The organism is Salinivibrio siamensis (assembly GCF_001996005.1).
GTDB classification, from domain to species: domain Bacteria; phylum Pseudomonadota; class Gammaproteobacteria; order Enterobacterales; family Vibrionaceae; genus Salinivibrio; species Salinivibrio siamensis.
The window spans coordinates 57,672-115,342 of sequence record NZ_MUFB01000012.1 but is presented as its reverse complement, the minus strand read 5'-3'; the positions used below and the strand labels follow the sequence as shown (position 1 = coordinate 115,342).

Below are 57,671 nucleotides of genomic sequence, written 5' to 3'. Positions count from 1 at the left end.
TTGCTCAATGGCTGCGGTGAGATAGCCGGCGCCTCGATAAAAAAGATGCGGCCGCTGTCCTGCTTTAATAAGAAATAAAGGATAGAGTTCACCCGCCAGTTGGCAAAAAGCACTGGTTAATGGGTCTGAACTGTTAATTCGCGTCGCCAGCTCACCGCCCTGCTGTGCACGCCAAACATTAAAGACGTGGCGGCCGTTTTGCATCACGTGCGGTAAACGATAAAAGAAGGATTGTTCACTTTCCCCTTGCTCAACCGCAGACACACGTAGCTGGCGACACAGCTCAATATATTGATTAAGTGTGTCGCGCTGAATCCGGCTCAAGCCGAGTTTTTGCATCAAAATTAAACGGCCTTCCGCTTCTGTGACATTCAGGATGTAACTCACCACACGGTGGCCCATCGCTTTCACAAAATGCGGAATGGCCGGATAGGACATCATCGTTTCCTAACCTTGTGTTAATCGTTCACGGATATCAATGCGTGCTCCGGCACCTATGAAGGGTATCGGCCTCCGTGCGGAAAACTGTACCGAGCGGACAATAATGCGTTAAAAGCCGTCGTACCTGTGGCTGATTTGTCGTACCTGTAGCTAATTTAAAAAAGTATAGTGCTTCCATTAACTTGGCAAGTCACGACAAACCCTGAAACATTTTTGCGCGCAAAGGCGATAGTGAGGACTTGACCAAGCGGTAACACGCACCTATTCTAGCGTACAAGTGTACGCTAGAATAAAGATAACGAGTTATGGATACCAAGGCTTCAACCTCTCCCCCTCAGAAACCACGCTTAATCTGGTTAAACATTAGCGTGTTTACCCTCACTTTTTTGATTGCGGTGATAGGAACGCCACTATGGGCATGGCACCATGGTTTTGATTGGATGCAGATCACTGCGCTGATCGTCACATTCAGCTTTTGTGGCCTGTCGATCACCGCCGGCTATCACCGGTTGTGGGCCCACAAAACCTATCAGGCCCATCCGGCTCTGCGCTTTATCTTCGCCATTGGTGGGGCATTTGCGCTGCAAAACAGTGCACTTCATYGGTCGTCAGATCACCGCATTCACCACCGCCATGTCGATGACAACGATGTTGACCCTTATTCGGCCAAGCGCGGCTTTTGGTTCTCACACCTTGGCTGGATGCTGCGCGAATACCATCCCAACCGCTATGGCGATTACAGCAACTGTCGCGATCTGCAAAAAGATAAGATCGTGATGTGGCAACACAAGCACTACCTTGCGCTGACACTGGCCACCAACTTTGGCTTCCCTATCGCGTTTGGTTTGCTCCATGGCGATCTTTGGGGCGCTGTCTTACTGGTCGGCTTTACTCGATTAGTGCTAAGCCACCACACCACCTTTTTCATTAACTCGTTGGCGCATGTGTGGGGCAGCCAGCCTTATACCGATAAAAACACCGCGCGGGATAATGGCGTGCTAGCCTTGATGACCTTTGGCGAGGGCTACCATAACTTTCACCATATCTTTGAGAACGACTACCGCAATGGCATTCGCTGGTGGCAATTTGATCCGACTAAATGGCTGATCAAAACCGCATCTTGGTTGGGCCTGGCCGAAAAACTGCGCGTAACCCCCGAAGAGAAGATTGAAAAGGCGCGTGCGACCATGCAATTGCAGCGCGTTACACAACAGCTTAGTGACAAGCCACACGCATCGCATCGTCTGCAAATCCTGCAACAAGAGTATGATGCCTTGGTGACTAAAATGGCGGACTACTACACGCTGAAAAAACAGCTGTTAGCGCTCGAGCGTGACAAGCTGCGCGAAAAAGTCGAAAACGCCGAGCTCGCGCAACAGTACAAAGATCTGAAAGTGCGTTTTCAGCAACAAAAACGTAGCTGGCAGGTGCTCACCGCTAAATATGCCAGCTAAACGCGACCCGTTTCAGCAAACAACAAACCGGCCACTTGGGCCGGTTTTTTATCTGGCAAGGACGCGCCGCTGGCAAGGGTCTGTTGATGCCAGTTAGTGGGAAGGAGTAACAAAAGAAAGCAGGATCGACTCCAGCTCATCCCAAGGTAAGGCGTCGGTATCGATCACTTCGATGCGCGACTCGGCCTGTTCAATCGACATAGGCGTTACGGTAACCACCTGATTAGCGACGTTAAACGCGTAAAAACCCTCGTCGGTATTGACCACCGCTTTAATCCGTTGAGCATTGATGTTACTCAATAGCCCGTACAAGGCATCAAACGGAAAACAACAGTGCGCGGCAAACAACCAACCGCAGCTGACATAGCCCTGCCCTTGGTTTTCTTTGCGGGTATAGGTATCGTCCGGACCCAGAGCTAATGTAGTCATGGGCTCGGCATCGTTGTGATGGTGATGATAGTGCGCTTGACGAGCGTGACGCGGTAACGCAAGCCACGCGGTCTCGAGCGCCCCTTGTTCAACGCCGGTTACCAAGCTTTTCTCGCCATCAAACGCGGCGACATAATCATAAAAGGTGGCGATTTGCGCCTCGCTACACTGGTCAAGCTTGTTTGCCACCACCACATCTGCGAGCGCGATTTGATCATGAAAGTTTTGATTTTCACGATAGCGCACATCATCAATACAACGCGGATCCACCAAAGTAATGGTCGCGCCCAGCGACAAAGAAGTATCGAAAGGCGGTTGAGTCAGCTTACCGATAATGTCTTTGGGATGACCGAGTCCCGTCGGTTCAATCAAAATCCGATCCGGCTTCTCAGCAAGCAAGGTATTTAGCCCCACCGTCATGGGTAGGCCGGCCACACAACACATGCATCCTCCCGGCACTTCCTTTACCAGCGCACCTTGTTCAGAGAGGATCGCGCCATCGACACCTACCTCGCCAAACTCGTTCACCAAGATAGCCCAACGCTCATGCTCGGGTTTATTCGCGAGTAAATGACGAATCGCCGTGGTTTTCCCCACGCCAAGAAACCCAGTGATAATATTGGCTGCGATCTGACTCATGATTCTATCCGTTCGTTACTTGTATCGGCGTAGTGTAACGGATTGCGCCACACTCGTCGCCTTTTGGTAAAGCACATTGAACCAGCCATATGCAGCTCAGTGAGTAGCACAAAAAATGATGAAATATCATGCACTCACTGCAAGTGGTGATCATTACCAATAAAAGCTTGGTAGAATGAAGAGTTCGCTAACACACTTCTTAGGAGGAAGTATGCTGAATCCATCAACGGCAAAGTCGGTGATTGACCATGCCCTGTTTTTAGGCGCGGATTTCGCCGAACTCTTTGTCGAACGCCATCACTCAGGCAACGTAGAGCTGTTGTCTGGTGAGGTGGATAAAGTGAGCTCAGGGATTGATTTTGGTATTGGTATCCGGTTGTTTTTCGGCCACAAAGTGCTTTATGGCTATACCAACAGCCGCGATGAAGAACAATTGAAAAAAGTCACCAGCTTGCTGTGTGCGCGTGATAAGCGCGATCAAATCGCCACCGCTGGGCCGCTCAATTTGTCCCATTTAAATGACAAACATCCGGTGTCTGAGCCGTTATCGGCAGATCAACATGTGGCCGATAAGGTGGCGTTCTTACGCCAAGTGGATGCGCGCATTCGTGCCGAGAGCGATAAAATCGCGCAAATTATTGGCCGAGTCGGCCAACGTGAGCAACAGGTCGAGATTTTTAACTCTCATGGCCTGCATGTCACAGATACCCGCCACTACACGCGTATTGCCGCTACAGCGGTCGCAACTAACGGTGAGGAACAGTCAACGGGCTTTGATGCTCCCGGTGCACTCACAGGCTGGGAATTCCATCAGGATATCGATCCGGTTGAGCTTGGCGAGCGTGTCGCACGACAAGCGCTGGTTAAACTCGGTGCCCAAGCCTGCCCATCGGGCGAAATGCCGGTGGTGATTGGCAACGGCTTTGGTGGGGTGATTTTCCACGAAGCCTGTGGCCACTTGTTAGAAACCACCTCGGTTGCTAAGCAAGCTTCCGTCTTCCATGACCAAATGGGCGAAATGATTGCAAGCCCTGTGGTGAGCGCGGTGGACGATGGCACCTTGGCGAATGCATGGGGCTCAATCAATATCGATGATGAAGGCATGGAAACCCAGCATACCCAGTTGATCAAAGACGGTAAGCTCACCTCCTTTATGGTCGATCACATGGGCAGCCTGAAAACCGGTTATGCGCGCACCGGCTCTGGCCGACGTGAGTCTTATAAATTCGCACCGACCTCGCGGATGCGAAACACCTTTATTGAGCCCGGCAACGACAGCTTAGACGCCATGATTGGCTCCATGGAGCGTGGCATCTACGCCAAGAAGATGGGGGGCGGCTCAGTACAACCCGGCACCGGCGAGTTTAACTTTGCGGTCCAAGAAGCTTACTTGGTCGAAGACGGTAAGATCACTGTGCCACTCAAGTCTGCCACCTTAATCAGTACGGGGCCTAAGGTGCTTAAAGAAATCAGCATGGTCGGCAAAGATCTTGCCCTTGCCGCCGGTATGTGTGGTTCGGTAAGCGGCTCAGTCCCCACCACCGTGGGCCAACCTGCATTGAAAGTCGATAATATCCTAGTAGGAGGCGGTAACGCATGAGTGAGCAAATCATTAAAGCAACCCTAAGCGATGCCGTCGATCAGGTCCTCAGCTTGGTGAAACAGCAAGGTGCGCAAGCAGACGTGATTGCCAACGCCAGCGAAAGCTTGTCACTCAAAGCCGACCAAGGCGATCTCTCCGAGCACAAAGTCACCGCCGGTCAAGTGATCGGCGTGCGGGTGATCAAAGGGGATCAAGTCGCCACCAGCTATTCAGAATCGCTAGATAGCGATAGTCTTGCCAGCATGGTGAACGCCGCACTCACCAACGCAAGCTTTACCAAAGCCGACCCGGATCAGCAAATTCGCGCTGAAGGGCAGCAAATTGATCAGCAAGATCCCAGCTTGCTGCAAGCAGATAACACCCCGATTGAAGACAAGATCGCGTTGGCGCTCGCCCTTGAGCAAGATGTGGTCAGCCAACCCCGCGCAACGGGGGCGCCCTACAATGGGTACAGTGAGCAAACCCAATATCAGTTGCTTGCTAATACTCTAGGCACACGCTGCTATCACAGTGAGCGTAGCTTTAGTTGCTACACCGCAGCACTGCTCAATCACGACGGTAAGCAAGCGATGCATCTCGGCGCCTCAGTGTCACGCCGCTTTGCTGATCTTGATCGCGCCCATGCAACTCAACTGGCCTACCAAACCGCTGACGCCTTGCTCGAGGGTGGCCCAGTGAAAACCGGTTCGTATCCGGTGATTTTTGAGCATGATTGTCTCAGCGAATTGCTGGGCGCCTTTGGCAGCTGCTTCTCCGGCGATGCGGCCAAGCGCGGGACTAATCCGTGGCATGAAAAAGTCGGCAAGCCCGTTGCAGATACGGCGCTCACCATCACCGATGTGGCAAGACTTGATGGCGGGATGCGTATTAAAGCCTTTGATAGCGAAGGCTTTGCCACCGCCGACACGCCTTTGATTGAAAACGGCGTCTTAGTCGGCTTTTTACACAACAGCGCCACGGCGCAGCATTTTGGTGTTCCCCATACGGCTAACGCGGGCCGCAGCCCCAAAGGCGGTTTGGATGTCACTTCTCGTCATGATGTGATTGCCGCAGGTAAACACAGTGATGCAGACGTGCATGCCGGTGAATATCTTGAGTTAGCGTCACTGCAAGGTGTGCATTCAGGCGCTAATGCCATCAGTGGCGACTTCTCTTTCGGTGCAAGTGGGTTTGTCTGCCGAAATGGGAAACGGGTTCGTCCGGTTCGCGGGATCACAGTCGCCGGCAATTTCTATACCATGCTCAATGAGATAGATGCCATCGGCAATACCGTGTTACCCAACTATGATGGCGCCTTCTTTGCGCCACGCATCCGCTTCGCCCGCTTATCCATCGCGGGTGAATAACGGCGCATCTTCTAAAGGCATCGGTTTAGGCTGATGCCTTTTTATTCTCGGTTTGTGCTTCCACACTGTGTACCGCAGGATTCATCTTTGCCGCCAAATCGGTGAATGCCTGCATGGCGACGTCACTGGTCAGAATACGCCCATGCCCTAACCCTTCGGTAGCTAGCACAGTCACATGCGGGTAGCTAGTTGCTCGCTCAGTGACGGCGAAGGAGGCAAACCGGTCGTTTTTGTCGTGAGCAATCACCACCGGATGACGGCGACGCGACAATTTTTCGAGCGGCTCAATGGTCTCGATCGGATACCCGTGCTGATCGCCTACTTCTTGGACAATTTCATCAAATAACTTCAGTGAATACCCCGATTTACGGACCGTGGCGTATAAATTCTCGCGATAATTCAACACGGGGGCGACCAAAAAGAGCGGTAAATCATCCACCTGGGGGTGTTCGCTTTCCAACACCGCGGCAGCGCCCATACTGTGCGCAATCACCCCAGAGACATTATCGACTTGATCTAATACATCATTGATCGCCTGCACAAAGCCGGGAATATGGCTCTCATTTCCCTCACTCTGTCCATGTGCGGGATGATCGAATGCCACCGCACGAAAGCCCAATGAGGCAATGTGCGCCATCAGAGGGAAAAACTGGCTAGCGGATCCAGACCAGCCATGCGTCAGCAGCCAAGTTGGCCCCGCACCCAAACTATACATTTGCAAGAGCCCTGCTTGGCTTTGCACTTGAGAGTGCACCAAACCCTCTGGCTCTGGGTTCACCATTGGGCTACGAGTGGGAGTGAGGAAGAGCTTACGCGCCACTTTCTTGGCATGACGAGGTGCCAAACGATGATGACAACGGCTTACCGCTCCTACCAGAGAGCGTTTAACGCTAAACCGGCCTGGCGTTGAAAAATACACTTTTTTACTCATAGTCATTGGATCCTTAAATCGAACGAGTGTTCGTTTTTACGCTAAAAAACAACCTCGTTGTTTTCGCTACCCTCTTCATCTTATTGGGTAATTAGCGGCGGCTTTGCGCGAGCAATTGCTCCACACCATGCCAAAAACGTGTCCCTTCCGGCGATTCGAGTGACAAGCGCAGAAATAACTGGCTGCTTAAATAGTGCCCATACAACTGATACACAGCCTGCCAGGTATCAAGGTCGGCGCGAAATTCGCCGACATGTTTGCCCTTTTCAAATTGTGCGGCCAGGTAGTCGAGCCACTGACGGGTAACGTGCTGCAACGCTTGGTGGATGGGATCATTGCTCGCGCGCTGCTCATGCCACGCATCTAAGAACAAGCACTGACCCTGAAAGTGCTGATGCCAACCCATCCAATTACGCAGTAAGTGTTGTAATTTGGCTTCAATACTCACGTGGTCCGCTTCACGGCTCGGGGTGATCACCCGCTCGACAAAGCAATCGCCCGCAAAATGGACCACGGCGATCTGCAAGTTTTCTCGCGAATTAAAATGCGCAAAGAGACCACTTTTTGACATTTGCACGTCGCGCGCCAAACTACCTATCGTTAAGCTCTCCAACCCATATACACTGGCAGCTTCAAACGCGGCTTCGAGAATACGCAATCTCGTTTGCTCGCGCTTAGACAGCGAGTATGTTGAGTCTGCGGAAACGGCCATGACACTCTCCCTCAAAGCAGCCGAGTTGATACGCCACTATCTATTGATAACAGTGGCGCAGTCGGTTCACCTTACCCCAACGATGCCTTCATTTATAGTACGAACGTTCGTTTTTATCCAATTGAGATTCGCTCCAACCGTGTCATCGTCTCCAACATTGGTAGACCTTTCATGCTATTGCACACTGACTCAGCAAATATTGATGAAATTTTGCGCCATATTCTTTTTGGTTTTAATAAGTGCTTTTTTTATCTAGCAAGAATGTGACATAGGTCTTCATTGCATGCACCTTCCGGCATATGATGCCAAGCAATCGCTAATCCTTGAATACATTTAACGGGGTTAGAGCTTCACGTCATTATAATTCTCTAGATTGGAACGCCGACTATGACAGTTATCCTTTTAAATCTGATCGCTTTTGCGCTGTTGCTGGCGGTGCTTGTCAAATTGCACAAGCAACAAAAATCCTTATCCACACGTGTGTTTACAGGCCTCGGCTTGGGGGTTGCCTTCGGTGCGGCGCTGCAAGCGTTATACGGTGCTGACGGCGCGATCACGCGCGAAACCATCAACTATATCAATATCGTCGGCTCAGGCTACGTCAGCCTACTCAAGATGATCATCATGCCGTTAATTACGGTGTCGATTATTGGCGCGATTTTGAAAGTGAAAGACTCAGGCTCACTGGGTAAAATTTCCAGCTTGAATATCGGTATTTTGCTGGCCACCACCGCCGCGTCTGCGCTCATTGGTGTACTCGTCAGCAACCTATTTGGGTTGTCTGCGCAAGATATCGTACAAGGTGCGCGAGAGATGGCGCGTGGTGCCGCCTTGGAGCAGCGCTTGGGCTCGGTCGAAGACTTATCACTAGCTGATATGATTATCTCTTTCTTCCCACAAAACCCATTTGCAGATTTAGCCGGTAGCCGTCCAACCTCGACTATCGCTGTGGTGATTTTCTCTGCGCTCGTGGGTATCGCTGGTGTCACATTGTCGCGCACTCAACCTGAGCTTGGCGAGCGTTTTGAGCGCTTTATGGATGTGGCTCAAGAATTAGTGCGTACGTTGGTTCGAATGATCATCGGCCTCACTCCCTACGGTATTTTAGCTTTGATGAGCAAAGTGGTAGCTGGCTCAAACGTAAGTGAAATTCTTGAACTTGCCAACTTTGTTGCCGCCTCTTATGTAGGCTTAGGTGCCATCCTAGTCATGCACTTGGTATTGATTGGCCTTGTCGGTATGAGCCCAATTCAATATCTCAAAAAAGTGCTCCCTGTGCTGACGTTTGCCTTTACGTCTCGCTCAAGCGCGGCCACGATTCCGCTCAATATCGATTCGCAAATGAAGAACTTGGGTAACGATCCGGCCAGCGCCAATTTCTCAGCGTCATTCGGTGCCACCATGGGTCAAAATGGCTGTGCCGGCYTGTATCCAGCTATGCTGGCGGTCATGATTGCACCTACCATTGGCATTAATCCACTCGATCCGGGCTTTATCGCCACCTTGGTTGCGATTGTCACTGTCAGTTCATTCGGTATTGCCGGTGTGGGCGGCGGCGCGACCTTTGCGGCACTGATTGTACTCTCGGCACTGGATATGCCAGTCGCGCTTGCAGGCCTGCTCATTTCTATCGAACCTTTGATTGATATGGGCCGTACTGCTGTGAATGTGAGCGGCTCTATGACGGCCGGCACCCTCACCTCGCGTTTAACCGGTGGCCAAGATAAATCCATCTTCGATCACCATGAGGTGGTGAAACAAGAAACGGCAAAAGCCTAACTACTGAAAACAATAAACATGACTGATGCCACGCCCACGCGTGGCATTTTTGTGTTCGTACTGAGCCTACATAAAGCAACGTCATGCGATGACCTAATCCCTTACAACTTGTAAGAAATTATTTCAGCGATTACACTCTGCGGCACTGTAACTGCAGGGATCCCCTGCCAACCGTGAGATAATCAATGAGTATTGAACAAACGCTTCAGGCGCGCAGTGGCGGCCAATGTGAACTCTGCACCAGCCAAGACAACTTATCTGTGTATGAAGTCCCGTACTCGCCCGACACCACAGCGAACAGTTGCGTATTGGTTTGCAGCACGTGTCACGACCAACTTCAACACCCAGACAATATGGATGTGAACCACTGGCGCTGCCTGAACGATACTATGTGGAGCCAAGAGCCTGCGGTACAGGTAGTTGCCTATCGCCAGCTCTCTCGCCTTTCTAGCGAAAGTTGGGCGCAAGATAATCTTGATATGATATATATGGAAGACGATGTCCGTAAGTGGGCAGAAACCGGTCAAGATATCGAAGAAGTCAAAGTATTGGACGCTAACGGCGTGACACTGCAAAAAGGCGACGACGTGACCGTGATTAAAGATTTGCCCGTTAAAGGCTCAAGCCAAGTGATCAAACAAGGCACGGTGATACGCGGCATTAACTTGACCGATGATCCTACTCATGTGCAAGGAAAAGTAAACGGCCAAACCCTGTTTGTGATTGCAGAATTCTGCCGCCGTAAATGAGCCTCAAAGCAATTGATGGGTCATCTTAGCCCACAAGCGGCGTCCTGGCGGCGCCGCGTTAATCACGCTTCCGCACAGTTTACACTGTAAAACGTTACGCCTTCCTCACCATCAAACCCAATAGATTGAACATTGGCAGCCCTTCGCCTATTTTCAAACCATGGCATTCGCCACCTTCCTCTTTKGACTGACAGCCGCAGCAGTAGGCGTAGAAACCGCCTCTCAATTACGCAAATGACGCATGTTGCCCATGTGACATGTCGATGAAATTCAAGGTTTCTATTTCTTCAAACCCATGAGTGCGGAGAAAGCGTTGGATAGGTTCGTGGGAAAGGAGTAATAACCCGCTGGCTGAAATTCATTATATCAGTGCCAACTCTTTACGAACTGAAGCGAGTTATTGAATCATCTTAATCATCCGCAAAGATGTTGATCTTTGGACCGGTGGCGGGCGATGTTTTTTGTTTTTCGGCTATTTTCGCTAGCGTCTTCTTGTAGGTGTCATCGCTCATATCTCGCCAGTAACGCGGATCGCGGCCAGTCTGTTGATCATGGGCGGCAGTTACAGGGTCTTTGGCTCGGGCTTCTTCTAACACCAACAGATCTGGCATCGGTTGACTCACATCCATGTAACGCTGGATCATATTCCACAGGCGCTGGTACTCCACCACTCGCTCGTTGGTGCCAATTAAGTTACTAATAGGTACACCCACAGAGTAAGGCTGATAGCGATGAACTAACATCAAATTGTAGTTCAGGTGGCCTTGCGGACTCGGTGCTGACATCAACACACAATCAAATTCAATAAAAGGATGCGTAAAGCGTACTTTATTGCCACGCTTATACAAGGTCACCATCCCTGTTTGACGGTTTAAGCTATAAACAGGTTTTCTTTTTAAAAAAGGCGCTAGGAAATAATAGCCTTTACATACCAATTTATAATGGGCCCATATAAGCAAGCAAGGAAGCGTGAAGTAGAGGGTTAAACCGTAGGAAACCATTAACCAATCATCCAATCTTTTATCCCAGCTTGCGTAACCAAATAATAATGGATAGAGAAACACTGAGTAAGCCAAAGGCAGAAGTAAAACTAGTAATATTTTTGCCAATCCTACCATAAAAAAATATAGTTGAGACCAGCCTGATAACGACTCACTGTCTAGACTTTCTTCAGTCCAGAATGATGGCTTTCCATTCCCTTTTGTCTCTTTTGCTTGCGTTGGCATCGTTTCTCGAGCAAGTGATAAAGCAATGGTGTCATTTGCCTTGGTAAAGGGGAAGACTTTCCCCTTGGTGAGTAGCTGCTGCAAAAAACCGTGCGGTGGTTTTGAGGGTTGTAGCGACAGTTGCTCAGTGTTGTAGACCATGTCAGCTATCCACAAAGATATTGATCTTTGGGCCGGTGGCGGGCGATGTTTTTTGTTCTTCTGCTATTTCCGCTAGCGTCTTCTTGTAGGTTTCATCGCTCATACTTCGCCAGTAACGCGGGTCGCGGCCAGTCTGTTGATCATGGGCAGCAGTTACAGGGTCTTTGGCTCGAGCTTCTTCTAATACCAACAGATCTGGCATCGGTTGACTCACATCCATGTAACGCTGGATCATATTCCACAAGCGCTGGTACTCCACCACACGCTCGTTGGTGCCAATTAAGTTACTAATAGGTACGCCCACAGAGTAAGGCTGATAGCGATGAACTAGCATTAAGTTATAGTTCAGATGGCCTTGCGGACTCGGTGCTGACATCAACACACAGTCAAATTCAATAAAAGGATGCGTAAAACGAACCTTATTTCCGCGCTTATACAAGGTCACCATCCCGGTCTGACGGTTTAAGCTGTAAACACGTTTGCTTTTTAAGAAAGGGGCTAGGAAATAATAGCCTTTACATACCAACTTATAGTGACCCCATATAAGCAAGCAAGGAAGCGTAAAATAAAGGGTTAGGCCATAGGTTCCTGTTGACCAAGTCTCCCACCTAGCATCCCAACTTGCATAACCAAATAATAGTGGATAAAGCAATATTAAATAAGCCAAAGGCAAAAATAGAATTAATAGTATTTTTGCCAGTCCCACCATTAAAAAGTAAAGTTGAGACCAGCCTGATAAAGATTCACTATCTAGGCTTTCTTCGGTCCAGAATGAAGGCTTTTCACTTCCTTCTGTCTCTTTTATTTTAGATGGTAATGTTTCTCGAGCAAGTGATAAAGTAATGGTGTCATTTGCCTTGGTAAAGGGGAAGACTTTCCCCTTAGTGAGTAGCTGCTGCAAAAAACCGTGCGGTGGTTTTGTGGGTTGTAGCGATAGTTGCTCGGTGTTGTAGGTCATACTATTCGGCCGTTTTCTCTTCTTCTTGCTGATAAACAGGGTGTTTATACTGCTCTTTCAACCTTTTTATCTTAACGAACTCGATACTTGGAAAAAGTGAGTGTAATTTAGAGAGTAACTCTTGCTTTTGGTCGACTGTCATGGTGTATATATCACCACCGTATGCATGCGCACCTTTCTCGGGAACAGCGAACGATAAGACACCATCATTCTCTAAGTCAAACACAACCGTGCGCTCAGAAATCAATATGCAATACTTATCAATCTTAGGGCTAAAATTCGTCATCCCAAATGACATCAGCGCAAACCCACCAGCCCCAACAAACGCAAGAGGACCTAGCATAAACCCTGCAATAATACAGACTGCGATACCCACCCAAGAAATGCCGCGAACGACTTTGTAAGCAGCCTCTGGGATCACATCTTTCTCTGTGTAATGAATTCCCAATGAGGTCAAGTGATAACAGCGATGTTTGTCAGGAAAAAAGAGATATCTCGTCATTAAAAAACCCATGGTTGCTAATGTAAAACAAAACAAAGAACCAGAGCTCCATATCGGAGTGTCCTCAACGACCATCAAGAATACAGGTAGAAAGAAGCCAATAAAGAGAGCAACAACCAATCTAATGAGGCTAGAATGTTTTCCAGCAATACCAGAAAACTCCCAATAATATTCAACTTTACTCTTATACAATTGCTCTTTTAGTACTTCGGTTTCTGTATTAGAAGCCATTTAATTAATCCTCACTTTAATGGTGAATATAATTAGCTCTCTCCGAATTCAAGTGGGTTATTCGGCTGCTTTCTCTTCTTCCTGCTGATAGATAGGGTGTTTATATTGATCATTAGCCCTATTGATTTTGATAACTTCTAGATTAGGGAAAAGAGTATATAGGTGGTTTACAACGGTGAGCTTTTCCTCATACGTTTGAGTATATACACGACGTTTATATTCCAGATTATCTTTCTCTGGAATGGTGAAAGAGAGCACATTATCGTTAATCAGGTCAAACAAAATAGTTCGTTCGTCCATCAATATGTAAGAGTGGTTTACATTAGGGCGAAAGTTTGTCATCCCAAACGACATCAGTGCAAAACCACCTGCCCCAACAAACGCAAGAGGACCTAGTGTAAACACGGCAATAATACAGACCACAACACCAACCCATGCAAACCCACGCACCACTTGATAGACAACATCGGGGATCATGTCTTTTTCTGTGTAATGAACGCCCTGCGAGGTCAAATGATAACAATAGTGTTTATCAAGTGAGAGAAGGTACCTTGACACCAACACCATCATTGCCATGAAAAAAAACAACACCCAAAACTCAGGCGTATCAACAGTCAGCTCATCAATGACAGACCAAAGAAAAAGTAGAAATAGCACTGCGAATGAAATAGACCAAATCCAATCTAACAAATTATTATATTTGAAACCGGCTCCTTTATATTCCCAAGAATGCACTGTTTTTTCATTATAAATCTTTTGTTTTAGAGGCTCTATATGTTTTTTATAGCTCATTCACCTGCTCTAATTTCAATGGTGCGTATCATTATTTTCTCCAATGGAGGTGAATTATTAAAAACAGTCCTATTCGGCAGCGCTCTCTTCTTCCTGCTGATAGATAGAATGTTTATATTGATCATTTACTCTATTGATTTTGATAACTTCTAAATTAGGGAAAAGAGTATATAAGTGATTTATAACGGTGAGTTTTTCTTCATACGTTTGAGTATATACACGACGTTTATATTCTAGATTTTCTTTCTCTGGAATGGTGAAAGAGAGCACATTATCGTTAATCAGGTCAAACAAAATAGTTCGTTCGTCCATCAATATGTAAGAGTGGCTTACATTAGGACGAAAATTCGTCATGCCAAACGACATCAACGCAAAACCACCGGCCCCAACAAACGCAAAAGGACCGAGCACAAACACGGTAATAACACAGACGACGATTCCCACCCACGCCAAACCACGTACCACCTGATACGCAACATCGGGGATCATGTCTTTTTCTGTGTAATGAATACCCAGAGGCGTTAAGTGGTAACAGCGATGCTTGTCGGGGAAAAAAAGGTACCTTGAGACTAATACCATCATCGTCATGAAAGAAAATAATCCCCAAAACGCAATGGAGTCTATGGTGAGCTCGTCGATTACAAACCATAGAAAGCAAAAAGGGGTTAGCCCTGCAAAAATTGATAGTCTCCAAATTCCAAGATGGTCAAATTTTCCGCCCCATCCTTTGTGTTCCCAATAGTGGCGGACTTCTACCTCATAGAGCCTCTTTTCAATGGGATCTATAATTTCGCTATTACTCAATGCTCACTCCAATGGTGCGTATTATTCCCTATCCCGAATTGAAGTGAGTCATTCGGTCGCTTTCTCTTCCTCCTGATGATAAACAGGGTGTTTATACTGATCCTTCAACCTTTTTATCTTAACGAACTCGATACGTGGAAAAAGTGAACGCAATGTGGAGAGTAACTCTTGCTTCTGGTCGAGTGTTGTGGTGAATACATTACCACCATAAGCATGCACATCCTGCTCTAGAGCTTCGAATGACAGTACCCCATCGTTCTCTAAATCAAACACAACCGTACGCTCAGAAATCAATATATAGTGGTTATCAATAGAAGGACGAAAATTTGTCATCCCAAACGACATCAGCGCAAAACCACCTGCGCCAACAAACGCGAGAGGACCGAGCACAAACACGGCAATAATACAAACCACGATACCCACCCACGCAAAACCACGCACCACCTGATAGGCAACATCGGGGATCATGTCTTTCTCTGTGTAATGAATACCGAGACTGGTTAATTGATAACAACGATGTTTATCGGGTAGAAACAAATATCTTGATGCAAAAATCATCAGTGTCAAAAAACCACTTAATACCCAAAAAGCAAATGAGTCGACAGTCAACTTCTCGAGCACTGACCAAAGAAACAAAAGAAATGATGTTCCAGCAAATATCGACAGTCCCCATTTAACCATATTTTCATGTTTCAGACCCGCCCCCATAGATTCCCAAGAATAAATAACCTGAGCTGCGTAAAGCTGCTCCTCGAGGAGCTCTGTGTTATCTCCATTACTCATCATTCAATGCTCACTCCAATGGTGCGTATCATTAGCTTTCTTCGAATTGAAGTGAGTTATTCGGTCGCGCTCTCTTCCTCCTGATGATAGAAAGGATGTTTATACTTATCTTTAAACCTTTGTATCTTGACTAACTCTACACTTGGGTACAGTGAGCGTAATATTGAGAGTAACTCTTGCTTCTGGTCGAGTGTTGTGGTGAATACATTCCCACCATAAGCATGCACATCCTGCTCTAGAGCTTCGAATGACAGTACTCCATCGCTCTCTAAGTCAAACACAACCGAACGCTCAGAAATCAATATGTAAGAATGGTTTACATTAGGGCGAAAGTTCGTCATCCCAAACGACATCAGGGCAAAACCACCTGCCCCAACAAAGGCAAGAGGACCTAGCATAAACCCAGCAATAATACAGACTGCGATACCCACCCAAGAAATGCCACGAACGACTTTGTAAGCGGCCTCTGGGATCACATCTTTCTCTGTGTAATGAATTCCCAATGAGGTCAAATGATAACAGCGATGTTTGTCAGGAAAAAAGAGATATCTCGTCATTAAAAAACCCATGGTTGCTAATGTAAAACAAAACAAAGAACCAGAGCTCCATATCGGAGTGTCCTCAACTACCATCAAGAATACAGGCAGAAATAAGCCAATAAAGAGAGCAATAAACAATCTAATAAGACTAGAATGTTTCCCAGCAATACCAGAAAAACCCCAATAATATTCAACTTTACTCTTATACAATTGCTCTTTAAGTACTTCGATTTTTTTATTAGAGACCATTTAATTAACTCTCACTCCAATGGTGCGTGTCATATGCTTTCTTAGAATTGAAGTGAGTTATTCGGTCGCTTTCTCTTCCTCCTGATGATAAACAGGGTGTTTATACTTATCTTTAAACCTTTGTATCTTGACTAATTCTACACTTGGGAACAGTGAGCGTAATATGGAGAGTAACTCTTTCTTCTGGTCGAGTGTTGTGGTGAATACATTCCCACCATAAGCATGTACATCCTGCTCTAGAGCTTCGAATGACAATACGCAATCATTCTCTAAGTCAAACACAACCGTGCGCTCAGAAATCAATATGTAAGAGCGGTTTATACTAGGACGAAAATTCGTCATCCCAAACGACATCAGCGCAAAACCACCTGCCCCAACAAAGGCAAGAGGACCAAGTATAAACGCAGCAATAATACAGACCACAATACCCACCCATGCCAAACCACGCACTACTTGATACGCAACATCTGGGATCATGTCTTTTTCTGTGTAATGAATACCCAGAGGCGTTAAGTGGTAACAGCGATGCTTGTCGGGAAAAAAAAGATACCTTGAGACTAATACCATCATCGTCATGAAAGAAAATAATCCCCAAAACGCAATGGAGTCTATCGTGAGCTCGTCGATTACAAACCATAGAAAGCAAAAAGGGGTTAACCCTGCAAAAATTGATAGTCCCCAAATTCCAAGGTGGTCAAATTTTCCGCCCCACCCTTTGTGTTCCCAATAGTGGCGGACTTCTACCTCGTAGAGCCTCTTTTCAATGGGATCTATAGTTTCGCTATTACTCATCATTCAATTCTCACATCAATGGTACGCTTGGCAAGTTCTTTGTCTTTCGGTGCTGGGTTTACGGTTAGGTTACCTTGGTAGTTGCCGATAGCCACATAGCCCAGCGTCTCATTCTCTGATGCTTGCCAAGCAAACGGCATACTGATGAGTACCGCCACGGTATCGTCAGTGGTACCGCCCATATTTAGCCGGTAGATAGGGCTTCCTGATGCTTCATCTGTGCTCCATATACCACCTTGCTCATTGACGACCACTGCAGATTTGGGCTCAGCGACACGATAGTGATAGCTTTTGTCTTTAGGTTTACGGGTGATTTGTAAACCAATTTTTGTATCCCGAGTAAACGCAGGCAGGGTTAATTCTAATTGCCACTGTTCTGTGCCAGCGTCTATAAGTTGTCGATTAGGGATAACATTCAGTCGAATTTGAGGCTTATGAATAATTTGATCCAAACGCTTTAGCTCTTCAAGGTACGCCCACTGACTCGGTTTTCTCCCCCAGGTAGAGTGAAGCAACCATTTTTCGAGCTCTGAGCGTTTAAAAATATTAATGACCACAACTGCTATCAGATATACGAAACCTGCCACCATCAGTGTGGTCAACATCCAACGAGTAATGATCGCACCTATACTAATATTGAATATGCCAAGTCGGCTTAATGTATTGGCCCCTAACTGTGCAGAAAAAACTATAACTTGAGCGAAAGTTGATAAACCTTTTAAACCATAACCAAACCTTTCCATTGGGGCATGGTCTGAATCCCAGGCTTTTTCACCACTTTCCCACGTTTCTAGCCCCGTTGCCAATAAGCCAAATAATGAAACCATCGCTGTGGTTTTAGCAAAGGTTTTCAACGTGGCTGCCTTTGAGACACTGGGAGTCCTCTCCAAGGCTTCACTCAAGCTTCTTTCTAACAGCTTTTTATCCCCGACCATTTTTTCCCATGACGCATCTCGCCAAACCGCCGAGATCGCGGACACCGCATAAGCGGTCGAGTAGGTGGCCTCTCTTAGTGCTGGGTTTGCCCATAAGCTAGTCTCTGGGTGCTGCTCGGCTTTATAGCGAATATTATGCAAGACTGATGCGCTATTCCAAATATTGAGGATCGCAACAATGCCCCCCATTTTACCGAGCTTGTTCCACGATGTTTGAGCAACTTGTGCGCCTTTTTGCCAAATGCGCTCAATGGCTTGATTGAGCATTTTTTTCGCTGCATCATTCGCCGCTTGATACTTCAGCGTTACCATTTGAGGTAACTCACTACTCAACAGCTTCTGCAGCCTCTGCTGAGCTGCATGCATGGACTTAATCTGGTGATTTTTTGGGGTCGGTTGCCCTACCGGAGGTTGGCTGATACGTGTAATCATCGCGACTTCAGCATCCACCTTTCGCTGCCACGCCGAAACTTGCGCCGGATAGTCTGGGTTGTGTGCAACAATCGCTTCTGGATTAACGATTGCCTCCAATATCACTAACCGTAAATTACTGATCATGCCTAAAGGGCTATGCGTGGTATTCATTTGGCTAGGAAACAACAGGTTGGTTATCGCTCGCCACGTCTGTTCCGCCGCCCCTGATACCGCATGCTGCAGCGCAGCAAAGCTTTTTTTCACAGGCTCGGCGAAGGATTGAAACCACTCCTTCTCTTGGATACGAACATCGCCCGTGAATCCGTTCCAGCTCTCAATCGCGCCAAGCAGTGCCGACATGTCTGCCGAGCTATCTAAGGCGAGAAAGTGATGATCAATCTTCTGCACTTCATCATTGAGTGCTTGCCAATTGTCTTTGGAGAAACCTACTGACGCCAGCGCCAAGAGATTAGCAGGCTGATCAAAGTCCAGAACTTTATTCAGTTCAGCGTGTGCTTCCTCATTGTTTATCGCATGTTTAACGCCGACCAAGTATTGACTTATTAAGCTCAGCAGATACACCAAATGATCCGTGTCTTGATTGTCTACACCCACAATGGCTGGATCGGTGCTTAATTGTTCGATGCCATGCATAAAGTCTTTGTAGCGAGTGGCAATACGCTCATCAAGACCTTGTAACTGGCTATAGTGGTCAGAAAGAAACTGATCTAGCGCTTCCCAATCCACTTCATCGGTAAAAATTGACTGCCTGCTCGCCTCTTCTACCAAGCTTTCATCAACCTGAGTGTCATATTTATCCTCAAGTTGCAATTTGGCGTTCTTTGCTGATTCGCTCAAAAAATCTAAGGTTTCTTTGGCGAGTTTATCTTCGGCGGTAATGGGGTCATCTGTATTATAGTAAACACTGTTGCTGGTCGTGCCTTCCACCTGATTTGAACGCTGTTGCAGCGCCACATACTCGCTGAGATCTCGCTCAAATTCTAACACCTGGATGGGGTTGTTTCGGATATGTGAAGGCAGTTTCTCTTCAGGTAGCTTCACTCGGCCAAGCGCGCGAGTGATCTCTGCCATTTGCAGTTTGTGTGTAGTGTCTTCATCCCCTTGCAACCCTACAAGTTGTTGAACATCAGTAGACAGTGGGAAGAAAAGATCGGTCACATCAGCCAACCTATCATCCAGCGCCACAAAAAAGCCTTCATTGGGTTTCTCCAAATCCACCTTGTAGTCAGTGACTGTGCTACCTGGTTTGTGTGCAACGTGCTGGTGTTGTTGATCGTCTTGTTCATCGGTTTCTAGATCATCGATTTCATCAAGCGGTGTACACGTACTTGTGAATAGCCCAGCCGGCGCGGACTCCTCGCCAATATCAATCACACTTTGCCCGAGTTGCTTTAAACTCCCGGTGTGTGGATGCGCCATGTTCTCGCGATAATAATCAAGATCGAGCTCTCGCATCCACGCACTACGCAGCTGACCCTTTTCTTGCATCAGCGTTTTTAGGCGCGCCGTCCAGCGTAGATGTGAAAACGCAAGACAGACCGTGTGTTTAACGGGATAGTTTAAACGGCTTGATGTTTCGCCATCGCTGTCATCATCCAGCTTTTTAATGAGTTTGGTGCCAGATACTTGGTATTCATCCAAGCGGTCCGCATCTTGGTCGTAGACATATAACCAACCGTCCCTCAGTTGACGCAATGTACGCTGGCTATGCTCTGCCTCGATCCACGCTTCGCCTTGCCACTTTTTGGGTAAAGTAAATCTAGGAGTTTGATCGTCTTGCTCATAGCCATTATCGAACGCATAACGCACAGGAACAAAACCAACGCTGCCACCTTTTAATGGACACGGCCCGGTTGGATCGCGGCTATCTTGATTATTGGCACATTTGGCCGCTGAGATTGGGTCACTCATACCTGCTCCTGCTGATTCGCTAAGTAAGACTCGGCTTGCACTGATTCACGCTTTGCTAATAAGGCTGCTTGCTCAATGCGTTGAGAAGGCGTCATTGCCGATGGATTGAGAACAAGATTGCTTATATCGGGATACACAGATACTTCGAGTGCTTGCTCCCCCACAAAACCTAACACATTAAAGAATTGCATCAGGTCTTGCCCTGTATGAAACCCTTGTCGATACGCAGTTTCTGCCCATGTCTGTAGCCATTGGTCAGGTTCTAATTGAGAGGCAAGACGCTCAGGAAAGTAAGTTTGCATATGTTGTTTAAGGCTTTGTATTTGATTGCGCCACACCACTGTACCTAGCGCGTTCCATTGCGGATCAGAGAGTGGATAAGGCAACGAGACTGGTTTGGCCGACTCAGGTGCATGATAAACTTGCCAACCTTCACGCGTCGGCAGCCAAAGTGCAGACATTAAGGACCAAAAACCACCAAAATCATTGATAAGCAATGCATCAATGCATTCGCTGTGCGCCAACTTTAAGAACACTTTGCTGCCATAGGGTGACAGCACTTGAATAAAGTCCCGTAACTGATGTGCTACATCAAGCCCGGGGTGTGAAGACGCGAATACATATCCGGCGGTAGGTTGATTGAGCGTGGTAAACCATGCCCAAACTGCGTCGGTCAATCGTACGATAAAGGGGGAAACCGCGAGCAGCTGGTCATAAGGCGGTTGCGTATAGACAGGCATAATGTCTAACTCTCCTTCTAACCCATATACTTGCTGCGCAAGGTCTTCAATTTGTCCGCCATCGACCATCAAATACAAACGATGGCCCTCTTGCGGCTGCATGTCAGGGACGCTAGCGAACACATTGTCGTGAGCCAATACTGTCATGGCTATTCACACTCCTCACTTAATGGAGACTGTCCTTTTAATGCCTCAGCTTGGCGTTTAGAGGCTAATGGCTGAGCGTCTGTCGCTCTAGGCGCCCACGATGGCGTCGGTGCCCCCTGCTGTGTTTCTGATGTGGTCATTACATCAACCGCTTGGATATCGGGGAGTGGCGCGGCTTCGGGATCGGCTAAGGCGTCGATGGTTTTTGGACGCTTGGCCATTTGGCCATTAAAGCCTGGGCCACTGCCTGCACTGCCGCCTGAGTTTAGGTTCACTGAGGCACCAGAAGCATGCACGCCAGCTGCGTCCACTTTCACAAAGCTACCGCCGGCACTTAAGGTAACTTCTGCACCGGCTTCGATCACCAGTTTGGCGCCCGTTTTTAGGTGAATGTCACTCCCTGCATCTACAGCATGAACCTTACCGACTTTATAGTGCTCACTGGCTTTGACGAGGTTGGAGTGGTTACCACCAATACGGGTGCGACTCTCACCCTCCACGGTATGATGCGCATTACCCATCACACGATGAAAGTGGTCGTTGTGTACCTGATGGTGGTTGTCATGACCTATCTCGGTCACACGGTCGTTTTCTACCTCGGTGTGCCAGTCTTTTTGTGCGTGTAAATACACTTGCTCACTGCCCGATTGGTCTTCGAACGTGAGCTCGTTGTAACCCTCGCCTTGGTGGCTCTCACTGCGCCAAACCGTCTTGGTTTTGTGTGCCGGTAAGGTATAGGGCGGCACATTGGTCGCGTGATACGTGCGGCCGGTGATAATCGGYTGGTCCGGGTCACCGTGTAAGAAGGACACTATCACTTCATGGCCAATGCGGGGAATGGCCATCATGCCATATTGGCTGCCTGCCCAGCCTTGCGCCACTCGTATCCAGCAGCTGCTTTTGTCATCGCCGTTGGAATAACGGTCCCACGGGAAGTGGACTTTCACTCGCCCGTGTTCATCACAAAAGATTTCTTCGCCATCCGGTCCCACCACGGTGCCTATCATRGGGCCATCCACTTGAGGTTTGGGTGTGGGGGTGGCACGCCACGGGGTAGTAGCAGGGATAAGCATAAACTGGTTGTTGTAGGTGGTGGCCCCTTGKCCGCCCTCTTCTTCCAGTGCTTGCGGTTGGCTGCCTTGGTGATGCACCCGCACCACTTGCCACGCTTGGTTGACACTTTCATCCAGATGGTCGCTGATGGTAAAGCGATAGCCSGCTCKTAATGCCGGCTCATTGCTTTGGCCGTTGGCATGTTCGGCCTCACGGCGTAAGTACTCGAGGCGGGTTTGGTTAAACGCCTGTCCAGTGGCGTCGTCTTTAAAACGGCCCGGGAAGTCAAAGTGCTCGTAGCTGTCGGTACGCTGGTAATCAATGCCATCGGCTTGTGCGGCTTGTTGGAAGCTGTAGCGCGGCTTTTTAAAGCTGTAGTCTTTTAACGCCGTGTGGCTAGGCTGCGCCGCGGTGTGGCGGGTCAGGCCATCGATATACGGGGTATCGGTGCGTCCGCCGCTTATTGCGTTATAGGGCACCGGGCTCTCAAGCTGGGGCAAGCTGTCGGGCGCATCGGTCACCACTAGGGTATGGGTGTTGGCATCGTGCTCATGGTGATACACCAAGCCTTCCTCTGCCGCTAAGCGGTGGAAGAACGCCAAGTCACTTTCACGGTGCTGGACACAGTATTCRCGCTCGGCATAGTCACGGGTTAGCGAGAAGCTAACCTCCGTCACCCCCATTTCTGTGAGCAGGGTGTCTAGAATAGTTGGCACGGTTTGGTGCTGGAAGGTGCGACTGTTTTGGCGAAGCGACAGGCGATACAAGGCGGGCACCAAGGTTAAACGGTAGCGGGTAAAGTGATGACCAATGTCACCTTGGCTAAAGGCACTGGCGATGCCCTGCACCCGTTTGACCAGCTCGCCGTTGCGCCACAGCGTCAGCTGCACCGGCTTGTCGACCACTTGCTCTGGCGTGATGTCGGTATGGCGGCTGGCCAGTGCCACCTCATACTGGAACCCATACACTGGGTTGCCATTTAGGCCAGCTTGGTGAGAGAGACACTCGTCCCCTTGGTAGTCCACCACCACGAACGGTTGCGGRTCKAGCCCCGCCACGGTTAACGCTATTTGCAATGTCGCCATCTGTGTATCCTTCGCCCTGCTTGTTTACCCTGATACGTTCAGCCAGACCCTGCCGTCTGGCTCAACGCACCACAGCCCACCCGTAAAGGCAGGCTGTTTGTGTCTTCATGTCGCCATGAAAGATTAGGCTTCGATAGGCTTGCGCCAGTCGTCTGAGCCTGAGGTGCCTGCGTTGACGTGGTCCCAAGTCACTTTGCGGTAAGACATCGACACCGTCAGGTTCTGCGTAAAGTCTGACTTCGCCGGGTCTTGGCAATGGGGCATCTCGCAGTGAATGTCCACAATCGAGGCACTTTCCAGCTTGGTGGTAAAGAAGTTTTCAGTTTTCTTGTATAGGCTTGCGCCAGTCGTCTGAGCCTGAGGTGCCTGCGTTGACGTGGTCCCAAGTCACTTTGCGGTAAGACATCGACACCGTCAGGTTCTGCGTAAAGTCTGACTTCGCCGGGTCTTGGCAATGGGGCATCTCGCAGTGAATGTCCACAATCGAGGCACTTTCCAGCTTGGTGGTAAAGAAGTTTTCTTGTTTGCCTTCAATCGAGGTGCGGTACCATTTTAGCTCGACCGTTGACATCTTCTCACCTGACGCCAGTGCGTTATAAAGCAATGGCACCGCTTTGTTGAGCGCAACGGTAAATTGGAAAGGCTTGTGCACACGCTGGCCAGACGGTTGACCTGACTGTGGGTCCGTCGGCACGGTCACATTGTGGTTAAACTGTTGTACCAGCATCTCGTCTTCGTGCCCTTCCACAAACGCATCACCGATAGAATCGGCGGTGCAGGCACCGGCAGTAATCAAACCCTGAGTTTCACCTTCAATCGAGATATAACATGGCGTTGGCATAATCGCTCCTTTGTATGTCATGGAAGACACATCGCCACCGTGGCGGTGTGTCTGTTCGCTATCTTATCCTGCGAAATGCATGCCAAGTTTTTTATCGCTATAAATCAGCACCTTATAATATGGCTGACCAATTTTTTGCACGTGCCAAGCAACTTCTTGCCAAGCCAAGCAAAAAGTTGCTTAGCCAGCAGGCTAACGAGTTGGTATTTGTGTTGTCATTTTCATCGCTATTTTTTTGAACCCACTTGGCATTGTTAGTGGGTCATCGCACACTTATTACTTGGTTACGATCGCTGTTTGCGTGCCCAGTGGATGTAGTCTTGGATCACAGGCTCAGCGAGTAAAAGGTCGAGGCTGTGTAATACGCGACCCAGGTGTTTTTCACTGAATTGGCGATGAATAAAAGCATGGCAAGGCCGACATACCCAAATACCCTGCTCACGCATGTAAGGTCGGGAAAAGCGCTTGGTGAACCATTTGTTGTTATGACAAGTTTTGGGGATCAAGTGATGGAAGGTCAGCGGCCTTGAGTGCTGACACAGTGCACAGGGCGTTGAAGAAGGCGGAGAGGCAGGCATACAGGTAATAATACTTAAAAAGAAGGTCGCATCGATAACTACGACCCTCGTAACCAGCATCTGGTTCAATTACGCGAAGTTGTCACGCAAGTATTCAATAATGTCGTCCGATTCATACATCCACTGTGTTTCGCCGCCTTGGTCAATACGCAGACAAGGCACCATGCCTTTGCCGCCTTCGGTCTGTAGGCGTTGCCATTCTTCGGCGTTAGCGTTCATATCCACCAGCGGAATATCTAACTTGAGCTCTGTCATGACTGCACGCACTTTATGGCAAAATGGGCAGTGCTCTTTGTGATACAAGCTTAGTCCGTTCAAATCAGCCATTATGTTTCCTTTTAGGTCATCAGGGCGGATTTTCAAATGCCGCCATATGTGTGAATTCATTCCACGTAATGATGGCATTGAACTTGGTCCCAACGCTAGTCGTTAGCCTGTTTTATTGGCACCAAATAAGCAACCGAGTGCATAATGGAGATTAACCCATCACCTCAAGGTCGCTTGCTCATCACTCAAACACTGGATAATGTGTTCCGGTAACAAAGACAGTCAATCACTTCGCCAGCCACGTGTGCCACGTTGAATTTTTTATCGCATAGGTTAAACCCATTCCGCTCTAACACCATTTGTGATGCAATGTTGGTCGTAGATGCCATGGCGTTGAGTGTCACAAGTCCGTGCTCGCGCGCGATCTCTAACGCATACTTTACCGCTCGAGAGGCAACCCCCTTCCCGGTATGTTGCTCTGCAATGCGATACCCTAACGAACCTGATGCAGATACCGCATCAATTTGGCTGATATTAACCCGTCCCAAAAGCTGGCCCTCGGCATCCGTAATCAACATCGATACGTGTTGTCCTTTCTGATGTAAGGCAAGTAATTCACAGATGTGATCATAAACGCTTGCTCGGCGATAAAACGCCTCACCGCGCGATTCAATATAGGTTTCAAAATAAGCACGGTTTTGTTGTTCAAAATGGAACAACAAGTCCGTATCAGCCAGGATAAGAGGGCGGATCAGTAACTGCATCACACGACCGAATTAATCCGGCCCATGTTCAAACTGTTTTAATGACTCATTGGGCGTATGCCATGGTGCCTTCGACGCCGTGTGAATGTGAAAATTTGGCGCGCATTGTGGGGCGGTATCCAAAATTCCCAGACGAATATTGAACACATCCTTATTGATTTTATGAGAGAAAAGACTCGACCCACAGTGCCCACAAAACGCGAGAACCGTTTCGGCACTCTTTTCATAATAGCGAAGATGATCTTGGCCCGCGGTAACGGCCACTTTTTCAGCCTCAATACCACCGACTGACGAATAATCTGCCCCGGTGAATTTACGACATTCAGAGCAATGGCAATTACCCATATAAAGGAAGGTATCTGGCAATGTAAGACGGACACCACCACATAGGCAGCTAGCAGAGAGCGTGGACATGAGCATATCCCTATCTAAAGTATCAGACTTCATTGTCTACTCTTGCCTAGTAAAAAACAATTAAAATGTTTGATTTCATAGGCATAACTGTCAGTTAATCTGCGCCAAAGATGTTTCCTTATCTCGTCGTCAAAGTATTTACAGTGTAAATACTTTGACACTGCGTCGATCCAACTAGACGCTTGACGAGCAAACGCTCACAATCCTGACGCCACCTTGAACATATAGTGACATTAGTCACATAAATTATTGCAGTTTATGAAAGCGCCCCGTAATATCATTGTCATAAAATTTGGGATAAAGGTCACATATGCGTGACGAGATCTACGGACGGGCTGATCGTTTTTATCAAGTTGAGGGTGATATGACACTACCACGATCTTCATGTGCTGCTCGTGCCGTGCTCAAAGGGGCAGGCAAGTTTTTTGCTGTCGCGTGCTATCTCGCCGGTATTGCCGGCATTATTCATTACAGTGTGGCCGCGCATAATGTCGCATCAGAGTCTTCACTTATTGAGCTCTCACAGTTGCTCCTGCTGATCCTCACCGTATTCACGTTTCGCCGCGTCGCCAAGTTCAACCCTACGCTTGGTCACGCAGCAAAGCTTATGAGTGGTTTTTTCTTAGTGCTGATGATCCGTGAGCTCGATGCCACACTCGATATCGTAATGCATGGTTTCTGGAAGGTACCCGCATTGTTGGTCACCGGATTAACTCTTTGGCCAGCGATCAAACACGGCCGTGACACATTCACCAGCCTTGCCCATGCGCTGAGTGCCAAAAGCAGTACGATGCTGATTGTGGCATTGGGGCTACTGCTGGTTTACTCACGCTTATTTGGAATGGGCGAGCTGTGGGAGCAAGCCATGGGAGCCATGTATGTGCGAGACGTTAAAAATATCGCCGAGGAAAGCACAGAATTAGTGGCATACTCACTCATTTGGCTCTCGGCACTGGGTTATTGGTTAGAGTCGGTAAAGCCAGGCCATATTGCCACTCCCGCCTCACTCACGCACTCGGCGGAGCATGATTTACCCGCTCAGTAACGCTTCAATTTCGTTCACAATTGTTCGGCGTCGCCAGTAGGCGGCGTCGTGGCTTGATGCTATCATTGGGGAAAAGAGCAGCAGGAGCCAAGATGATGGCGCGGACGTTTGTTTTCCTTTTAATTGTTTTTTCTACGTTTTCCCATGCAAACTCGGTTGACTCATCTCAATCCGACAAAGTCATAACCCACAAAAACGAGAAGATTTGCAAATCGACCTTTAGCCAAGAAATGATTAGCCAGCAAATGACGTTTAGTAATCAAGCTAATGCGCAAGACGTTAGGCGCATTGCCGAGCGTAAAATTGCTGCAGCCCGAAAAAAATTCGCCGATACCGGCAGCTACTGCGATGCCGCCCAAGTATTAATGACGTTCGAGCCTAAATCCCTAGCAGGTCAAGACGGAGATGCGCAGTTTCGCGAGTAATAGCGAACAGCCTGCCATTGACTTACATCTTTTTGTCGGTGACCAACAATCATAGGCCTTCTTGGTCAACGCACACTTTTCCTCCTCCCGCCTAGGCTGTGATACACTCCCGCCACGGATAAACAAGGGCTTTGATGATGAAAAAAATGCTATTTGCAGTCGCGCTCGCCGCGGCGCTGGCTGGTTGTGACAACGATGAAGTTGGGGACGTAAGCTTGGGGATGTTTACCATGAAAGACATCAAGCTTAACCATCTTGTCGATCCTGTGGTGAGCGGGGTAACGTGCCATGTCGCCTCTGTTGAAGCTGACTTAAGCTTTTCTGATCCCAGTGATAGTGCCATCTCTTGTCGTCAAACCGGTGAAATTACGCCAGAGATGATTGCCAATATCGATAAAAGCGCATCGGGCGAAGTGGTATTTAGAAAATCAAAAAGTATTTTCTTCAAGTCGATGAAGATTCGTCGGATCTTTGATGTAAAAAATCAAACCTTGATGTATCTCTCTTACTCAAAAAAAGAAACATCCGGCAGCTTTAAGCATAGCTTGTCCACGGTTCCTCTTTGGGGCACCAAAGCCTATCAATCACAGTCACAACAATAATCGTCGCTGCGTGCCTTTTAGGTGCGTGCTGATTTAGGCAACAACTCGATGAATACAGTAGAAACACACATAAACGCGTGGCTAGATGACGCGGTGATCGGGCTAAATCTTTGCCCTTTCGCTGCTAAGCCCCGTCGCAAACAACAAATTCATATTGATATTTGTGACGCCCAAGATGATACCGAGATTTTAACCGCGATTTATCAGGCTTTAGTCCATCTTGATCACACCGATCCTGGCATCACTGATACCACGGTGGTCGTGGTGCCCAACGCACTCGCTAACTTTGATCACTACCTCGACTTAGTCGATGCTACCGAGGCGATGATTGACCACTACCACTGGCGGGGAATTTTCCAAGTTGCCAGTTTTCATCCCGACTACTGTTTTGAAGGCTGCGCCCCTGAAGATAGCGAGAATTTGACCAATCGCTCACCCTATCCATGCTTTCACTTAATCCGTGAGGCCAGTATGTCGCGCGCGCTCGCCCATTATGGCCAAGACCCAGAACAGATCCCCGCGCGTAACATTGTCCGTGTTTCAGCACTGACCCACGAAGAGCGTCAAGCACTCTTTCCTTGGGTAAAAGCCTCATCAGACTGAACCACTACCTGGGTTTGAGCAAGGTGTTGCCCTTCAAGCGACAGCGATAAAAGGTCGCCGTTTTCCAGCACACCAACCCCTTCGGGGGTGCCCGTCAACACAATGTCGCCTGGGTTCAACCAAAATGTTTGGCTTATATGCTGAATAAGCGTGATCACGGGCATTAACATGGTCGCGCTATTTCCCTGCTGCCGCATCTCGCCATTGATGGACAATGAAAAGGCGACCTCACGCCAATCATCAGGCACCGCCACAAAACGTCCAACCGCTGCGCTCCCCGCGAACGCTTTCGCCCGCTCCCAAGGTAACCCTTTTTGTTTTAAGCGGCTTTGCGTTTCACGACGGGTCAAGTCCAGCGCCAGTGTCATCCCGCCCAAGGCGTCTTCAACGGCTTGCTTAGTGGCATGAAATAAAGATTTGGTGATCAGCACCGCCAACTCGGTTTCGTAGTGAACGGGGGCAAATGACGCCACTATCGCCAGCTTGTCATCCAGAGGTTGGATTGCACTCGGCGGTTTCATAAACAGAACCGGCTCATCCGGAATAGGATTGTTAAGCTCTCGCGCATGGGCAGCATAATTACGTCCTACACACACCACCTGTCCAACGGGCAAATCGATCGCCCCACTCTTTAACCATTGATGTTGATAACGCATCGGTTTTGTCCTTGCTAATGAAAAGTCGATCCCTGACTAATTTTGATAACGAAAAAGGCAAGAATGCAAGACACAGTTGGCATTTCCCGTGTCACTGACTTGTTGATTTTTCTATCTCGTCCAAGGATACAAAGAGAGATTGAAGGGAGCACCTATGCCGCAACATCCATTTGATCCCCCCATTCATTGCGTCATTTTTGATTGCGAGGGAACCTTAGTTGACTCAGAGAGATTATCCCACCAAGCCTTGGTAGAAACCTTCTCTACCTTTGGTGTGCGTGTTGACCTGCAAGACTCGCTCGATCATTTTGAGGGCGGAAAACTGACCGATGTCCTTCAGCAAACCTGCGAGCGAAGCGGCGCACATATTCCTATTGATCAACTCGAGCCACGTTTTCGACACTTATGTCGTCAGTATTTCGAGGCTGAGTTAGCGCCAGTAAAGGGCATTGAAACCGTCTTACAGGCGCTTGAACAGCAAGGGATTGATGTTTGTGTCGCATCAAATAGTCCGGTAGAAAAAATGGCCCATGCACTTCAACTCACCAAGCTGTTGCCCTATTTTGAGCATCGCTTATTCAGTGCCTTTGATACTAACAGCTGGAAGCCGGCCCCAGATCTTCTTCACTACGCTGCGATGAATATGGCATGCCCCACTGCCCAGTGTGTGTTCATCGATGACACCAACAAGGGCATACAAGCGGGGATCAATGCCGAGATGCGTACCATCCACTTTAACCCCAACCCCAATGTACCCACTACGGTGCACCCTTTGGTGACGCGGCTGTTTAAAAGTGAAGACTTACTCTCGTTTTTTCACAGGGCCAGCCTGAGCATCACGCGCTGAGCAACCACAGAGTGTCACCGCATGCTGCCGCCACCACTCCGTATCAATCCGGATAGTCTGACCCCCGTGGGCGTGCTGGATGTGCCACTCTCGGGTCACCATTAACACTGGCGTACCAGCAGGCACGGCCAATACACTAGCACGATCACTGTCTAGCGCTTCCCATGTGCTCGACCAATACACATCCGCATCGGCTGGCGTGTTTAACAACGTTGCTTGGTCGCCAGTTTGCCAGATGCTGGGGAAATAATCAGGATGGAGATACGTACGCACAAAGCCAACAGGGAGCTGTGCGATCTGAATCAGTCCCTCTCCCTCGAAGACCTGAGCAAATGGAGGCAGTTGCATCTGATCACTCACCGACGCCGACGCCATGGGCGTCTTTTGCGATAGCCAAGCAAATTGGCCACCGTGTTGAGAGAAATTGTGCTGCCAATCGACGAGTTGGCTGGGATCATACGCACAAGGGGTGGGCGCCACAAACCAGCCACGTCGCTCTCGCCGATATATGCGTCCTTCCGCCTCAAGCACTGCAAGTGCCTCTCGCAAGGTGACACGGGTAGTGGAAAAGGTGTATGCAAGCTGGCGCTCACCTGGGAGTTTTTTGTCCGGCGCCAATAAACCGCGATCAATTTGCGCTAATAACTGCTGGCGAATCACCATAAATTGCATCATGAGCTGTCAGGCCTGCGTGATCTTTGTATCGCTAGTGTGATCTTTCTCAATTTGCTGTCAAAACCTGTCCATTATGTCCAAGAAATAAACAGTGATTAAGATAGAATCGCCAGTCTACTCGGAATCGGAGCAAAGAACAAAAGATGCACTTAAGGAACACGCTGAGACATATTTCCCCACAACTAGGCCGACGTCTCGTGTGTATTACGCTTTTTTGTTGGTTAGGTTTGGCAGGGCATATCACGCCCAGTTATGCCAAGGATAACCAATTGTCTGATTATTTTATTGAAACCTGGACCTCTGCCAACGGATTGCCGCATAACAGCATCAATGCCATTGCCCAAACCTCGGATGGCTACTTGTGGTTTGCCACCTGGGAGGGCGTGGCACGTTATAACGGTTTAGAGTTTGTGCGCTTTGACCGCGGCCCTGACACACAAATGAAAGATTCAGGGACGCGCGCCCTGGCGACAGGGCCTGACAATCAACTTTATGCCGGAGGGGCACGAGGCAGCTTAGTGATGCGACAAGGCTTTTCGTGGCAGGGCCTTCCCACAGCCCCCAGTCTCATTAATGATGCGCTTCATGACCAAACAGGTGGCTTGTGGTTAGCCGTAGAGGGAATGGGGATTGCTTACTACGCCCCTGAACAGCTCTCGCAACCCGATCCCACCCCACAGACATTTATCGATACCCTCAGTAGCTATCACTTGACCCAGACCGCCGATGGTCAAGTCTATGCGGCCACCGAAAAAGGGGTCTACCAACTGTCTTTGCAAAACGGCGCGACGCCTCTCTCTTTTCACAACCTGTTTCGCAAAGCCTTTTATGTCTCGAGTGGTCAGGATGGGAGCCTCCTAGTCGGCTCCGAAAATGGCGCTTGGCGCTATAAAAACAGTCGCTGGACGCCACTGGCGAGTGAGCTACTCCACCAAGCGATTACCATGGTTGAACAAGACAGCCGTGGCGCCTATTGGTTCGGGACCCTTAGCCACGGTATTGCTCACATGAAAGACCAACATATTGATTTTCTCGACGATCACCGCGGCCTGCCCAACAACCGGATATTATCCTGGTTTGAAGACAATGAGGGCAGCATTTGGATAGGCACTAACGGCGGTGCAATGCGGCTTAGATACGCACCTTTTGTGACGCTGACTAAAGACAATGGGCTAGCCGGTGACTATGTACGCACCGTACTTGCTGACGATACGGTGTGGGCAGGGGCCAGTGAGGGGTTAAGCCAAATTGATATCGTACAAGGTAATGCCAAAGTACTCGCCAAGGACATATCGGTGCTCAGTCTCGCGCCTCGAGCACAAGGTGGGGTATGGGTGGGGACCTACCAACAAGGCCTCTACTACTGGCACCAAGGCGCGCTCACTCCCGCCGAAACCCTGAACGATCAATTGCCTGACAATGAAGTCAGGGCGATTGTCGAACGTGATGGTGCATTATGGGTGGGCACACCACGTGGCTTGGTCACGTTTTCGTCTCTCCCAGGCAGTCAACCCGCGCACTCGTCAACCGTTTATCAAAAGCGTGCACACTACAATAGTCAAAATAGTGCCCTACCCGGCAACTATATTATGTCGTTAACGTTCGATGAAACGGGCAAGCTATGGATAGGCACTGGCAGCGGAGCCGGGTATCTGATCAATGAGACCATCACGCCGCTCGATTTCACCGAGCAAGAGCAAGCGCAGTATGTTTTTGGCTTTTTTCACGAGCCTGGCTACGTTTGGATGGCCACTGATCGGGGTATTGTCCGTTATCGGCAATCTGATAGCCAACTCGCGTTAGTCGGCCGACCACATGGTCTACCGATTGATAAGTTCTTTCAAATCATCAAAGGCGATGACCAAAGTTTTTGGTTGTCCAGTAACCGAGGGATCTGGCGGGTCAACTATCATCACGCGCATCAAGTGGCGGATAAAACCCGCGCGCGTATTGACTTTGAGCACTATGATCAAAGCGATGGCATGCTGAATAGTCAGGCTAACGGCGGCTCTAATCCTGCGGCGACAAAAACCGCGGCAGGCGATATTATCTTCGCCACCGCTCAAGGCGTGACGAGTGTTAAACCCGCGCGATTGTCACAGATGCTCAGCCAGCCCTTACCGATCGTGATGCAGAACGTGCACTTTGATGGCCAAGCGATTAACCCAGAGGCGAGCAACAGAGCTCCTGCTGGTACCAATCGCGTCTCCTTTTCCTATGCTGCGCTTGGCTATACCATGCCAGAACAAATCCAGTACCGCACCCAACTAGAGGGCTTTGAGTCTGAATGGGCCTACCGTCACGAAAACCATATTGCCGAATATACGAATTTACCACCGGGTGACTACACCTTTAAAGTCAGTGCTCGCTACCCCTATAGTAACTGGAGTGATGATGTGCTTAGCTATCGCTTCAGTGTGACCCCCTCGCTTTGGCAACGATCAGATATACGTGCGCTGGGGTTCTTGGCCTTAGTTACCCTCGCCTACGGCGGCTTTATGTGGCGAATCCGCCGAATGCAACAAAAAGAGGCGCAGCTAAAAGCGCTGGTGGAAGAGAAAACACACGCGCTACAAGCGCAAGCTGACGATTTTGAACGTATGTCGAAAGAGGATGCATTAACCGGCCTTGCGAATCGACGCGCCTTTGACGAATACTGGCACCTGGCCTTTGATGAAGCCAACCAGTCGGGGCAGCCCTTGCAAGTAGCGATTCTAGATATTGATCATTTTAAGCGCATCAACGATCAGCATTCACACCTGGTTGGCGACCAGATTATCCAACGAATCGGAAGCTTTTTAGATAAAGAACGCGAGCAATTAAGTCATATCGCCCGCTGGGGCGGCGAGGAATTTACGTTACTGTTTGCAGGGACACCGGCCGATGGTTATCGCTACTTTGATGGATTACGCCGTCGTATCGCGGCATTGACCCTTGACGACATTGCGCCGTCATTAAAAGTGACGGTCAGCATTGGTGTGGCTGGCAATCATCAGGCTAGCGATTATGTCGATGGCCTCAAGCAAGCTGACCAAGCCTTGTACCGTGCCAAGCGTGACGGACGGAACTGTGTGCGCCAACGTAGCGGACACGAGTCACAGCCATCCTAAACGTGAACGCCAAAGAAAAAAGGAGCGCGAATGCGCTCCTTTATACGATGCTTTGAATAGAGGCTTTATGGCCAAGGCTTAGGCCATGGTTTCTAAGCTCTTTTCATAAGACTCGTATTGTTTTGATACCGACTCGCTTGGGCCACCGGTTGCTTTACTCACCACAATCGCGCCCAATCCCGCAAAGATAAAGCCAGGAACAATTTCATACAAATCGAAAATGCCGCCTGAAAGCTGTTTCCATACCACAACTGTTACGCCGCCGACCAAAATCGCCGTCAGTGCACCGTTACGGTTCATGTCACGCCAGAACAGACTGAGCAGCAGTGCTGGGCCAAAGGCAGCCCCAAAGCCCGCCCATGCATAAGACACGAGGCCGAGGACTGAGCTTTCTGGATCCATCGCTAAGCCAAGCGCAATCGCCGAGAGTAAGATAACAGCGCCGCGACCCACCATCACCACTTCTTGCGTAGAAGCATCAGGACGGAACACTTGCTTATAGAAATCTTCCGCTAACGCAGACGACGAAACCAGTAGCTGTGAATCCGCGGTACTCATGATCGCAGCCAAAATGGCGGCAAGCAGGATACCTGCGATAACAGGGTGGAATGCCGCGTTAACGAGAAGCATGAAGATTTTCTCGCCATCCTTCAGATCGGCTGTCATGTCGTTTTGTACATACAAAATGCCCACCAGCCCGATAAGCACCGCACCAAACATTGACAGCGCAGACCAACCAACGGCAATACGGCGCGCGGTAGTGATGTCTTTGTTTGAACGGGTGGCTTGGAAACGTGCCAAAATATGTGGCTGTCCAAAGTAACCCAGTCCCCATGCGGCCAGCGATACAATGCCGATCCAAGATAGCGGCTCGCCCTCAACATCACGCCAAAGCGTCATCAACTCAGGGTTAACAGCCGCCACATCGCTGCCAAGCTTAAAGATGCTCCCGTCCATGATCACGAAAGGCACAATCAGCAGGGCTGCCGCCATCAACAAACCTTGTACCAAGTCAGTCCAAGATACCGCCAAGAAGCCGCCGAACAAGGTGTAAGACACAACACAGATGGTGCCAATCACCACCGCAGTGGTGTAATCAAACCCAAACACCGTGGTGAAGAGTTTGCCGCCTGCAACCAAGCCGGAGCTGGTGTAGAAAAGGAAGAAAAGCAAAATGAAGAAAGCAGAGATGGTTTGCAGCAGTTTTGATTTATCTTCAAAACGGCGGGCAAAAAACTCCGGTAACGTCAATGCGTTATCTGCTTCAATACTGTATGTACGCAGGCGTTTGGCACAAATTAACCAGTTCAGGTAAGTCCCTAACAGCAAACCGCCTGCTAACCAAAGTGATTCCATTCCCGCAGCGTAGGCATAGCCAGGAAGGCCAAGCAGCAACCAACCACTCATATCTGATGCACCCGCTGACAATGCAGCAGGCCATGGGCCTAAAGAACGCCCCCCGAGGAAGTAGTCTTCGGAGTTGGATGTGCGTTTGTAGGCATATACACCAATGGCAAGCATCATGATGAGATATGCCAGAAAGGTTGCACTGATGGCATAGCTATTGTCTATCATATCTGTCCCTCAATTACATGGCCCCAACCGGGGCCATTTCTGGAAAGTTAATGTTCACCACTGCCGAGTTCCAGAAGCGTGGCATTACCACCTACAGCAGTGATATTTATGGTTCGGGTGCATTCGGTCACAAAACGCAACACATAGTCAGGCGTGCCGATCACGGGATAGTCAGCCGTGTCAGTTTCCGCAACCAGTGTGGCAATCACACCCTTACGTTGTGCGAGCTGGCGATTGACATGTCGCACATGTGCGTCCTCCCCTGTCGTTGCCAACCCGACGATATGCGGATGAACCAGCAGATCGCTGAGCGCGTCAATACCAACGCGAACCGCCACACGGTCTGGGCATCCGGCTTTAATGAGGTCGGCCAGTACAGCGTCGACCATATCAGCGTGAGTGCCCTCAACACTCACTACCACACAATTACCAGCGACCAAGGCGGCGGCTAACTGGCCACATAAGGCAACGGACGTCAGCGAGGCATCGCCCGTCACCGCGACGGTGCCACGCCCGGCGGTATAGAGCTCGTTAGTTTCCCCCGTTGGCCCTGGTAATTCATGTACTTTGTTGAGCAGCCGCTCTGCGCTGTCGCACTGAAAACGGATCATGCTCGCCGCTTGGGCAAAGTCATCGCCCCGTGCGGCAACGGTTTCAGACCACCGCTGTAATAAAGTGATGCGGCCAGCAACGGTTTGATCGTTCCAGTCTTCCCATACCGCGTCACACTGCTCTAAAACGTTATTTAATTGCTCCATCACGCTTCTCCTGATCTTGATACCAACCGACTTATTGAACGTTTACTGACGCTTGTGTAAAGCGGTAGAGATAATGTGGTCCGCCCGCTTTCGGGCCGGTGCCTGACAGGCCACGGCCACCAAATGGCTGAACCCCAACTACCGCGCCGACTTGATCGCGGTTTACATAGCAGTTACCCACGCGCGCTCGGTGCTCAATATGAGCACATGTGGTTTCATTACGGCTATGCACACCCATTGTCAGACCAAAACCAGTGCGGTTGATATCATCAATCACTTTGTCGAGTTCGTTTGCGCGATAACGAACAATGTGCAAAATCGGACCAAAGTGCTCTTCGCTCAACTGGTCAATGCTGCGAATTTCAAAGGCCGTTGGCGGGACAAAGGTGCCTTTATCACACTCAGACGAGAGCGAGACTTGGGTGACCAATTTGCCGCTGCGTTTCATTTGTTCAATGTGAGCAAGCAATTTGTCTTTCGCGGTTTGATCAATCACCGGACCCACATCGGTAGAAAGGCGCTCTGGTCGCCCCACCGACAACTCAGCCATTGCGCCTTTAATCAGGCTAATTACACGGTCTGCAATATCCTCTTGAATGTATAGAACACGCAGGGCTGAACAGCGCTGACCCGCGGACGCAAACGCTGAGCGCAATACATCACGCACCACTTGCTCAGGTAACGCGGTACTGTCGACCAGCATGGCGTTTTGTCCGCCGGTTTCTGCCACCACAGGCACAGGATCAGCGTCACGCTCAGCCAATGTACGTGTGATACGCTGAGCAGTAGGCGTTGACCCTGTGAATGCCACACCGGCAATGCGGCTGTCTTCGGTCAATGGCGCACCCACCACAGGTCCACTGCCCGGGAGCAGTTGGATAACGCCAGCTGGGATCCCGGTTTCAAGTAGCAACTCAATCGCGCGATAAGCGATAATGGAGGTTTGCTCTGCCGGTTTTGCCACCACGGTATTACCGGCTACCAGCGCCGCACTGACTTGCCCCAAGAAGATAGCCAATGGGAAGTTCCACGGGCTAATACAGGTAAATACGCCACGACCTTGATAGCTCACGGACTGTATCTGGCCATCAAAGCCTGTGTATGAAAGCGGCTCGCCCTGCAACGCTTCGGCCTGCTCGGGGTAGTAACGCAAAAAGTCGACCGCTTCACGCACTTCATCAATGCTGTCGTGAATCGTTTTACCGGCTTCGCGATGACAAATCGCCACCAATTCACCCAAATTCGCTTCGAGTTTATCAGCCAAGTCAAGTAAGTACTTACCACGCTCACTAACCGCTGTTTTCGACCACTCTGGGTAAGCATTCGCGGCAATATCGAGTGCATTGTTCACCTGATCAGACGTCGCCCAGTCAACTTGGCCGACAGGCTCCTCGCGATCATAAGGCGCAGCGATAGGATGCGTGTCACCAGCCAGACGCTGGCCATTGACAATGGGGCCGGCCTGCCATTGGTGCGCGCCCATAAAAGGCGCAACGCTTGCGGTGAATGGTTGCCATTCTGAGTCGATATCGGTCGCCACGCCTTGAGAGTTCTTGCGTGAGGGGCCAAAGATATCTAACGGCAGGGGGATACGATCGTTATGCAGTGTTTGGTTGGCACGCAATGTATCGACAGGATCGGCGATAAGATCATCAATCGGGCAACGCGCGTCGACCAAACGGTGAACGAACGAGCTGTTTGCGCCATTTTCCAGTAAGCGACGCACCAAATAAGGGAGCAAGTCTTTGTGGCTGCCCACTGGGGCATAAATGCGCACCTCGGTATTAAATAAGGCTTTTGCATGGTTGTACAGCGCGTCACCCATGCCATGAAGGCGCTGGAACTCAAAGTCTTGATGGGATGCCATCGAGGCTATCGCGGCGATGGTATGGGCGTTATGACTGGCAAATTGCGGATAAATGAGGCCGCGGACATGCTCGCTCAACAGAAAACGGGCACAGGCGAGATAAGAGACATCAGTCGCCTCTTTACGGGTGAATACCGGATAGCCATGGTGTCCACCTTGCTGGCATAGTTTAATCTCGCTATCCCAGTACGCCCCTTTTACCAAGCGCATTGGGATCACATCACCTTGCTCTTTTGCTAACGCCGCTAACCAAGTAATCACAGGGAGCGCGCGTTTTGAATAGGCTTGCACCACCAAACCAAATTTACCCCAGCCCTGAACCACAGGATCGCGATATAGCTTTTCAAATAGGGCTAGCGAGAGTTCTAGACGATCCGCTTCTTCAGCATCAATGGTGATCGCCACATCTTTTTCACGGGCACGCTTGAGCAGTACCAACACAGTGTCGAACATTTCGTTCATCATGCGATCGTAGTTAGCTGCTTCATAGCGCGGATGCAAAGCCGACAGCTTAATCGACACCGACGGCGATGGACCTTGGTAGCTCGATTTAGCCTCGCCCACAGATTCAATGGCTTGTAAGTAGTCCGCTAAGTAGGCTTTAGCATCTTCTTGAGTGAGTGCCGCTTCCCCTAACATATCGAATGAGTAGGTAAAGCCGTTATTGCGGGGGCCTTCACCGTTCTTTTGCGCCTCATCAATATCACGGCCAAGCACGAACTGGTGGCCCATGATTTTCATCGCCTGATGCATGGCTTGGCGAATCACTGGCTCGGACATTTTGTTAACAAGACGGTTTATAACAGAGGCTGGTTTCCCTTCGGTGCTTTCATCCAAGGTCACCACTTTTCCGGTGAGCATCAGTCCCCACGTTGAGGCATTAACAAACAGGGAGTCGGAGTGGCGCAAATGGGCTTTCCAGTCAGCAACACTCAGTTTATCGCGGATAAGTGCATCGGCCGTGTGCGAATCAGGGATCCGCATCAGCGCTTCAGCCAGACACATCAACAAAATCCCTTCACGGGTATCCAGGCTGTACTCAAGCAAGAGCGCATCAATCATTTGAACGGCTTTTTTATCCGCCCGCACCTGCTCAATCAACTGCGTGGCTTGACGACGTGTTTGCTCACGCTCACTGTCAGTGGCTTCCGCTAAGGGAATTAACTGTTGAAGCCATAGGCTTTCGTCAACGCAATACAGCGGAGAGATTTCAGACCAGATCTGCGCTAGTGGGCGCTCGATAAACGAGGGCTGCATAGCATCGATGGCTTTAAACATAGTGGTATCCTCACTCACGTCCTCCCAAACTCGGGCAGGAAAAATGTTACGTCATTGTTACTTTGCGATCGATTCTATGCGTGGTCTATCAGTAGGGTCTTACAAAATACACCGGCATTATTGCAAAATCCTCCGATGATTAACAAATAAAGCTGTCGATCGCCATAATGGCATAACAAATGAAGTGCATATTATTGATGCCTGAGACGGCGAAAGCACATCGGGCCAAGCTTAAACCGAGCCCTTAAACTTGGCAGGAGAAAGGCCAAAATAGCGAGAAAATGCATTAGTGAAACCGCTTTGGCTAGAGAAACCGCAGCTATCGGCAATTTGTGCCATGGTCAATTCACTTTCTTTAATCAGTTGTTTCGCTAAGGCAAAGCGTTTTTCAAGCACATATTGATGTGGCGTGGTGCCCACCTGCTCTTTAAATAACTGGTGGAATTGGCTTTCAGCCAGAAAAACACTGCCCGCTAACTGCGCCACCGAGATTTTGCGGCTGATGTGCTGATGAATATAACGGTCAATGATATCCATGTTTAAACGGTGACCATCACGTCGCGGAGAAACATGATCACGGAAATGGCGATGTAACACGCACATCAGCGTATCCGCACAAGCGCGGCTAAGCAGCAAATCAGACGGGTTGGCGATCATCTCTGCGGTCAGCGCCTTGATCAGCATTTGCGCGTGAGTGTCGAGTTGGAAGTAAGGCTCGCGACTAAACAAACGCGCAATGTTGTCATGCATGGACGCATGCCCCACCCATTCTTGGTATGGAAGATTAATCACCAGAATTTCATTACGTCCAACCCCGGTAAATGCATGCTCGTGTGATTCCTCCACCAAACAGCCTTGGCCTGGGCCAACCAGACTGCCACGCCCATCAACATCGAATTCCGTTTGCCCTTGCAGACCAATCACGACCTGCTTGTACTCATGGCTATGGTGAAGCTGTTGCCGAGGCAAGGCGATCACTTCAGAGACTTTGGGTGTTTTCACCACCATGGCTATCCCTCTCGGTGCGGATTACGGGTTTGCCGCCAAACATTCAAGTACCTTTTCCTCATTCTGGCACGCTTATCACCCGTGTGCGACTGGATTCTATGTGCTTATTCTCAACTTTACGGAACAATGATCAAGTAGTGCATTTTTTACGGCCTCTGTCATTTTGACGCTAAAAATGCGAAGGATCCCTCATGTATTTCTTGTTGATCGGATGAAAGCCGGATGTAACGCGATAAAAAAACCACCACAAAAATAGATAAAAAATATAAAATTCAAACATTTAAACCTTGTTCGATGAAAGCCTCACTGACTTGATCATTGTTTCGAGGCGATCAAAGGGGATCAACACCTTGATCATTCTTCCGTTTTATCGTGTCTTCACGCAATCTTATTTGAAGCAAGCCACCGCTTAAGGTAATCTCGCATAAACATAAAAACCATGAGCACAGTTGCACCGATCACGTCGCAGAATGCTGACTGCCGTCAAATAATTAGCACGGTTTGCGTGGCAACGCGGGTTTCCGTGATAGTCTACTTTTTGGACATAGGTATTATTATTGCGACATGCGTAAGCAAGGGAACTATGACAACGAAATATATAAAAGCGTTATGCTTAGCGCTCCCTCCCCTACTGCTAACCGAGTTGGCGTTCGCTGAAAACGCGTCTTCCGCTGATAATCTCGATCCGGTCAGTGAGTTGGTTGAGAAACTCCGCGATAAAGAAGATACGTTGGAGGCTCGAAACGATGAACTGGCTCTGCAGCAGGCGAAATTGGATGACCTTTTGGTCAAGCGCGCGACGTTAGAAGATGAGCTGAGCAACCTGAAACGCAAACGCAGTAATGCTAAAGCAGAGCTGGATGCGAAATTTCAGGATTTAATTGCCGATCCGAGCACAGATATCAGCCCGTATCAGCAGGCCTACCAACAAGCATGGCAGCAGGTGAACAACCACCAGCAAACACAAGCTGCCAACGAGTCCGCCATTATCGAGCAGAAGAAACGACTGGCGAAACTTGAACGAGAACAAGCACTATTGGCAACAACCCTTGAGAATTTACATGAGGCCATGCGCGAAGCACGCGCGGAACGTCTACGTAAAGAGCTCACCCAAAAAGACACTATTGAAGTTGTCCATAGCTTGACCTGTTCGCCCAACATGACATTGTCGGCGTGCGCGAACCAAGGTGAGACGCTGACCATGCAAAAAGCGATTCGTGACTTCCGAGGCCAGGTAACGGACTTTGTCACCGAATCCAATGCAGTGAAGCAAAACATCGATAAAGTCGCGTTTAATATCCACGTCACTAACAGTGAAGTTGTTGACGCAGGCTTTACCGGTGGTATGGACTACACAACGCGTATTAAAGCGGAGCTGGTAAGCCGCCCTGATAAAACGGCGGCATGTCGACTGCTTGATCTTGAAGACAGATACTGTGTTGAAACCACCCAAGCACAGCAGCAAGCCAATCGTAAACAGCAGGCGAAACGCTGGGTTAACGTGACGATACGGTCTAATCGTTACGATGACAGTGTGACCATTAATGATGTGTCATACGGAAGTACGCCCGTAGAACTCATGCTGCCAGTGGGCAATCATGACTTAACGGTCACTAAACCTGGTTTTGTGCCTTATGATCGCGAAGTCTACCTCGGTAAAGATCAAGTAGTGTGGGCCAAACTGAAAGAGCAGCCTAATCAGCCGCCAAGCCCAGGTAAAAAGTTCACTGACCCTGTTGCCAACAATCTCGAAGCACCGCAAATGGTGGTGATCGGCGCTGGCGAATACAAAGTAGGGCCAGATGCACGTGAAAATGTGGCTATTCAGCAATCATTTGCGATGGGCGCAACGCCCGTCACGGTGGAGCAATTTGACGCCTTTGTGACAGCCTCCGGTTATGTCACCGCGGCTGAACAAGGCAATGGCTGCAATATGCTGGTGAATGGCGAGATCAACCAAAGCCTAGAGACAGATTGGCGTCAACCCGGCTTTGATCAAGCGGCTGACTCTCCGGTCGTTTGTGTGAATAAAGATGATGCCGAGGCTTACACCAAGTGGCTAAGCCAACAAACGGGGCAGCGCTACGCACTTCCAAACGATGTTGAGTGGGAAGTGGCCGCCCGTGGTGGCACGGAAAGCGATTACTGGTGGGGCAATGAAATCGGTGTCGGCAACGCCAATACAGGCTGGAGCGGCACAGTATGGTCAAACGACCGCACCTCACCGGTTAAAAGCTTTCCGCCTAACCCATTCGGTGTTTATGACACCGCGGGGAATGTTTGGGAGTGGGTGAGCAATGATACGCCTGTCGCTCGTGGCGGTGCGTGGAACTTTTCACCTCAACGCTCACGCGTTTCCGAGCGTTTGGAGTTAGGCGAAAACACCAGCGCTAACTACCTTGGGTTCCGCGTGGTGCGAGATATCAAAACCCCTTAATCTCGTCACACTGAGCCTCATCACCATGGTAGAAACAAACGCCGCTATTCGCAGCGGCGTTTTTTGTTTGGGGGCAAGCCATTTTGTCTTGATGCTTTTGACCCTAGACACCGACACAACCTAAACAATATCAAGCCTGATTGAACGAGCGAAAACTAACAATCTTTATATTAAGTTGCTTGATTCGATGTCAATAGGTCAAATCCCCCCTACCCAACGTCTAGCCTTCTGGATATAGTAAACCCCGTAAACGCGATTTGTCCCGATGAATGCGTTTATAGCAGTTCCTAACACTGTTAGGTGCAGTCAGATACCAGCGTCGTCACTTACCCTCAGACATCCGCTTGGTATCTCGACAACCTCTTCTACACGTCGTACAGGATATGTCCTGAAAGGGAAATCTTGTCTTTGCCGGCTTTATGCCGGCTTTTTTTTATGCTCCAATAGCTTGTCCGTTTTTCTATATCTTGATGGGCGCTTGCGTCCAATAATAATAACAATGAATGGGTAAGCAATATGAGTCACGTTCCCCCTGCTCTGTCTATGCTAGAGCAATTACCTGGCTGCTGGGGCTGCAAAGATACTCAGTCGGTGTTTGTCTACGCCAATAGTGAATACTGCCGCCTCATGGGCCTCACACAACCGCAAGACTGCATAGGCAAAACCGACCATGATATGCCCTGCCCCACCACGCGTTGCGCCGATCAATTTCAAGCGCAAGACCAATATGTGATGAAAACAGGCAAGCGACTCCGTGTGCTCGATATTCATCCTTATGCCAATGGCCGTTGGCATGCGCACCTGTTTACCAAAACGCCTTGGTTCAATGAAAAGGGGCATATTTGTGGGGTCATGTTCTGTGGCCAGGAGCTCAGTGATACCGCTATTTTAGAAGTCGGGCATTGGGTGTGCCGTGCCGTCACCCACCCTGAACAAGCCTTGTGCGATCATCACCATAGTGACTCTCAGGTACACCTGACGTCACGAGAGCGGGAGGTCCTTTTCCTTCATCTGCATGGTAAGAAACCGCAATTGATCGCACAGACATTGTCGGTGTCCGTCAAAACCATTGAGAACCACTTTGCGCATTTACGCGAAAAGTTCGATGTCGACTCCAAAGCAGGTTTATTAGAGCATGCGCTCGCGCAAGGGTTTGGCTCCGCGATTCCCGAAAGCTTATTAACCCAACAATTGTCTGTGGTGCTGCGAGATTAAACAAGCAGCCCCCAACTCAACCGTGCGCCATCTCGCCGTCATTCTGGGAGGACGAGATGGCGTCTCCCACCGCTATCGTCAAGGCCGCGTCACAAGCTACGGCGCTAGGCGTTCAATCGCCCAGCGATCACCCTCTTGGCGCTGATATAAGAAACGGTCGTGCAAGCGGTGCTCGCCACCTTGCCAAAACTCAATACTTTGGGGCTTGATTCGATAGCCGCCCCAGAATGTAGGGACAGGCACTTCCCCTTTCTCGAACTGCTTTTTCAGCTCTAAAAACTTGCCTTCTAACGCCGAGCGTGCTGATAAGCGTTCGCTTTGCTTGCTTGCCCATGCCGCGATCTGGCTTTCTTTGGGGCGGGAAGTGAAATACTTAAATACCTCTTTTTTACTCAGAGGCTCCGCCTCACCCATAATATGGACTTGTCGCTCAATAAAATGCCAAGGAAAGTGCAAACTAATCTTGCTGTTTTTTTTCAAATGTAGCGCTTTGCGACTCCCCAAGTTGGTGTAAAAAACAAACCCCTCTTGATTAAAGTCTTTAAGCAAAACGATGCGCTGAAAAGGTTGCCCATCTTCATCGACAGTGGCGACAGTCATTGCGGTTGGATCAGGCACTTGGGTATCAATGGCTTGTTGTAACCACTGGCCAAATAAATCCATAGGCGCGTCGGGTAAATCGTCACGACGCAATCCCCCTTGGGTGTATTCTCTTCGAATATCTGACAACTCCATTGCTTTCTCCAATTCGTTTATTTTCAGCTATTTTGCGCAGGTACCTAACGATACACAAGTGCAATTTATTACCGTGGCGACAGAAACAGGGATCAATGACCCCAACGTTTTTCATTGCTCAGGCTTGGCGACGTGAGCGGTCTATATTCTCATCGCGCTGGCCCACTCGGAGAGTGAGAAAGTCTGCAAAAAATCAGCACCATAGACTAAGCTTGAAGGAAGTGAAACACCCGATGGGGGTCAGATGGCGATACGTGATAAATCTCGCGCGAGCTTGCCCCGAGATGAGCACCTCGATTACATCGATGACAAGACGGCCGCACTTTTGCTCAACACGCCGAAAAGTGCTCGCGTTTTGCTATGGACTATCGTGCTATTTTTGATTGTCGCCACGGCCTGGGCATCACAAGCACAGCTCGATAAAGTGACCGTCGGACAAGGAAAAGTGATCCCCTCTTCACAGCTTCAAGTCGTGCAAAACCTTGAGGGGGGCTTGGTCAAAGCGCTCTTAGTCCAAGAAGGCGACAAAGTGAATAAAGGGCAACGGCTTATCCTCATTGACGATACCCTCTTTCGCGCCAATTTCCGAGAAAGAGAACAAGAGTTGCTCGGTCTACGCGCAGATAGGTTGCGCCTGCAAGCGTTGCTCGCCGCTATTCGTGTCGATGAAACCGTGCCTTTTGAGCAATGGCGAGAAAGTATCCTGCTTGAGCGCCAACCACTCTTGTTTCCGGACGTCTTTACCACGACACGCCCAAACTTGATCACGCAGACACAAGCGCGATATCAAGAACAGCTTTCTAATATTCAAAATCAGCTCTATGTCACCGCGCAAAAAATCCGACAAAAGGAACAAGAGCTTGTCGAATTGGAGTCTCGAATCGCGAATCTCGAACAAAGCCAAGCATTCGCGCAAGAGGAGCTCGATATCACACGCCCGCTTGCCGATGAAGGCGTTGTCCCCAAAATCGACTTACTCAAGCTCCAGCGCCAATTAAATGATACTCAGCGTGAGTTATCCTCAGCGCAGCTTTCTCTCCCTTCCGTGGTCTCCTCATTGCGCGAAGCTGTTTTCCAACGTATTGATGTTGCATTAACGTTTCGCACCGACCAGCAAGAGCGACTCAACCAAGTAGAGAAGCAAATTGCCGCAATGTCTGAAGGGCGTGTTGGATTACAGGATAAAGTCTCACGCACCGTCGTGACCTCACCTGTCAAGGGAACGGTTAAAAAGCTGCACGTCAACACAGTAGGCGGTGTCATCCAACCAGGTATGGACATTATAGAAATCGTACCGTCCGAGGATAACCTCTTGATTGAGGCAAAAATTGCCCCTCAAGATATTGCTTTCTTACGTCCAGGCCTTAATGCCGTGGTCAAATTCAGCGCTTACGATTTTACCGTCTATGGCGGACTGGATGGCAAGCTTGAAACCATCAGTGCTGATACCATCGAAGACGAAGAGGGAAACAGTTTTTATCTCGCCAAAATACGTGCCGAAAAAGACAGCTTGGGCACAGAAAAAAGCTTACCCATAATTCCAGGCATGACAGCCTCCGTCGACATTATCACGGGTAAACGCACGGTTTTGGATTACTTACTTAATCCCATTACGCGCGCGCAAAAAACAGCATTGCGCGAATAAAGAGGCAACAGGCTTTATGGCTTACCACTTTCCTTGGCAACCATTTTGGTTCATCGCCCTTACAATTGGATTAGTCGCGCCGGCTCATAGCCAGTCCCTTGAGCAAGCCGTAGTGACAACGCTGGCCACGGATCCTGAGTTGCGTGGCGCATTTCATCAGCTGCAAAGCCTTCATGAGAGAACAAAGGCCAGTGAGGGCGACTATCTACCCGACATTGATTTGAATGCGGGGATTGGCTACGAACGCATCGATAATGATACAACACAAGCGCAAGATGACCTCGATTTTGCGAGAAAAGATGCCACCCTCAACGTTCGGCAATTAGTGTGGGATGGACAAACACACAACAACATTGCTCGTAATCGTTATGAGACTGAGAGCCAGCGCTTTCAACTGCGTTCCGATGCCTCCGATAAAGCACTCCAGGTCGCAGAAGTGTATCTTGAGATACTTAAAGCCCAGCAGGTGCTAGATCTCTCTAGCGCGAACATGACGGTACATGAGGAGATTCTGTCTGATATTCGTCGCCGAGCAGATACGGGGATCGGCTCAACGGCCGATCTCTCCCAAGTCCAAGCGCGTGTTGCACGGGCCCGAGCCAACCTCTTATCCGCTGAAACCAATCTAGAGGATGCCTTTACCGCATTTTTTCGCGTGGTTGGCGAGCCCGCAAACAATCCTGTCCAACCCGTTATTGATGACGCTCGCCTCCCAACCTCACTGGAGAGTGCCCTTGAACAAGCCGTCAAACGTAACCCGCTACTCAAGCTGGCGCGTTACGATATTGAAGCGGCAAAATCACAGTATCAACAATTTAAAGGGGCGCACCACCCAAACATCAGTCTAGAAGTCAGCCAAACTTGGGCGGATGAAGTCAGCGGCGTGGATGATTTTAGTGATGAATTTAGCGCCATGCTACGCGTGCGTTACCAACTGTTTAATGGCGGTAGCGATCAAGCCGATATCCGACGAGGCGCCTATGAGGTAAATCGAACCAAAGATATCTTTGATAACGCCTATCGGCAATTGGAAGAAAGCACCCGATTAGCTTGGAGTGCGTTTCAGCTCACTGAGCAACAAAAAGTCCTTTTGCAGCAGCAAGTTGATGCCGCTTCGGATACAGTGCAAGCGTATGAAAAACAATTTAGAATTGGACGACGAACGCTGCTCGACCTGCTAAATACTGAAAACGAGTTACTAGAGGCGAGGCGCGCTTACCTAAACGCAAACTATGATCATTTGCTTGCACAGTATCGTTTACTCAACAATACCGGTCATTTATTGGAAGCGTTGAGAGTATCCTTACCCGAACAGTGGCAAGGGACAGAAGGAGAAACGGAATGAAAGTATTCGGACTGAGCCTCATTCTTGTGCTCGTAACCGGATGTACGGTGGCACTCTCTCCGCCCCCTACGGCCAAGCAAATTCATGACGTGACCGACAGTGATCAAGATGGCGTGATCAACGCCCGTGATAGATGCGCCAATACGCCACGCGGCGCCGTCGTTGATAATCAAGGCTGTCCCAATTACATTCAACCTACCAGCGAGCACCCGTCACCCACCGCATCAGCACGACAAATCGATGTGTTCTTTGCCCTCGATACCGCAAAAGTGACGACCGACGCTATAACCGATATCGACGCTATGGCAGACTTTCTCATGAATTACCCTGATACTGAGCTCCGTTTAACCGGTCACGCCAGTGCGGACGGTTCGACATCCTACAATCACGCGCTCTCTTATCGTCGAGCAATGACTGTTAAACGTGCGCTTATCGATCGTGGCATTACACCACAACGAATCGACGTGGTTGCCAAAGGAGAGACGGACGCTAAGCATGGTAGTGAATCGGCCGATAAGTATCGGCGAGTCAGTGGTGAAGTATTGAATTTTAAAGGGGATGTCGAGAAAGCATGGACCATCTTCACGCGTCGACCTCAGTCTTAAAGCGAAAATATTTATGAAGCAATGGCATATTGCCGGGTTATGTTTGTTGCTCTCTCTCAGCGCGATGAGCCTGACCACCAAAGAGTCACGCTGGGTGGGGCAAGTGTCGAGTTTTTATGGTGAACGCGCGGGTAAGCGTGTCACGGCATGGCGCAACATGGTGGAAAATACGCAAGGCGTGTCAGAGCAAGAAAAGCTGCGCAAAGTGAACGATTTTTTTAATCAGCTGTATTTTGTCGATGATATCGACTTATGGGGAAAAAAAGACTATTGGGCAACGCCCTTAGAGTTTCTTGGCGCAGCGGCCGGTGATTGTGAAGACTTTAGTATTGCAAAATATTTTTCTCTTCGCGAATTAGGCATTGATGATAAAAAACTGCGCCTGGTGTACGTAAAAGCAATCCGTCTCGACCAATTTCATATGGTCGTTGCGTATTACCCAACGCCATCATCCGAGCCGGTGCTACTCGATAACTTAGATCCAACAATTAAACGTGCGTCGTTACGACGCGATCTACTGCCAATATATAGCTTCAATGGTAGCCGACTATGGTTAATGAAAGAACGCGGCCAAGGCGAGCTTGCAGGCAACGCTTCCCGGCTTGGCCTTTGGAACGATTTACGTAGCCGTATCGACACCTTAAAGATGCAAAARCCGATTAGACAATTTGATAGGTAAACACCGATGACGTTATTCAATCAAATATTCTCGTGGATGCTAGTGATTTTCTTCTGCATAGTGCTGGCCGTCTTCGGTATCGAGCTGAATACCACACGCAACTTTTTACTCAATCAGCAAACCTCTGATGTCAACAACACGGTCAATTCGATGGGGCTAGCCTTAGCACCCTACTTAGAATCGGATGATAAAGTCGCCGCCGAGTCGGTGATCAATGCGTTTTTTGATGGCGGTTTTTACCGCGAAGTTAATCTGACCTTGCTGTCAGATAACAGTGAGATTGTTCGCGAGTATCCCGTACAAATCCAGGGTGTGCCCCAGTGGTTTATCGACCTCGATGTTTTCCCTGTGATCACCGAAAAACAAACCATCACCAGTGGTTGGATGCAACTTGCCGAAGTCGAAGTGGTCGCGCATCCAGGTTATGCGTATAAGCAACTGTGGAAATCATTTGTCCAGTTAGGGACAATTTTGGCAATCATCTTTTTGGTCGCGTCCGTGATCATTGGTTGGCAATTACAGCGATCGCTGAGACCCCTTGCCCGTATTACGGCTAAAGCAGGCGAAATCGCCAAAAACAAGTTTGGTGATCCCATTCCGCTCCCTCCCACGACAGAGCTAAAAACCGTGGTCAGTGCCATTAATGTCATGACCGATCAGCTCAAACACTACTTTGAACAACAGGCAAAAGAAGCCGATAGGTTACGTAAAACCGCCTACCGAGATGCGGTATCTGGCCTTGGCAACCGCAGCTTCTATGTTGGCCAGCTTAAATCTTGGTTAACTGAATCGGGTGTTGGCGGTATGGTCTTAATCAAAGTGGATCTCATTGGAGAGGCCTATAAAAACCAAGGCTTCGAATTTGGGGATCGTATTGTTGAGCAATTTGCGAATAACCTCACCACCACGATTATCAGCGACGACAGCATGACAGCTGCGCGCTTGAGCAAAGATGAATTTGTGATCCTAGCGCCTAACTCAGACCCCGATGACTTGCGCTTACTCGGCGAGAGTGTGCTCGCCATGGTAGTAGACATGCAAGCGGATCCGACCGGTCTCACGCCGCCTAAGGTAGCAGTGGGGTTAGCCATCAACGGCGGCGGAAATCAGGATGCCAGTGTGCTGCTGTCACAAGCGGATAACGCCTTGTCACAGGCACGCAATACGCCGGAGCACCCTGTCGTACTGATTGATCAATCCATCGGTGACGCTGCAATGGGTAAACAGCAATGGAAAGCACTGCTGCATGAAGCCGTGGCCAAAGAGCTGTTTGTGTTCAAATACCAACCCGCCACAGACAGCGAATCAAACCGGTTGCATCAAGAGGTCTTTTCCGCGATAGAAAAGGACGAGCACTATTATGGCGCTGGCCACTTTTTAGGGGCGGTAGAGCAGCTCCAACTGGGTGAAACCCTCGATAAATATGTCATCACTCACGTGATTAAAACCTTGTCTCAAGACGCTAGCGTCGGCCCATTGGCGGTTAACCTCACCTTAAGTAGTGTGACCAATGCGTCATTTATTCGGTGGTTGGGGACAACCTTGTACCAGCACCGCAAACTGGCAGGCCAACTGTTATTTGAGATCCCAGAGGTCGCTTTTGTCCGTCACGCTGACCACACTGGCTTGTTGACCGATCAAATCCGTCAAGCAGGCTTCCAATTTGGGGTCGATAATTATGGCCGCAACTTCCAGTCTTTGGACTACTTACAACGCTTTAAGCCCGATTACGTAAAAATAGACTTTGCCTATACCAGTCATATAGAAGACGACGCCCAAGGGCATGTTTTGGCATCCATTTGTCGTACCGCGCATAACTTAAACATCACTACTATCGCGACACGCGTGGAAACAGAAGCACAGCTTGCGCGCCTTTCCGAGTTGTTCGTCAATGGTTTCCAAGGCTATATCTTCAATAATACTCAGGACAGCCATGGTTAAAGATCCGCTTCTGCAATCATTGATTTATGTATCGCGTTACTTCGGTAACGCGAACTCCCCCGATGCCCTTGTGTCTGGGCTCCCTATCTCCGACGGCTACCTGTCACCTTTTTTACTGCCCCGCGCGGCTGAACGTGCGGGGATTGTCGCGAAAGAAGAAGCGATGCCACTCGAGCGCCTCTCTTCGCTGCTCTGCCCGGCTATTTTGCTAATGAAAGATAACGACGCGTGCGTCGTACTAGAAATGGATGCGAAAAAGGGGCGTGCGGAAATCGTTTTGCCGCATGCGGATATGACGCCGCGTTGGGTGATGCTTGATGATCTTAACGATGCGTATCTAGGGCGCCTTTTTTTGCTGAAAAAGCAATATCGCTTTGATGAACGCGCGCCAACAGCACAGGTGAAGGATGAGGGCCATTGGTTTTGGGGCACGCTCTGGCAATCACGTCATATTTATCGGGATGTCTTAATCGCCTCACTCTTTATCAATGTCTTTGCGATTAGTGTGCCGCTATTTTCTCGCCTCGTTTACGACAAAATCGTGCCTAACTTGGCCTTCGATTCACTGTGGGTGCTCGCGAGTGGGATTTTGGTCATTTTTGTCTTCGACTTACTCCTTAAACTGCTGCGCAGTTACTTTATTGATATTGCAGGTAAGAAAACAGATTTACTCATTTCTTCACGCATATATGCCAAAGTCATAGGGGTAAGAATGGACGCCAAGCCCCCTTCAGTCGGGGCCTTTGCACGGCATATGCAAGAATTTGAATCCATCCGCGAGTTTTTTACCTCGGCGTCTATATCCACCCTCATCGACCTCCCCTTTGCCATCATCTTCTTGCTCGTGATTTGGTTTGTCGCCGGTCCTTTAGTAATCGTGCCTATCATTGCGGTCACGTTATTGGTCATCCATGCATGGCTAATTCAAAAGCCCCTGCGGCGCACAATTGAGGAAGGGACACGTCTTTACGCCAACCTCATAGAAAGCCTGTCAGGGCTTGAGACCATTAAAATATTCGGGGCGGAGAGTCAGTTTCAGTATCGCTGGGAAGAAGCGGTGGCCCATATGGCAAACTGGAGCATCAAAACACGCCGTCTCACAGACTCAGTCCATAACTCGGCCAGTTTTGTTCAGCAGTTTGTCATCGTCAGTATGATTGTATTTGGTGTTTACCAAATAGCCGCGGGCGAACTGACAATGGGGGGATTGATTGCGGCAAGTATGCTGAGCTCAAGAGCAGTAGCGCCCTTGGTTCAATTGTCTTTGCTCTCGACACGCTATCACCAAGCAAAATCAGCACTCGATATCATCGACCAACTGATGGCATTGCCATCAGAACAAACCGAAGGTAAGCGTTATCTACATCGCCCGATGCTGCGTGGCAAAATTGAGCTCGATAAGGTTGACTTTCATTACCCTAACACCACTGCCCTCGCCTTACGCCAAGTGTCCTTTCGCATTTATCCCGGCGAAAAAGTCGGTATTATTGGCCGAGTGGGCTCAGGAAAAACAACGCTTGCCCGCCTGATAGTCGGCCTTTATTCTCCCACCCAAGGCTCGGTTGCCATCGATGATACCGATATCTCTCAACTTCATTATATCGACGTTCGTCGCAATGTCGGTTTTGTCCCTCAAGAGCCGACGCTATTCTTTGGCTCAATCAGAGAGAATATGACCCTCGGCCAACCCCTTGCCGATGATATTGATATTATGGACGCCGCTGCCCGCTCGGGCGTGTTAAGTTTTACCCAGTACCATGCCTCAGGACTAGAAAGACAAGTTGGGGAAGGTGGCGTCTTATTGTCTGGGGGACAGCGACAAGCCGTTGCAATTGCTCGCGCCTTTTTAGGTCGCCCACCTGTGATTTTACTCGACGAACCAACCAGTCAGATGGATAACCGCACAGAGCAGTTCATTAAAACGCAGCTAAAAGATTTACGCAGAGAGGAGACACTCATTCTCAGTACCCACAAAACCAGCATGCTGGATGTGGTTGACCGTCTTATTGTGATGGAGGAAGGATGTGTGGTCGCAGATGGACCGAAAAAGGCAGTGCTTCAGGCCTTAAAAGAAGGAAAAATCCGTAAAGTTGGCTAACAGTTTACACTGTAAACCAGTATCAACCATTGGCTTGATACGGTTTTAATTCAATCGCGGCATTATCATAAAATAAATGTGATGGGCCGTGCTCTGAGTGAACCAAGTGCTTTTCTTCGCCGATAGTACAGTGAACACGACTAAGTAGCGACTTAGTCGCAATGATACTGGCCGTTTGGTATCCGCTCTCTATCGCTGCGTCTGTTTCTTCTACCATGGTTTCTATTTCACTTAGCGCGGTAGAAAGGTGCTCGCGTGTCGAGCTTATTCTTTCAACCATGGCCGCGTCACGCTTCTCTTCTGGGACCGCTTCAAGTTTTTTCTCTGCCGCCTGGATCTTATCCAATTGGGCACTTTTCTCTTCCCAGCTTTTGTTTAAATTGACGAGTTCCCGTTTAAGTATTGGCAGACGCGGAAAGCAATGTATATACGTATGCGCCCCTGCGCTCGCGCCGATAATCACCGCCTGGACTTTTTCGCCCACTTCATGCTTACCGCCCGCCAACGTGCCTTTGCGCTTGGTGGCATCACTAATAACGATTGACTGCCCTACATGCGTTTTGCAATGCATCGCATGCAAGGTAAGTTCTAGGTTTTGATTGGCACAGAGTGTGGCATATTGCGCGAACTTGGCGACAATATTGCCCTCCGCAACCAGGGTGCAGTTGATGTCAGAGTCTGCTGCGACTTGTCGACCAATGATCCCATTTTGGACAATAATGTCTGCGCCAGCGGTAATGGTCGCTGATTCCACTACCCCTCCCACGGTGACCGTTCCCGATGCTGTGACCTTCATACCCACTTCAACATCACCTTTAATCACCACACTGCCTTCAAAGTTGACATGCCCGGTGCCGACATCAACCGCATCTAAGCTCAATGCATCATCGACCGCCACGCCGTCTTTTTGTAACCGTGGGATCCCGGCCATGGTCGCCACCAAAATATTAGGGTCTTTATTACTTAATTCACTGCCTGGGTGTGCGGTCAATGTCATTGGCTTACCGGAAGATGTCGATAACACCGACCCAGTCACAGTAAAGCCCTCATAGCCCGATGTTTCAGGGATCAGTTTAGCTAAAGGCTGTCCTTGCTTAACCATCACCATTTCACCCAAATCACGCATGTCAACGGTTCCATCCTCACGCTGTTTGGGACGGCGAACACGCTCGGCAGGATCTTCAATGAGATAGACAAGGTGCGCATCTTCGCCCGCAACCGGCTGCCGACCGAATGCGACGGGAACATCAAGGTATTCACCAGGTTTGAGCTTTCCTGACGCGGAGAGAAGTTTTTGCAGGGTCGGCTTTTTTATCCCTCGAACGATATTGGCATCACGCAGCGTCGAGAGAATGTCATCGGCTTTCAGTCCACGCCCGCCACACGCGCCGTTAACGATCAAATAGGCCGTCATTTTATCGTCGGCGATACGCGCTTCGATGGTTGCATCACGGCGTTCTGCAATAATGAAGTCTTCCGACTCAGCATCATCCGGCGACGCGTTTAACTTGGTTAATGCTGACTCTATCGTATCATCAAAACAAAAAAAGCCCTCGACTTGGTTGCTCACCAACCAGTCCTTGATTTGTTTTTTCTCTATCGGTTGGCCATTGGTATGCTCGACTTTCCCTGCCGATAAGTATACACGCTGACCATCCTGAGAGACGCGGAGGATATCGTCTAGCATCTCGCTTCCTGCCTATCTAATCCCTGTGGCGGCCTTATTAGCCAGATAAACCACTTGGCAATGCGCTTGCTCCATCATCTCGAGGAGCCTTGCACTCGACTGTTGTCACTGATTAGATTAGTCCAAATCTAATGCAAGTGCGCGCAATTGTCTCATTTATAATAAATTATACAGGTTTATCCCGCTTGGGAGCAGGATCACTGATAAAAACGTGACCAGGATAGGATTAATTCAGTCGCCCTCAGCACGGCCCCCATAATGAAGGGTAGTAGACCGATTTCCAGTGTAAATAAACGTAATAAGCGACAGCGTTTACACTGTAAACCAAGCCACTGCCACGTGTTCAGTTTACAGTGTAAATGGCTCATGTCGTCATGTGTGTTTGAATATAATTCCGTATCCGGGATTCCGCCTCCCTCTTTCCTGCCAGCTGATACCTGGTGCAGACAACAGACCAAGGCAACCCTAACAAAATACGGCTAACCAGAATGGGTAACGTGGCATTTTCGTCGTTTTTCCGAACGCCACCTATATGATGATATAACCAAGCCTGTAAGCTTGAGAGGGCAGCATCGACCCCCACCCCACCGGCGACAAAGCCATCAATTTGTTGTCTTACTTCCTCCGATAGCGATGCGGTTGGTAACCCAGCAATGATAGAGGCAGCGATGTYAGTTTCCATCCGTTGATGGCTCGTGAGCATCTGAATGGGAAGGTTTTGCCTAAATAAGCGTAACGCCTGATCACACCATTTCAAAGGCTGGATAGGCTTAAGCATTTGCAGCGAATAGCACCCACTGGCTTGATCGCGTTTTAATCCCAATTTAACCGGCTTAAATCCTTGCTTAAACCAAAACGGCGTCAGCACGGCGGTTGCACCGAAGCTAACACCGACCCCGACCACTGAGGCTTCAGCCGCGTGTTTATTCACGGTCGCGAGCAACCGTTGACCGACGCCTTGCTGTCGATAAGGCTCAGACACGGCAATGCGTTGGACTCGCCAGAGCCTGTCGTGCAGAACCTCCGCGAGGCCCAAATGCGCGGCGACCGATTGGCTAAACAGATGCCCTTTTATCCGGCGTTGCCCTGCGACCACCGCGTGACAAGTTTGCCAATCTATTCCTCCTTCTTGGCTTACCACACACGCGGCAACCAATGTATTATTGAGCCAGCCAGCAAAAATTAAGACGGCGTCATCGTCCAGAAGACGGGCTAAGTCGTTAGGCGATGTTTGATAATGGGCCGCGATCAGTAATGTGAATAACTGCCGTAAACACGCCTCATCTCGATACAACTGCTGACGGCTAAGCGGCTCAATCACTATATCGTTCACCCACCCTGTTTCGAGCATATCGGCCTGATCGCTGCCGACATCGTCGTCGCCATTCAGTAAAAAGAGGGCGTTCAACGTGCGCTCAACCGGATCATCATCAGCCCATCGCATAGGCGCCGTGAGCTTTAATGTGCGCCATTGCGGCTGCTCGACATCCAACATTTGCTTGAGTCGGAGCGTAAAAGCACGTCCTGTCCCTTCATAGCCATGCTCGGTCGTTGCAATCGCAACGCGATTGTATTGATTCAGCCACTGGCTGATTATCGGAAGTGGGATCGCCGCCGCTTCATCAACCAATAACAAGTCTGCTGCTGGCGCGTCTTGTAGCAGCGCATCAGGGGCAATAAAGCGTATCTGGCTTCCTTGATAGTCGATATGTTGGCCAGCATCATCGACCTGAAGGGTGGCTTTCAGATGATGAAAAAGCGTTGATGCATGGGCTGGGGAAGGCGATGACACAATGATGCGTCTTGGTTTTTTCATCATCAAGTTAGCCGCGGCCATCCCTAATGCGGCTGATTTCCCCCGACCGCGGTCAGCGGTTAGCAGCAGGGGACGGCGCCGATGTCCAGTCACGACTTTTTCCACGGCAGCAATCGCATCATCCTGAGTCACTGAATGCGTTTGATGTTTCGCTGGACGTTGCTGAGGTAAACGATGCAGCCAATGACAATTAAATGCGACGCTATCATCTTCACTCAAACAGCGAAGAAGGCGTTGTACGGACGGAGGCATTTCGTTATCGAGGGCGGCAATTCGGAGCACAATGAGCGCACCCGCGCGGCAACAACCGACTATGGCGCAAAAGGCTTCCGCATTAAATTGCGCATTCACCTCCACCACGATATGACCACATTCTTGTCCCAGCTTTTGATGTGCTTGGCGCCAACTCAAACCATATTCTGTGTTTCCCACAATCAGCGGGGTCTGAGTCTCACCAAAGCCGGCCAGTACAGTCGCCAAGTCCTGATCGACACAAACCAGTTGACGGTGGGAGTAGTGCGCTGCACGTAAGATCAGTGGCTCAAAAAAGTCTTCCAATGTGGGTAATGTCATCATGTTTCTATAAGGCTTTTACCAAGCGGATAGGAGATGATAACACGCAAAAAAAAACGACACGCTAGGCATGTCGTTTTTAACGCTGGGGCATGTGCAAAATATTAGTTTTCTAGCGCTTGTTTAATCAGTGCCAGAATTCGGTCTGCGTCCTCATCACTGACTTTCTTTAAACT

The 57,671-nt window shown here is 49.3% G+C and carries 50 protein-coding genes (2 of these 50 cut by a window edge); 19 read left to right on the top strand and 31 right to left on the bottom strand.

Annotated features, from left to right (window positions below; genetic code table 11):
* Positions 1-441: the 5' end (the start) of a hypothetical protein gene (locus BZG73_RS08285; RefSeq protein WP_077668080.1), read on the bottom strand. Its footprint begins 1,125 nt before the window's first position; 441 of the gene's 1,566 nt are visible here — the first part of the coding sequence; its start codon is at positions 439-441; its stop codon lies off the left edge, out of view.
* Between the two features lie 305 nt (positions 442-746).
* On the opposite strand from BZG73_RS08285, the gene BZG73_RS08280 reads away from it, so the two are divergent.
* Positions 747-1,895: an acyl-CoA desaturase gene (locus BZG73_RS08280; protein ID WP_077668079.1), complete on the top strand. Its 1,149-nt coding sequence runs from the start codon at positions 747-749 to the stop codon at positions 1,893-1,895.
* Positions 1,896-1,988: 93 nt separating this feature from the next.
* Here the strand turns inward: BZG73_RS08280 and BZG73_RS08275 are convergent, their stop codons facing one another.
* Positions 1,989-2,963: a CobW family GTP-binding protein gene (locus BZG73_RS08275; protein WP_077668078.1), complete on the bottom strand. Its 975-nt coding sequence runs from the start codon at positions 2,961-2,963 to the stop codon at positions 1,989-1,991.
* Positions 2,964-3,174: 211 nt separating this feature from the next.
* Here BZG73_RS08275 and BZG73_RS08270 point away from each other — a divergent pair, with 211 nt between their 5' ends.
* Both BZG73_RS08270 and BZG73_RS08265 read left to right on the top strand, forming a co-directional pair.
* Entirely contained in the window at positions 3,175-4,563 is a 1,389-nt protein-coding gene (locus BZG73_RS08270; protein ID WP_077479975.1) for a TldD/PmbA family protein, read from the top strand.
* A complete protein-coding gene (locus BZG73_RS08265; RefSeq protein WP_077668077.1) occupies positions 4,560-5,912 on the top strand; it encodes a TldD/PmbA family protein in 1,353 nt (450 codons plus the stop codon). The genes BZG73_RS08270 and BZG73_RS08265 overlap by 4 nt, the downstream gene beginning before the upstream one ends.
* Before the next feature lie 25 nt (positions 5,913-5,937).
* Here BZG73_RS08265 and BZG73_RS08260 read toward each other — a convergent pair whose 3' ends face one another.
* The gene (locus BZG73_RS08260) at positions 5,938-6,843 is read right to left on the bottom strand and encodes an alpha/beta hydrolase (protein ID WP_077668076.1); all 906 of its coding nucleotides are present in this window, start codon (positions 6,841-6,843) and stop codon (positions 5,938-5,940) included.
* A gap of 91 nt (positions 6,844-6,934) precedes the next feature.
* Positions 6,935-7,525 carry a TetR/AcrR family transcriptional regulator gene (locus tag BZG73_RS08255; RefSeq protein WP_077668088.1) on the bottom strand — a complete coding sequence of 197 codons (591 nt, stop codon included), beginning with the start codon at positions 7,523-7,525 and terminating at the stop codon, positions 6,935-6,937.
* A 417-nt stretch (positions 7,526-7,942) separates the two neighbouring features.
* Between BZG73_RS08255 and BZG73_RS08250 the strand changes: the two genes are divergently transcribed.
* The gene (locus BZG73_RS08250) at positions 7,943-9,334 is read left to right on the top strand and encodes an L-cystine transporter (protein WP_077668075.1); all 1,392 of its coding nucleotides are present in this window, start codon (positions 7,943-7,945) and stop codon (positions 9,332-9,334) included.
* 185 nt (positions 9,335-9,519) lie between these two features.
* The gene (locus tag BZG73_RS08245) at positions 9,520-10,083 is read left to right on the top strand and encodes a PhnA domain-containing protein (protein WP_077668074.1); all 564 of its coding nucleotides are present in this window, start codon (positions 9,520-9,522) and stop codon (positions 10,081-10,083) included.
* Between the two features lie 410 nt (positions 10,084-10,493).
* Here the strand turns inward: BZG73_RS08245 and BZG73_RS08240 are convergent, their stop codons facing one another.
* The 17 genes from BZG73_RS08240 to BZG73_RS08160 form a co-directional block, all read right to left on the bottom strand.
* Complete coding sequence (locus tag BZG73_RS08240; protein ID WP_235606040.1) at positions 10,494-11,393, bottom strand: hypothetical protein; 900 nt, start codon at positions 11,391-11,393, stop codon at positions 10,494-10,496.
* A 58-nt stretch (positions 11,394-11,451) separates the two neighbouring features.
* A complete protein-coding gene (locus BZG73_RS08235; protein ID WP_077668072.1) occupies positions 11,452-12,408 on the bottom strand; it encodes a hypothetical protein in 957 nt (318 codons plus the stop codon).
* A gap of 1 nt (position 12,409) precedes the next feature.
* Positions 12,410-13,141, bottom strand: coding sequence for a hypothetical protein (locus tag BZG73_RS08230; protein WP_077668071.1), 732 nt, complete (start codon positions 13,139-13,141; stop codon positions 12,410-12,412).
* Between the two features lie 57 nt (positions 13,142-13,198).
* The gene (locus BZG73_RS08225; RefSeq protein WP_077668070.1) at positions 13,199-13,933 is read right to left on the bottom strand and encodes a hypothetical protein; all 735 of its coding nucleotides are present in this window, start codon (positions 13,931-13,933) and stop codon (positions 13,199-13,201) included.
* Between the two features lie 69 nt (positions 13,934-14,002).
* Entirely contained in the window at positions 14,003-14,737 is a 735-nt protein-coding gene (locus tag BZG73_RS08220) for a hypothetical protein (RefSeq protein WP_077667273.1), read from the bottom strand.
* A gap of 48 nt (positions 14,738-14,785) precedes the next feature.
* Positions 14,786-15,523, bottom strand: a complete 738-nt coding sequence (locus BZG73_RS08215) for a hypothetical protein (RefSeq protein WP_077668069.1) — start codon at positions 15,521-15,523, stop codon at positions 14,786-14,788.
* A gap of 53 nt (positions 15,524-15,576) precedes the next feature.
* On the bottom strand, positions 15,577-16,308 hold the full coding sequence (locus BZG73_RS08210) for a hypothetical protein (protein WP_077668068.1): 732 nt from the start codon (positions 16,306-16,308) through the stop codon (positions 15,577-15,579).
* Positions 16,309-16,365: 57 nt separating this feature from the next.
* On the bottom strand, positions 16,366-17,103 hold the full coding sequence (locus BZG73_RS08205; RefSeq protein ID WP_235606039.1) for a hypothetical protein: 738 nt from the start codon (positions 17,101-17,103) through the stop codon (positions 16,366-16,368).
* Positions 17,100-20,381, bottom strand: coding sequence for a T6SS effector BTH_I2691 family protein (locus BZG73_RS08200; RefSeq protein WP_077668067.1), 3,282 nt, complete (start codon positions 20,379-20,381; stop codon positions 17,100-17,102). The genes BZG73_RS08205 and BZG73_RS08200 overlap by 4 nt, the downstream gene beginning before the upstream one ends.
* Entirely contained in the window at positions 20,378-21,268 is an 891-nt protein-coding gene (locus BZG73_RS08195) for a DUF4123 domain-containing protein (RefSeq protein ID WP_077668066.1), read from the bottom strand. Before BZG73_RS08195 ends, BZG73_RS08200 begins: the two co-directional genes overlap by 4 nt.
* 2 nt (positions 21,269-21,270) lie before the next feature.
* Positions 21,271-23,406, bottom strand: coding sequence for a type VI secretion system Vgr family protein (gene tssI / locus BZG73_RS08190; RefSeq protein WP_077668065.1), 2,136 nt, complete (start codon positions 23,404-23,406; stop codon positions 21,271-21,273).
* A gap of 123 nt (positions 23,407-23,529) precedes the next feature.
* Positions 23,530-23,688 (bottom strand): Hcp family type VI secretion system effector, encoded by a 159-nt coding sequence (locus BZG73_RS08185; protein WP_235606038.1) that lies wholly within the window; start codon positions 23,686-23,688, stop codon positions 23,530-23,532.
* A 37-nt stretch (positions 23,689-23,725) separates the two neighbouring features.
* Positions 23,726-24,247, bottom strand: coding sequence for an Hcp family type VI secretion system effector (locus BZG73_RS08180; RefSeq protein WP_077668064.1), 522 nt, complete (start codon positions 24,245-24,247; stop codon positions 23,726-23,728).
* 284 nt (positions 24,248-24,531) lie between these two features.
* On the bottom strand, positions 24,532-24,885 hold the full coding sequence (locus BZG73_RS15955; protein WP_201247894.1) for a hypothetical protein: 354 nt from the start codon (positions 24,883-24,885) through the stop codon (positions 24,532-24,534).
* Positions 24,886-24,894: 9 nt separating this feature from the next.
* Positions 24,895-25,152 (bottom strand): glutathione S-transferase N-terminal domain-containing protein, encoded by a 258-nt coding sequence (locus BZG73_RS08170; protein WP_025744429.1) that lies wholly within the window; start codon positions 25,150-25,152, stop codon positions 24,895-24,897.
* A 185-nt stretch (positions 25,153-25,337) separates the two neighbouring features.
* Entirely contained in the window at positions 25,338-25,856 is a 519-nt protein-coding gene (locus BZG73_RS08165) for a GNAT family N-acetyltransferase (RefSeq protein ID WP_077668062.1), read from the bottom strand.
* 12 nt (positions 25,857-25,868) lie between these two features.
* Complete coding sequence (locus tag BZG73_RS08160) at positions 25,869-26,270, bottom strand: GFA family protein (protein WP_046075574.1); 402 nt, start codon at positions 26,268-26,270, stop codon at positions 25,869-25,871.
* A 364-nt stretch (positions 26,271-26,634) separates the two neighbouring features.
* Between BZG73_RS08160 and BZG73_RS08155 the strand changes: the two genes are divergently transcribed.
* The 4 genes from BZG73_RS08155 to BZG73_RS08140 all read left to right on the top strand — a co-directional run bounded on the left by BZG73_RS08155 (position 26,635) and on the right by BZG73_RS08140 (position 28,945).
* Positions 26,635-27,315 (top strand): hypothetical protein, encoded by a 681-nt coding sequence (locus tag BZG73_RS08155; protein ID WP_131826188.1) that lies wholly within the window; start codon positions 26,635-26,637, stop codon positions 27,313-27,315.
* A gap of 92 nt (positions 27,316-27,407) precedes the next feature.
* Positions 27,408-27,740, top strand: coding sequence for a hypothetical protein (locus BZG73_RS08150; RefSeq protein ID WP_077666019.1), 333 nt, complete (start codon positions 27,408-27,410; stop codon positions 27,738-27,740).
* A gap of 137 nt (positions 27,741-27,877) precedes the next feature.
* Positions 27,878-28,342 carry a CreA family protein gene (locus BZG73_RS08145; protein ID WP_101494486.1) on the top strand — a complete coding sequence of 155 codons (465 nt, stop codon included), beginning with the start codon at positions 27,878-27,880 and terminating at the stop codon, positions 28,340-28,342.
* A 48-nt stretch (positions 28,343-28,390) separates the two neighbouring features.
* Positions 28,391-28,945, top strand: a complete 555-nt coding sequence (locus BZG73_RS08140; RefSeq protein WP_077668059.1) for a DUF1415 domain-containing protein — start codon at positions 28,391-28,393, stop codon at positions 28,943-28,945.
* Here BZG73_RS08140 and BZG73_RS08135 read toward each other — a convergent pair.
* A complete protein-coding gene (locus BZG73_RS08135; protein ID WP_077668058.1) occupies positions 28,906-29,601 on the bottom strand; it encodes a fumarylacetoacetate hydrolase family protein in 696 nt (231 codons plus the stop codon). The two genes, BZG73_RS08140 and BZG73_RS08135, sit on opposite strands and share 40 nt — an antisense overlap.
* A 154-nt stretch (positions 29,602-29,755) precedes the next feature.
* Between BZG73_RS08135 and BZG73_RS08130 the strand changes: the two genes are divergently transcribed.
* A complete protein-coding gene (locus BZG73_RS08130; protein WP_077666023.1) occupies positions 29,756-30,448 on the top strand; it encodes an HAD-IA family hydrolase in 693 nt (230 codons plus the stop codon).
* On the opposite strand, the gene BZG73_RS08125 is transcribed toward BZG73_RS08130, so the two are convergent.
* Complete coding sequence (locus BZG73_RS08125) at positions 30,404-31,123, bottom strand: GntR family transcriptional regulator (protein WP_077668057.1); 720 nt, start codon at positions 31,121-31,123, stop codon at positions 30,404-30,406. The genes BZG73_RS08130 and BZG73_RS08125 overlap by 45 nt on opposite strands.
* 269 nt (positions 31,124-31,392) lie before the next feature.
* On the opposite strand from BZG73_RS08125, the gene BZG73_RS08120 reads away from it, so the two are divergent.
* Entirely contained in the window at positions 31,393-34,233 is a 2,841-nt protein-coding gene (locus BZG73_RS08120) for a ligand-binding sensor domain-containing protein (RefSeq protein ID WP_158075283.1), read from the top strand.
* A 78-nt stretch (positions 34,234-34,311) separates the two neighbouring features.
* Here the strand turns inward: BZG73_RS08120 and putP are convergent, their stop codons facing one another.
* From putP to BZG73_RS08100, 4 genes are all read right to left on the bottom strand, one after another.
* On the bottom strand, positions 34,312-35,808 hold the full coding sequence (putP, locus tag BZG73_RS08115) for a sodium/proline symporter PutP (RefSeq protein ID WP_046075580.1): 1,497 nt from the start codon (positions 35,806-35,808) through the stop codon (positions 34,312-34,314).
* A 47-nt stretch (positions 35,809-35,855) separates the two neighbouring features.
* Positions 35,856-36,566, bottom strand: coding sequence for an aldehyde dehydrogenase family protein (locus BZG73_RS08110; RefSeq protein WP_046075581.1), 711 nt, complete (start codon positions 36,564-36,566; stop codon positions 35,856-35,858).
* Between the two features lie 31 nt (positions 36,567-36,597).
* Positions 36,598-39,711, bottom strand: a complete 3,114-nt coding sequence (putA, locus tag BZG73_RS08105) for a bifunctional proline dehydrogenase/L-glutamate gamma-semialdehyde dehydrogenase PutA (RefSeq protein WP_077668055.1) — start codon at positions 39,709-39,711, stop codon at positions 36,598-36,600.
* A 231-nt stretch (positions 39,712-39,942) separates the two neighbouring features.
* Entirely contained in the window at positions 39,943-40,719 is a 777-nt protein-coding gene (locus tag BZG73_RS08100) for a helix-turn-helix transcriptional regulator (RefSeq protein ID WP_077606648.1), read from the bottom strand.
* 583 nt (positions 40,720-41,302) lie between these two features.
* Between BZG73_RS08100 and BZG73_RS08095 the strand changes: the two genes are divergently transcribed.
* Together BZG73_RS08095 and BZG73_RS08090 are read left to right on the top strand one after the other, a co-directional pair.
* Positions 41,303-43,156 (top strand): SUMF1/EgtB/PvdO family nonheme iron enzyme, encoded by a 1,854-nt coding sequence (locus tag BZG73_RS08095; RefSeq protein ID WP_046075584.1) that lies wholly within the window; start codon positions 41,303-41,305, stop codon positions 43,154-43,156.
* A 516-nt stretch (positions 43,157-43,672) separates the two neighbouring features.
* Positions 43,673-44,371 carry a helix-turn-helix transcriptional regulator gene (locus tag BZG73_RS08090; RefSeq protein ID WP_077666027.1) on the top strand — a complete coding sequence of 233 codons (699 nt, stop codon included), beginning with the start codon at positions 43,673-43,675 and terminating at the stop codon, positions 44,369-44,371.
* A 96-nt stretch (positions 44,372-44,467) separates the two neighbouring features.
* On the opposite strand, the gene pdxH is transcribed toward BZG73_RS08090, so the two are convergent.
* Positions 44,468-45,106, bottom strand: a complete 639-nt coding sequence (gene pdxH / locus BZG73_RS08085; RefSeq protein ID WP_046075586.1) for a pyridoxamine 5'-phosphate oxidase — start codon at positions 45,104-45,106, stop codon at positions 44,468-44,470.
* 244 nt (positions 45,107-45,350) lie between these two features.
* Between pdxH and BZG73_RS08080 the strand changes: the two genes are divergently transcribed.
* The 6 genes from BZG73_RS08080 to BZG73_RS08055 are packed head-to-tail and all read left to right on the top strand — an operon-like array spanning position 45,351 to position 53,419.
* Entirely contained in the window at positions 45,351-46,751 is a 1,401-nt protein-coding gene (locus BZG73_RS08080; protein WP_046075587.1) for an HlyD family type I secretion periplasmic adaptor subunit, read from the top strand.
* Positions 46,752-46,767: 16 nt separating this feature from the next.
* Positions 46,768-48,096 carry a TolC family outer membrane protein gene (locus BZG73_RS08075; RefSeq protein WP_077668054.1) on the top strand — a complete coding sequence of 443 codons (1,329 nt, stop codon included), beginning with the start codon at positions 46,768-46,770 and terminating at the stop codon, positions 48,094-48,096.
* Positions 48,093-48,701: an OmpA family protein gene (locus BZG73_RS08070; RefSeq protein WP_077639311.1), complete on the top strand. Its 609-nt coding sequence runs from the start codon at positions 48,093-48,095 to the stop codon at positions 48,699-48,701. Before BZG73_RS08075 ends, BZG73_RS08070 begins: the two co-directional genes overlap by 4 nt.
* Positions 48,702-48,714: 13 nt before the next feature.
* Entirely contained in the window at positions 48,715-49,380 is a 666-nt protein-coding gene (locus BZG73_RS08065; RefSeq protein WP_046075590.1) for a transglutaminase-like cysteine peptidase, read from the top strand.
* A gap of 6 nt (positions 49,381-49,386) precedes the next feature.
* The gene (locus BZG73_RS08060; protein WP_077668053.1) at positions 49,387-51,321 is read left to right on the top strand and encodes a bifunctional diguanylate cyclase/phosphodiesterase; all 1,935 of its coding nucleotides are present in this window, start codon (positions 49,387-49,389) and stop codon (positions 51,319-51,321) included.
* Positions 51,314-53,419 (top strand): type I secretion system permease/ATPase, encoded by a 2,106-nt coding sequence (locus tag BZG73_RS08055; RefSeq protein ID WP_077668052.1) that lies wholly within the window; start codon positions 51,314-51,316, stop codon positions 53,417-53,419. Before BZG73_RS08060 ends, BZG73_RS08055 begins: the two co-directional genes overlap by 8 nt.
* 22 nt (positions 53,420-53,441) lie before the next feature.
* On the opposite strand, the gene BZG73_RS08050 is transcribed toward BZG73_RS08055, so the two are convergent.
* The 3 genes from BZG73_RS08050 to BZG73_RS08040 all read right to left on the bottom strand — a co-directional run.
* Positions 53,442-55,106, bottom strand: coding sequence for a DUF342 domain-containing protein (locus tag BZG73_RS08050; RefSeq protein WP_077579445.1), 1,665 nt, complete (start codon positions 55,104-55,106; stop codon positions 53,442-53,444).
* A gap of 364 nt (positions 55,107-55,470) precedes the next feature.
* Positions 55,471-57,498, bottom strand: coding sequence for a GNAT family N-acetyltransferase (locus BZG73_RS08045; RefSeq protein WP_077668051.1), 2,028 nt, complete (start codon positions 57,496-57,498; stop codon positions 55,471-55,473).
* Positions 57,499-57,599: 101 nt separating this feature from the next.
* Positions 57,600-57,671 carry the 3' portion of a ParB/RepB/Spo0J family partition protein gene (locus tag BZG73_RS08040; RefSeq protein WP_046075595.1) on the bottom strand. It continues 900 nt past the right edge of the window, so the window shows 72 of its 972 coding nt (coding positions 901-972); its start codon lies beyond the right edge, outside the window — the gene reads right to left on this strand; its stop codon occupies positions 57,600-57,602.

What these genes read in the sequence shown, in the direction of transcription:
- BZG73_RS08275 (WP_077668078.1), bottom strand. Translation starts at nt 2,963, where the DNA reads ATGAGTCAGATCGCAGCCAATATTATCACTGGGTTTCTTGGCGTGGGG.
- BZG73_RS08270 (WP_077479975.1), top strand. Translation starts at nt 3,175, where the DNA reads ATGCTGAATCCATCAACGGCAAAGTCGGTGATTGACCATGCCCTGTTT.
- BZG73_RS08265 (WP_077668077.1), top strand. Translation starts at nt 4,560, where the DNA reads ATGAGTGAGCAAATCATTAAAGCAACCCTAAGCGATGCCGTCGATCAG.
- BZG73_RS08260 (WP_077668076.1), bottom strand. Translation starts at nt 6,843, where the DNA reads ATGAGTAAAAAAGTGTATTTTTCAACGCCAGGCCGGTTTAGCGTTAAA.
- BZG73_RS08245 (WP_077668074.1), top strand. Translation starts at nt 9,520, where the DNA reads ATGAGTATTGAACAAACGCTTCAGGCGCGCAGTGGCGGCCAATGTGAA.
- BZG73_RS08235 (WP_077668072.1), bottom strand. Translation starts at nt 12,408, where the DNA reads ATGACCTACAACACCGAGCAACTATCGCTACAACCCACAAAACCACCG.
- BZG73_RS08230 (WP_077668071.1), bottom strand. Translation starts at nt 13,141, where the DNA reads ATGGCTTCTAATACAGAAACCGAAGTACTAAAAGAGCAATTGTATAAG.
- BZG73_RS08225 (WP_077668070.1), bottom strand. Translation starts at nt 13,933, where the DNA reads ATGAGCTATAAAAAACATATAGAGCCTCTAAAACAAAAGATTTATAAT.
- BZG73_RS08215 (WP_077668069.1), bottom strand. Translation starts at nt 15,523, where the DNA reads ATGATGAGTAATGGAGATAACACAGAGCTCCTCGAGGAGCAGCTTTAC.
- BZG73_RS08210 (WP_077668068.1), bottom strand. Translation starts at nt 16,308, where the DNA reads ATGGTCTCTAATAAAAAAATCGAAGTACTTAAAGAGCAATTGTATAAG.
- BZG73_RS08205 (WP_235606039.1), bottom strand. Translation starts at nt 17,103, where the DNA reads ATGATGAGTAATAGCGAAACTATAGATCCCATTGAAAAGAGGCTCTAC.
- BZG73_RS08200 (WP_077668067.1), bottom strand. Translation starts at nt 20,381, where the DNA reads ATGAGTGACCCAATCTCAGCGGCCAAATGTGCCAATAATCAAGATAGC.
- BZG73_RS08195 (WP_077668066.1), bottom strand. Translation starts at nt 21,268, where the DNA reads ATGACAGTATTGGCTCACGACAATGTGTTCGCTAGCGTCCCTGACATG.
- BZG73_RS08180 (WP_077668064.1), bottom strand. Translation starts at nt 24,247, where the DNA reads ATGCCAACGCCATGTTATATCTCGATTGAAGGTGAAACTCAGGGTTTG.
- BZG73_RS15955 (WP_201247894.1), bottom strand. Translation starts at nt 24,885, where the DNA reads ATGCTGGTTACGAGGGTCGTAGTTATCGATGCGACCTTCTTTTTAAGT.
- BZG73_RS08170 (WP_025744429.1), bottom strand. Translation starts at nt 25,152, where the DNA reads ATGGCTGATTTGAACGGACTAAGCTTGTATCACAAAGAGCACTGCCCA.
- BZG73_RS08165 (WP_077668062.1), bottom strand. Translation starts at nt 25,856, where the DNA reads ATGCAGTTACTGATCCGCCCTCTTATCCTGGCTGATACGGACTTGTTG.
- BZG73_RS08160 (WP_046075574.1), bottom strand. Translation starts at nt 26,270, where the DNA reads ATGTCCACGCTCTCTGCTAGCTGCCTATGTGGTGGTGTCCGTCTTACA.
- BZG73_RS08155 (WP_131826188.1), top strand. Translation starts at nt 26,635, where the DNA reads ATGACACTACCACGATCTTCATGTGCTGCTCGTGCCGTGCTCAAAGGG.
- BZG73_RS08150 (WP_077666019.1), top strand. Translation starts at nt 27,408, where the DNA reads ATGATGGCGCGGACGTTTGTTTTCCTTTTAATTGTTTTTTCTACGTTT.
- BZG73_RS08145 (WP_101494486.1), top strand. Translation starts at nt 27,878, where the DNA reads ATGAAAAAAATGCTATTTGCAGTCGCGCTCGCCGCGGCGCTGGCTGGT.
- BZG73_RS08140 (WP_077668059.1), top strand. Translation starts at nt 28,391, where the DNA reads ATGAATACAGTAGAAACACACATAAACGCGTGGCTAGATGACGCGGTG.
- BZG73_RS08135 (WP_077668058.1), bottom strand. Translation starts at nt 29,601, where the DNA reads ATGCGTTATCAACATCAATGGTTAAAGAGTGGGGCGATCGATTTGCCC.
- BZG73_RS08130 (WP_077666023.1), top strand. Translation starts at nt 29,756, where the DNA reads ATGCCGCAACATCCATTTGATCCCCCCATTCATTGCGTCATTTTTGAT.
- BZG73_RS08125 (WP_077668057.1), bottom strand. Translation starts at nt 31,123, where the DNA reads ATGATGCAATTTATGGTGATTCGCCAGCAGTTATTAGCGCAAATTGAT.
- putP (WP_046075580.1), bottom strand. Translation starts at nt 35,808, where the DNA reads ATGATAGACAATAGCTATGCCATCAGTGCAACCTTTCTGGCATATCTC.
- BZG73_RS08110 (WP_046075581.1), bottom strand. Translation starts at nt 36,566, where the DNA reads ATGGAGCAATTAAATAACGTTTTAGAGCAGTGTGACGCGGTATGGGAA.
- putA (WP_077668055.1), bottom strand. Translation starts at nt 39,711, where the DNA reads ATGTTTAAAGCCATCGATGCTATGCAGCCCTCGTTTATCGAGCGCCCA.
- BZG73_RS08100 (WP_077606648.1), bottom strand. Translation starts at nt 40,719, where the DNA reads ATGGTGGTGAAAACACCCAAAGTCTCTGAAGTGATCGCCTTGCCTCGG.
- BZG73_RS08095 (WP_046075584.1), top strand. Translation starts at nt 41,303, where the DNA reads ATGACAACGAAATATATAAAAGCGTTATGCTTAGCGCTCCCTCCCCTA.
- BZG73_RS08090 (WP_077666027.1), top strand. Translation starts at nt 43,673, where the DNA reads ATGAGTCACGTTCCCCCTGCTCTGTCTATGCTAGAGCAATTACCTGGC.
- pdxH (WP_046075586.1), bottom strand. Translation starts at nt 45,106, where the DNA reads ATGGAGTTGTCAGATATTCGAAGAGAATACACCCAAGGGGGATTGCGT.
- BZG73_RS08080 (WP_046075587.1), top strand. Translation starts at nt 45,351, where the DNA reads ATGGCGATACGTGATAAATCTCGCGCGAGCTTGCCCCGAGATGAGCAC.
- BZG73_RS08075 (WP_077668054.1), top strand. Translation starts at nt 46,768, where the DNA reads ATGGCTTACCACTTTCCTTGGCAACCATTTTGGTTCATCGCCCTTACA.
- BZG73_RS08070 (WP_077639311.1), top strand. Translation starts at nt 48,093, where the DNA reads ATGAAAGTATTCGGACTGAGCCTCATTCTTGTGCTCGTAACCGGATGT.
- BZG73_RS08060 (WP_077668053.1), top strand. Translation starts at nt 49,387, where the DNA reads ATGACGTTATTCAATCAAATATTCTCGTGGATGCTAGTGATTTTCTTC.
- BZG73_RS08055 (WP_077668052.1), top strand. Translation starts at nt 51,314, where the DNA reads ATGGTTAAAGATCCGCTTCTGCAATCATTGATTTATGTATCGCGTTAC.
- BZG73_RS08050 (WP_077579445.1), bottom strand. Translation starts at nt 55,106, where the DNA reads ATGCTAGACGATATCCTCCGCGTCTCTCAGGATGGTCAGCGTGTATAC.